This is a genomic window from Ensifer sp. Root558 (genome assembly GCF_001427045.1).
Classification (GTDB): domain Bacteria; phylum Pseudomonadota; class Alphaproteobacteria; order Rhizobiales; family Rhizobiaceae; genus Ensifer; species Ensifer adhaerens.
The window spans coordinates 1-41,008 of record NZ_LMGC01000019.1; the positions used below are offsets into that span (position 1 = coordinate 1).

Below are 41,008 nucleotides of genomic sequence, written 5' to 3' on the forward strand. Positions count from 1 at the left end.
CTTGGCCATTCATACCCTGTTACGTCACAAATGAATCATCTGTGACGTAACTTGCGCCAATTCCCCGCCGGACCAAAATCCGCTCACCGGACGCTCACGACACTCCAATCCTGTCAGCACAGCATGCAGGGCAAAGTGGCCGTGTGGCCGAGGCGAGCGGGGTTTGCATGGCACCCCCGCTTCATTCAAAAACGCCCTCGGCGATCACCCCCTACGACTGTGAGAGAGCCCCGTAACCCGGCCGTTTATAGAGCGTGCTTTCGTTCGCCACGATTTCCGGGTCGTAGACACTCGCATCCCACTCCGCCGGATCCACTTCCAAGATGGAAACGGAAAGCGAAGCGTCGCTTGAGCCTAGGATGGTTTTCGCAGCTTCGACCACTTTCGCGGCGAATTCCTGTTTCTGCTCCTCGGAGCGGCCAGGGAACATCTTTACGACTATGTGCGGCATTTCCATTCCATTCGTTGATACCAAGTGCCATGACGGGAAGACGACAGGGCCCAGGGGCAAGCCGCAAATCCTGCCGACCTCGACGAGCCCACAAGGTGATTGCGGACGATCAATGCCAACTCATTGCCATTGCTTGCGTCTGTACTGACCCTATCATCCCGATACCAGGTGCTTTCGCGAACATCAAAGCTTGATGACGGTCTTCTTTGCAAGCAACCCCTGCGGAGCAAAGAGCAGAACCCCGATGACGAGCAGGATAGTGAAGGCGTCGCGGTAGCTGAGCAGGCTTTCCGGCAGATAGGCTTGCAAGAACACTTCGATGAAGCCGAGCAGAAAGCCGCCGGCGACAGCGCCGGAGAGGCTGCCGAGCCCACCGATAATTGCGGCGATAAAGGCTTTGAGCACTGGCAGGAAGCCCATCAACGGATCGACACTGCCGCGCTGGGCCACCCAGAGGATGCCGGCGACGCCGGCAAGCAGGCCGGAGATCGCAAAGGCGGTAGCGACCACCGCATTGGCGCGGATACCCATCAGCCGAACGATAGCGAAATCTTCGGATGCAGCACGCATGGCACGACCGAGCACGGTCGTGCGAAGGAAGAGGTTCAGGCCGACCAGCATGATGATCGTGACGAGGATCGACGTTCCCTGAATGAGGCCCAGATGCAGGCCGCCGATCTCGATCGTGCCAGAAAAGCTTTCGGGCATCGGCACCGGCTTCGGACGGGCGGAAATGAAGTTCTGGAAGATCACGCGCAGGATCGCGCTAACGGCAAAGCTCGTTAGAAGCAGCGTCGTGCCACTGGCGCCGCGCACCGGCCGAAAGGCGATGCGCTCCATCAGCATGGCAAGCACGATGGCGATCAAAAGAGCCGCACAGACAGCGAGCGGAAACGGCAGGCCCAGCAACAGGGCAAAGCAGAGGCCGTAGCCGGCAGCCGTCATCAGTTCGCCATGGGCGAAATTGATGAGCCCCATGATCGAGAAGACGACCGCAAGGCCAAGCGCCAGAAGCGCATAAGTGCCGCCGAGGCTGAGCGCATTGACGAGTTGCTGCAGGAACATATCCATGAATTGACCCTCCACGCGCTCGGCTCAGGCGCCGAGATAGGCGCCCTGGATTTCGGTTGAATTGCGCAGTTCGGCGGCCGTGCCCGAAAGCACGACCCGGCCATTGGCCATGACGTAGCCCGCGTCAGCAATCTCGAGCGACAGAGAGACGTTCTGCTCGACCAGGAGGATCGTCAGGCCCTTTTGTCTCAGCCCGGCGATCAGGTCGAAGATCAGATCCACCACCTGCGGCGCCAAGCCGAGCGAGGGCTCGTCGAGCAGCAACAAGTCAGGCGACGACATCATCGAGCGGGCGATCGCGAGCATCTGCTGTTCGCCCCCTGAGAGCGAGCCGGCCTTCTGGGTGAGGCGTTCTTTCAGGATCGGGAATCGCGAGAGCATGTCTTCGCGCACCTCTGATATCGCGCCGCGCGCCTTGTGCATGGCGCCGCCGAGCAGCAGGTGTTCGTCGACGGTGAGGCTCGGGAAGATGCGCCGTCCCTCGGGCGTCAAGGTCATTCCGAGCCGGACAATCTGTTCCGGCGCGAGGCCGGAAACATCCCGGCCGTTGAAAGACACACGTCCGGCCTTCTTTCCCGCCAGACCGACAAGCGCGTTCAGCGTCGAGCTCTTGCCAGCGCCGTTGGCGCCGAGCAACGTCACGATCTGCCCTTTGCCGACGGCGAGATCAACACCCTTCAGGGCTTCGACCGCACCATAGGCGATCTTAAGGCCGCTCACTTCCAGAAGCGGCTTCAGAACGGGAATTTCACTCATCATCATCGGGCAAAGTCCTTGCCGTGGATTGCAAAGCGCCGCCGGCGCAGACAGGCACGATCCCCGGGGAAATCCGGGGACCACCACAGGTGATCGGTCAGGGGGCTGGAACGTCGGCGGCCGCCGGAACGCCCTGACTGATCAGTTGGCGATTGCCGCTTTCGATCTGCACCAGCGATACCGAGCGCATCGGCATCCCTTGCGTGCCGGCATAGCTGATCGGGCCGGTCACACCCTGGACGTTTTCGAGCGAGGCGATCGCGTTGCGTATGGCAACCGGATCGATACTGTTTGCCTCCGTCACCGCCGCGTCGATCACCTTGCCAAGGTCGTAGCCGTTGGCGATGTAGACCGTATCCGGCACCTGACCGTATTTTTCCTTGTACTTCACATTGAAGTCAGCAAGCGGGCTGCCTTCGCTGGCAAAGCCTGCGGTTGTAAAGACAACCCCGTCGACGGTGGCACCAAGGCCGAAGGTCGTGGGCGAATCGATGCCGTCGCTGCCGAGGATCGGCGTGGCCACCCCTGCACCGCGCAGCTGACGGATGAAGGCTGGGAAATCCGGCTCGTAGGCCGCCGTCATGATGACGTCGGGCGCCGGGTTCATCGCCTTGATCTTGGTGACCTCGGCGCCGAAGTCCTGCTGGCCCATGCCGTAGGTGCCCTCACCGAGCAGTTCGCCGCCCTTGGCTTTGAACGCAACGGCGAAATACTCCGGCAGCTTCAGAGTATAGGCGCTATCGGGCGACTTCAGGATGTAGGCCTTCTTGTAACCCCTCGCGAACGCGTAGGTCGCAAGAACAGAGGCCTGGACGTTGTCGGCCGGATAATTGCCAAACATGTAGTCGCCCACCGCAAGCGGCATGGTCGGCGTCGTGGCGCAGAAGGAGAAGGCGGGGATCTGGGCTGCCTGCGTCACCTGGCCGGCAGCAATCGACGGATCGGCATCGCAAGGCGTGATCACGATCTTGACGCCTTCGTCAACCAGCTCCTGCGCCACCAGCGCCGTCTGCGCCGCATCCGAGCGCGTATCCTTGGCGACGAGCTTGATCGGGAATTTGCCGGCAGCACCACCGGCCGCATTGATCTCCTCGACCGCCATTTCCAGACCCTTCAGCGACGGCTGGTCATAGGGTGCAAGACCGCCGGTCTGTGCGGTCGCAAGACCGATAACCAGATCGTCTGCAAATGCGGGTAGCGGCGACAACGCGATACCGCCAAGCATGGTTGTGAGGCACAGGGCCGTGACGTTATTCTTCATCCGAAAAGCTCCCTCTTTTGATTTATGCTGGTTTATGCAGGCCCGGCGCGCCGGACGGCAGAACGGGGGTCCCGACGGGCGCGTTGCGCGCCTGCGCCGTTGAGCGGCGGCGGCCGATGTAGGCCTCGATGACATCAGGGTTAGCCTGGATTTCCGCCGGTGTGCCGATGGCGATCTGCTGGCCCTTGTTGAGCACGACGACAACATCGCAGAGCCGCATGATCAGCTTCAGGTCATGCTCGACGACGAGCAGGCCGAGGCGGTATTTCATGCGGATGCGGTCGAGCACATGCATCAATTCCTCGGTCTCGGCCGGGTTCATGCCGGCAGCCGGCTCGTCGAGCAGCAGGTAACGCGGTTTCAGCGCCAGCGCGCGGGCGATTTCTAGCCGCCTCTGCGCACCGTAGGAAAGCGTGCCGGCCAGCCGGTCGGCAAATTCCGCGAGGCCCACTTCCGAAAGCACCGTCAAGGCACGGGCAGCGGGATCCTCACCGCCCGCCTTCAAGGCGCTCGCCGCGACCGTGACGTTCTCGATGACCGTTAGGTTCTTGAAGAGACGGATGTTCTGGAAGGTGCGGGCAAGGCCCGCGACGGGAACCGCGTGAACGGCAAGCGACGCCACATCCTGGCCATCGATCAGCACGCGACCCGTCGACGGCGGCACGACGCCGGACACACTGTTGATCAGCGTGGACTTGCCCGCACCGTTCGGGCCGATAAGGCCAGTGACGATACCGGGCTTGATCTCGAAATTGGCGTTCTCGAGCGCCACGAGGCCGGCAAATTTCTTGCCGAGATTTTCGACCCGGAGAGAGCCGTGACCGGCTGAAGCGGCCTCGGACGCTGGCACGCTTTTCACCGACACAACGTCCTTCTCTGTGGAGAGCTTGAACCAGCCGAAGCGCTCGTCAAGTTCGCGCACACCGAAGAGGCCATCCTGCAGGCGGTACATCACGACGAGGATTGCCACGCCGATCCCGATGTCGGTGAGGCCGAAGACGGTCGGCAGCTTGAGGAAGCCGAGATCGACGCCACCCTCGAGCTTGCGCAGGAGTTCGACAATCAGCATGATTACGGCAGCGCCGCCGACGGCACCCGAGACGGTGGTGATACCGCCGAGGATCAGCATCGCCAAAAGCATGAAGGTGAGGTTGAAGTAGAAGTCTTTCGGCGAAAACGCGCCGAGGAAATGGGCCAGCAAGGCGCCAGCAGCGCCTGCAAGCACCGCACCGAGAACCCAGGCGAAGAAGCGCTGCAGTTTGACATTGACGCCGACGGCGCTCGAGGCGATCTCGTCTTCGCGCGACGCCCGAAGCTTCAAGCCAGCACTCGAATCCCGATAGAGACGCGCAACCACCACGGCAGCGATAGCAAAGGGCACCGCCACCCAGAGATTGACCGCGCGGGGAATACCAAAAAAGGTCTGGCTGCCGCGGGTGAAATCGGTCGAGGCGACGAGCACAACATGCACGATGACGAGGAAACCAAGGGTCGCGATCGAAGCCGATGAGCCGCCAAGGCGCGCCACGGGAATGCCGATCAGCACCGCGACGAGCGCAACCACGACAAGCGCAATCGCAAGTGCCGGAAGGAAGGGCATGCCCATCCCGGCCAGCCATTCCGGCAGATGTGGCAACGCTGTCTTTTGAATGATCGGATTTAGCGTCAACAGACCCGACGCATAGGCACCGATCGCCATGAAGCCGACATGGCCGAAGGAAACGATACCGGAATTGCCGGCATAGATGCCGATGCCGAGCACGGCGATGACGTTGATCATGTAAAGCGTCACCAGGCGCTCGCCGCTGCCCGGAAAGAACAACGAGGCGATGGCGGCAGCGGCCAAAAGCGGCAGCGACGCTACAAGGATACCAACGACGGTTTCTCGCCTGACGCGCACCATCCGCATTCCCCCAGATTTTGGCCCGGCCGCGTATTTTTTGGCTCGGGCCCGTTCCCGACATGAACGTTATCGCAGATCGACCAAATGTCAATCTTGTTTCAAAAAACATTATCTGCTAGCAATTATGTAACAAAAATTAGAAATCGGAATTCACGCCATCGTTTTTGGGAGGCAGAAATCGTGGCAATCCGGGACCGACTGACAGACGGCGCAATTACCTTCACGCGCTCGGAACTGAAGATCGTCAGGCAGCTTCTGTCGAATTATCCGGCAGCAGGGCTGAACACGGTCGCGCATCTCGCGGCCGCTGCCGGCGTCAGCAATCCGACCGTCGTGCGCTTTGCCAACACACTGGGCTTTGAGGGTTATCCGGAGTTCCAGAAGGCGCTGCTCAGTGAAGTCCAAGAGCGCATGAGCTCGCCGCTCTCCATGCTCGACGCGCGCCGCCCGTCGCTGGAACAAGAGAACTTCTACCAGTACTTCCTTCGCGCCAGCATCCATGCGCTGGAGTCTTCGATGCAAATGCTGCCTTCGGAAGACTTCGAGGCAGCCGTGGATGCGGCGGCCGACATGAGCGCTCGCATCCATTGCCTCGGCGGCCGCTTCAGCGGCTTTCTCGCGGGCCTCCTCTGGTCGCACATGAAGCAGCTCAGGGGCGACACGCGCTGGATCAACGGCAGTCAGGCCGACCAGGTCGATCAGCTTGTCGACCTCGGCAAGCGCGACGTGCTTTTCGTCTATGACTATCGCCGCTACCAGAACGACACGATCCGCTTTGCTCGTCAGGCGGCCGAGCAAGGATCGCGCATCGTGCTCTTTACTGACCGCTGGCTATCGCCGATCGCCGATTTCGCGACAGTGACGCTGACGGCACCCGTCGACACGGTCTCGCCCTACGACACGATGGTGCCGGCGATTGCCCAGACGGAGGCGGTGATTGCGGCACTTACCGCCCGCCTTGCCACGCAGTCACGTGGTCGCATCGAGCGCATGGAGGACCTGCGCCGCGGATACGCCATCACGGAGGACGCCTTCAATCCAGCCGTTGAAGACGACCGCTGACCCTTTCCGCCGTCCCGGCGAACCAAAATAAACCGAGGAGAATTCGAATGAGTGCAGTCACTGTCAAGGTTGGCGACGATCGCTTGAGGCGCGACAGCGCCTATGAGGCTGGCCGCACCTCGCTGCTGTTCGTCGACATGCAGCGCATCTGGTGCGAGCCGAACCTCGACCCGACCCACCCGCAGGACGCCGAGAGCTATTATCACAGGCGCCTGCGCCAGACCGTCATCCCCAACCAGGTACGCATTCTGGAGGCGGCGCGAAAGGCCGGTTGCGATGTGCTGCACACGATCATCGAAAGCCTGACGCTCGACGGCCGCGACCGCTCGCTCGACCACAAGCTCTCCGACATGCACGTGCCGAAAGGTTCTCCGGAGGGGCAGGTCATTCCGGAACTTTCGCCCATCGACAACGAGATCGTGCTGCCGAAGACGTCGTCGGGCGTCTTCAACTCGACCAACATCGACTACGTCCTGCGCAACCTCAACACCCGCTACCTGATCATCGCCGGCGTCATCACCGACCAGTGCGTCGACATGGCGGTGCGCGACGCCGCCGACCGCGGTTACCTTGTCACCGTCGTCAACGACGCCTGCGCCACCTATAGCGAGCAGCGCCATGACGCGGCCCTTCGCGCCTACTCCGGCTATTGCTGGACGACCGACACTGAGACGGTGGTCAGCCGCCTCGGCACTTTGCGCCAAGCCTGAGTCGCCGCCTAAAAAATGAACGAATAGAGGGGAACCCCATGACGGAAACCAACAACGGCAAGGCGGCCGCCGCACTGACGGAACTTGCCACCTTCGTCACGACCGACATCGCCGGCATCACGCGCGGCCGCAGTTTTGCGGCTTCCGAGATCGACAGCTACCTGCGCAAGGGTGTCGGCTGGGTGCCGGCCAACCTGGCGCTCACGCCCTTCGACCTGATTGCCGAGAACAATCCCTGGGGCTCGGCCGGCGACCTCCGGCTGATGGCCGACCCCGACAGCAAGGCGCGCGTCACCTGCCTGCCAGACGAGACGCCGCTGCATTTCTATCACGCCGACATCACCGACCTCCAAGGCAATGCCTGGGACTGCTGCGTACGCAGCTTCCTGAAACAGACGCTGAAGGAATACGAACAAGTCGGCCTCAAAGTCATTTCAGCCGTCGAGCAGGAGTTCCAGTTGCTCGGCGTCGACTGGCCGGATGCGCCGTCCTTCGGCCTGCGCGCCCAGCGCCGTGCCGAACCCTTCGGGTCTCTGCTGATGACCGCTTTGCAGGAAGCCGGCGCCGAGCCGGAAATGTTCCTGCCGGAATACGGAAAGGACCAGTTCGAAATCACCTGCCGTCCCGCCGACGCGCTGACCGCCGCCGATCGCGGCGCTACCATCCGTGCAATCACCAAGGAAGTCGCCGCCCTCTTCGGCTGGAATGCGAGTTTTGCCCCGAAGACGGTCTCGAATGGCGTCGGCAACGGCGTGCACCTGCATGTGAGCTTCACCGATCTTAACGGCAATCCGGTGACCTTTGACGCCTCGCGCCCCGGCAGGCTCTCCAAGATCGCCGGCGCCTTTGCCGCCGGCGTCATCAAGCATCTGCCGGCGCTGACCGCCTTTACCGCTCCGTCGGTGCTTTCCTACATGCGGCTCGTGCCGCACCATTGGAGCGCCGCTTACACCTGCCTTGGCGAAAAGAACCGCGAAGCGACGCTCAGGATCTGCCCGACACTGGACCTTCCCGGCAGCAATCCGGCCAGGCAGTTCAACATGGAATACCGCGCCGCCGACGCATGCGCCAGCCCGCATCTGTCGCTGGCCGTCTTGTTGAAGGCCGGCCTCGAAGGCATCAAGGCCGGGCTCGAACAGCCGCCCTTGATCAATTCCGACCCCTCCGATTTCTCGGCGGCAGAGCAGGAGAAGCTCGGTATTCGTCGCCTGCCCGCGAGCCTGCCGGAAGCTCTGGATACGCTCGTCGCCGATCCGGTCGTCACGGGCTGGTTCTCTCGAGATTTCCTTGACTGCTACATGGCGATGAAGCGCAAGGAGATCGAGATCGTCGATGGGCTCTCGCCGGACGAACTTTGTGCCCGCTATGCGGCGGTCTACTGATTGACGGATGGGCAACCCATGACCTCGACAACGGCCATCAAGAGCCTAGAACCCGGCGCGCGACACGACCCGAGCGCGCCGCTGCTTTCGATCGACGAACTGCCGCCCTATGCGGTCTTCAACCCGGACGGCACCTCCCCGATCCTTCTCTTATGCGAGCACGCCTCCAACCGGATGCCACGCGCGCTCGGCGATATGGGGCTTCCGCTGCACGAGCGCCAGCGCCACATCGCCTGGGATATCGGCGCCATGGCGCTGGCTCAGCACCTAAGCCTCAGCCTCGATGCACCACTGTTCTTCACCAACTATTCAAGGTTGGTGATTGACTGCAACCGGCCGCTTCCCGCCCCCTCGATGATCCCCGAAATCAGCGAGACGACGGAGATCCCCGCCAACCGAAACCTGAGCGACGAAGAGCGGCAGCAGCGGATCGATACGCTGTTCACGCCCTTCGCTGAAGCGGTCAGCCGCCGTCTCGACCGGCTCGAAGGCGAAGGCAAGCGGCCATTTGTCGTCGGCATCCACAGCTTCACGCCGGTCTATTTCGGCAAGCCGCGCCCCTGGCAGGCCGGCATCCTCTATCGCGACGCCGTCGATTTTGCCGGTTCGCTGATCCGAGAACTGGCCAGCGAAAGCCAGCTGACGATCGGTGACAACGAGCCCTACAACATCCATCCCGACGAGGATTACACCGTGCCGGTTCATGCCGACGCGCGTGGGCTTCCGGGCGTTCTGGTCGAGGTGCGCCACGATCTGATCGATACGGATGCGGGCGTCACTGCCTGGGGCGAGCGTCTCACCCGGTGTCTTAAAGCTAGCGTAGGGGAAGCCCCGTGACCGCACTCTACGAGAGAGACCAAGCGGCAGTCGCCAACCTACAGAAGCTACGCTTCTTCCCGCTTGCAGTGACCGGTGGCCGCGGCGCGAGGCTGACGGAGGAAAACGGCCGCGAACTGATCGACCTCTCCGGGGCATGGGGGGCGGCGAGCCTTGGCTATGGCCACCCGGCGCTGGTTGAGGCAATCTCCGGTGCTGCGGCAAATCCCGCCGGCGCCAGTGTTCTTTCTGCCGCCAATGGACCGGCGGCGGCCCTTGCCGAAAAACTCCTCACGGCCTTTCCCGGATCGGGCGACAACAAGGTCTGGTTCGGTCATTCCGGATCCGATGCCAACGAGGCGGTCTTCCGCGCTGTCACCAAGGCGACGGGACGGTCGGGCGTCATCGCCTTCGTCGGCGCCTACCACGGCTGTACCGTGGGCTCGATGGCTTTTTCCGGCCACAGCGTCCAGGCGGGCGCGACCAAGGCGGACGGACTGCTCCTGCTACCGTACCCCGATCCCTACCGGCCCTACCACGACGACCCGACAGGTGGTGCGATACTCGCAGAATTACGGGAGCGACTTGAGGCGGCGCCGGAGCGTTTCGCGGTCGCCTTCATCGAGCCGATCCAGTCAGACGGCGGCCTGATCGTTCCGCCAACCGGTTTTTTTAAAGCCTTTTCCGCGATCTGCCGGGAATACGGTGTGCTCGTCGTCTGCGACGAAGTGAAGGTCGGGCTTGGCCGCAGCGGCCGCCTGCATTGCTTCGAACATGAGGATTTCGTCCCCGACATCCTGACCATCGGCAAGGGTCTTGGCGGCGGGCTGCCGCTTTCTGCCGCGATCGGCCCGGCACGCATCCTCGATTGTGCCAGCGCCTTTGCCATGCAGACGCTCCACGGCAATCCGATCTCTACTGCCGCCGGCCTTGCCGTTCTTGAAACCATTGAGCGCGACGAGCTTGCGCAGGAAGCGGAGCGCAAAGGCAAACTGCTGCGCGACGGCCTGGCAAGGCTTGCCGAACGATATCAACTGATCGGCGATATCCGCGGTCGAGGTCTTGCCTGCGGCGTCGACCTCGTTCTCGATCGGCAGACACGGGCTCCAGCGCGAGCGGAAGCAGCAAAACTTATCTATCGGGCCTATGAACTCGGCCTCGTCGTCTACTGTGTCGGGATGAACGCAAATGTTCTGGAGATGACTCCGCCGCTGACCGTCCCGGACACCGACATCGTTCAGGCATTAAACGTTCTGGATCGAGCTTTCGCCGAAGTCTCCGACGTTCCCGATACAGTTGTTTCGCAGTTCGCGGGCTGGTAAAGGCAGTCTCAAGACCTAAGCTCGCGCCCGCCACGGTTGGGATTTTTAGGTCCCACCTGTCGTGACGCGCGCACTGATGATGGCAGCGTATTTCCTTTGGCTGGAACCAGCGTCTTTGCCGTACGTTGAGAACCCGCCACAGTGCTCTAAGTCATTAAGGGTTTGAGCGTCTTAAAAAATGCCCCGCAATCCTCACGTCTCTACACGAAGTGGCACTGGGTCGGACGACCATCAAAAGGCGGAAATGCTCGCCCAGAGAGCCCCCGCGGGAACAAAAGAGGCGGATCACAGCGCAGACGCTGACCCGTTGATACGAGCTGGAACGAGCGAACGTCCACCTCTGCCGTTTGAGCAGACCCGACAGGCAGCGCACGCTCTGCTTCGTGCGCTTCACTACGATTCGCGGGCTATCTCAACAGCGGTCAAGGTCAAGGTCCGGGCGGCTGCTTCGTCCGTAAAGACCAAGGTCCAGGCTGCGGATAAGCAAACTCTTTCATTTCTGCTGAAAAATCTCGGCGGGGCACTTGCGAACGCTCCCAAAAAGGCAGGACGAGCGCTTCGCCGGTCTAGCCAGCCTGTCTTGCAAAGGAAAGCCAGGTGGAAATCGGCGGTGCGGCTGACCGCCGTTTTCTGTATTCTGGTTGGTGTAACGGGGTTGGTGTGGGCGCTAAAAGATGTCCCTTGGGCCGAGATCCGGGACGGTACACTAAAGCCTATCGTGGTGTTGGAAACCGCGGACGGTCAGCCGCTGGTCAGACAAGGACCTTATCAAGGACCTTACGCACAGTTCGACCAATTCACGCCACAACTGATCGATGCGGTACTGTCTGTTGAAGACCGGCGGTTCATGGACCACTTCGGCATCGATATCAGAGGCATCGGACGAGCGCTTCTTCGAAACCTCAAGGCAGGGTCGGTTGTGGAGGGTGGTAGCACGATCACCCAGCAGCTCATCAAGTTGCAGTATCTCGACAGCGATCGTACGGTAAAACGAAAGATACAGGAGTTCGTGATTGCCCTGTGGCTGGAGTGGAAACTCGGAAAGCAGGAAATCCTGACGCGTTACCTCAACAGCGCCTATCTTGGCGCTGGCGCAACGGGTATGCCGGCCGCCGCACGCATTTATTTCAACAAGGATATCGGAGCGCTAAACCTTTCGGAATCGGCGCTTCTGGCGGGATTGTTGCGGGCTCCTAGCCTATGGAACCCGATCGACAATCTTGAAGGTTCCCGAAAGCGCACATCGGTCGTCCTCGACGCGATGGTTGCGAACGGCAAGGTTGACGCGTCAAAGGCTGCGCAGATCAAGGCGAGCTTTGCTACCCTCCACCCGACAACGCCAACGCCCCGATCCGGCAGTTGGTTTGCGGACTGGGTCTCACCGCAGGCGAGCGAAATCGCCGGGACTTCGCCGGGCTCGACCACAGTTCGAACGACGCTTGTTCCCCGGCTTCAGGGGATTGCCGAAAGGGTCATCAAGAGGGCCTTGGATACTGAGGGAAGAACTGTTGGTGCATCTCAGGCCGCATTGGTGGCAATGACCCCGGATGGAGCGGTTGTGGCCATGGTCGGCGGCCGCGATTACAAAGAGAGCCAGTTCAACCGTGCCGTCACGGCAAAACGGCAGCCGGGCTCCACCTTCAAGCTGTTCGTTTACTATGCCGCTCTGAAGGCCGGACTTTCCTTATCCGACCGGGTACTGGACGCACCGATCGAAATCAACGGCTGGTCACCAGAGAATTCCGGCGGCCGCTATCGCGGCTGGGTCACGATCGCTGAGGCCTTCGCCCGGTCTCTCAACGCGCCAACAGTGGCGCTCGCCCAACATGTCGGCCTTGACAAGGTGATCAGTGCCGCGCGTGAACTCGGGATCGACGCGCCACTTGTCGATACGCCTTCGCTGGCGTTAGGCACGTCCGAGGTCAGCTTGCTTGACCTGACAAGTGCCTATGCGTCCGTGCAATTCGGCAAGGCCCCCGTTGAACCCAGGGGAATTATCGAATTTCAGGCTTCGAACCAAGCAACGGCTTTTCGAGTCGGGGCAAAAGATACGCCAAGCGTGGATCTGGCCCCCTATCGGCGCGATCTCCTTTCCCTTCTACAGCTTGTTGTGGAACGCGGTACCGGGCGCGCAGCCGACCCCGGCGCGTTTGCTGCTGGCAAGACCGGCACCAGCCAGAACAATCGTGACGCTTGGTTTGTCGGGTTCACCGAGCCGCTTGTCGCAGGGGTCTGGGTCGGCAACGACGACGACACGCCGATGAAAGGCGTAACGGGCGGGGATATGCCAGCGCAGATTTGGCGGGATTTCATGCGGGAAGCGTTGGCGACCCCCGCAGCGGGCGTTCTGGTTGACGACAGCGCTCCGCCTCAGAGCTGCAACATCACCGCTTGCTCTCGCAGCTATCGCTCCTTCCGGCCATCGGACTGCAGCTACCAACCCTATTTCGGGGAGCGAAGGCTCTGCGAAAAATGACGAATACGTCGGATCAAATGCGAACCGCCCACAAAGGCGGAAAGCCTCGATGCCTTCCCCTCTCGGAACCGGCCAAGGCGGCCCAGCAAGCGGGAACCTTTTCCGTACATTCGTGTTTTTGCTTTGCTGATGATCTCGGATCCCTCCGGATCAAGGTAGGAGCCCCATCATCGCTCCGGCGAAGGTGGGGCTTTTTCACAACGCCGTCAACGCTTCGTGACAACACCGCGTAGCCGAGGGCCGCCGCCAGGCCGTGCGCAGGTGGTGCAACTGGAAGAGCTCGATCCGCTGGAACAGCTCGATCCGCGGACCATGGTCATAGCGATGACGGCAGACGTGCAATGGCCATGAGACAATTCTGCCCGAAGAGCGTTATGTAGTTGGTATGAGCAGATTCACGGAAACCGAAATCGCATTGATCGAGCGCCTACGCGCATTGAAGGCTATGCCGGACATGTCCATCAACGTGTTTGAAGTCGGCGATCCTTTGACCTCGGCAGGATTCTCGCAGGATGAAATCCTGGAGGTGCTCTACGCTCTTGAACAGGACAAAATCATCGCTCTGTTGCCTGGAAACCGACTGACAATGCTCAAAGAACTGCCGAATGGCTAGTGTGGCGCTGCGGGTTTGGCCGTAAATTGCCTCACCAAGTGCAACACCGTCGAGCTTGCCCTCGACCAAATCTCGACCTCTTTGCCCTCGGTCATAAGTATCCCCGTCTCCTGGCCCTGATGGCCATAGGCGCTGGCTCGTATGCCTATGGGTAGCGAGCACCCCGAGCCACAGCATGCTGGATCCGTCATGCCTCTCCTCTCCAGTGAGACGCATAGGTCCGAGCAGCCTTCACGACCGCAAGCGGCCTTCGAAGAATGGTAGGCGGGTGATGAACGCGTTCTCCACCGGGAATAGAACACAAACTCGCACTACCGGGCGCACTGGCGTGCGCGACCAACGCGTGAGAAAATCGCGTGCTGCAGGGCGTGTGCGCTACTCGCTTTGGCGGAAATTGCGGATGCGATCGAAAAGGACTGCAAGGATTATCGCGCCGCCGATGAATGTCCCCTGCCAGAACGCATTGATGCCGAGAAGTCCGAGGCTATTGCGGATCACCTCGATGAGTGCCGCACCGACAAGTGCGCCGAAGGCCGTACCTGCGCCGCCAGCGAGATTAGCGCCCCCAATCACTGCCGCAGCGATGACCTGCAACTCCATGCCCGCTCCAATATTGGTCGTCACAGCACCCAGCCAGCCGGTCTGAATGATGCCGGCGATGCCAGCCGACAGCGCCGAGATCATATAGACGCAGACCTTGATGGGTCGTACGGGAAGGCCCGTGGCAACGGCCGCCTTTTCGTTGCCACCAATGGCGTAAATGTAGCGGCCGATCCGCGTCCACCGCAGCACGAAGCCGGTCAGGAGCGCCAGCACGATCATGTAGATCACTGGATTGGCGATACCGAAGACCGCCCCACCGCCCAGCGCCAGCAGCTTGGCATGATCGGGGCCAAATTCGAAGACGACAGTATTGTTGGACGCGACCATGGCCAGGCTCCGGGCAACCGAGAGCATGCCGAGCGTTACGACAAAGGGCGGAAAGCCGAGATAGGCAATCAAGATGCCATTGAACGCGCCGATCACTAATGCCGTGGCGACCGAGACGGCAATGCCCGTCCCTATGCCGTATCCCGCATGCATCGTGACTGCAAGTACCATACTGCACAGGCAGAGCACCGACCCTACCGATAAATCAATCCCACCGGTGATGATGACAAGCGTCATCCCGAGCGCGATGATTGCGATGAAAGTGACGTTGCGGGTGATGTTGTAGAGGTTCTTTGCCGTTGCGAAACTGTCGGTGGCGAATGACAGGAAGATGCAGGCGAGAACGACGGCGACCAGTACCCAGAAGGTCTGGCTGCCCAGGACTGTTGCTGCGAGCGTGCGCTGCCTATGGGCTATCGTCTCGTGCAGCGTCGTTGCCATGTTAACCTCGCGTTCCTCCGGCGCAAAAGACCCAGATCGTTTTCCGCTATCCACCCTCAATGGCGCCAGTAATAAGTCCTGTCACCTCTTCCGGAGAGGTCTCGATGATTGGCTTGTCCGCCACCTTTCGGCCTCGGCGCATGACAACGACGCGATCGGCGACATCGAATACGTCGGGCATGCGATGGCTGATAAGCACAACCAGAATGCCACGATCGCGCAGTTGTCGGATGAGATGGAGCACTTCAGCGACCTGGCGCACGGAAATGGCCGCGGTCGGCTCGTCCATCAGAACGATTTTCGCCTCCGAAATCATCGTACGCGCAATCGCCACCGCCTGGCGTTGACCGCCCGACATCTGTTTCACGAGGTCGCGTGCTCTGGTCTCGGAACGGAGTTCCTTAAAGATCTCCGCGGCCCTCCGGTACATTGCCTTGTAGTCGAGCACGCCCAATGGGCCGATGCCCCGCCTCAGTTCGCGTCCGAGAAAAACGTTCGCCGCCGCGGTGAGATTGTCACAAAGGGCAAGATCCTGGTGCACGATCTCAATTCCGAAGTGCCGCGCCTCGACCGGGCGATGCAGCACGATTTCGCTGCCATTGAGGCGCATCGTGCCTTCGCTCGGTCGAAAGTTTCCCGCAATCATTTTGACGAGAGTCGACTTGCCGGCGCCGTTGTCGCCCATCAATCCGACAACCTGGCCCGCCTCTAACGACAGCGAAATGTCATTGACGGCCTGTATGGCCCCGAAGTGCTTGGAAATATTGCTGAGTTCTAGCAGCACGACCAGCCTTCCAAACTCCCAAGACGCGCGGCCTTCACCAAGGCGCGTCACAATATGCCCGCCCCTTGAGTGAGAGATTGCTTATTTACGCAAATCATCACAACCGCGTCAATGATCTCTCGTCTGATAAACCTTATTTGTATGACAATTAGACATTGACGAAAGTCGCAATCATATATTAGCTACTACTGGGAGATAAGCATGCTTATCCTTGTCACCGGGGCAACGGGCAAGGTCGGGCAGCACCTCATATCCACGCTGCTTGACCGACCACGTTTTTCGAAAGCGCGCATTCGCGCGCTCTGCCACAACCGCGTGCTCAATCCAAGCGAGCGCCTCGAGATTATCCGCGGCTCCATCGCCGATCGCGCGGTCGCTGACGCCGCGATTGCCGGCGCGACCCATATCGTGCATCTGGCGACCTGCAAGGAAACGCCCGCCGACGTCATGGATGTGACCGTCAAAGGTCTCTTTTGGCTGCTCGAAGCGTTCAGAATGAGCCCAACAGCCCGGCAGTTCATTCTGATCGGCGGCGACGCCGCGGTCGGCCATTTCTTCTATCGCCATGAAGGACCGATAACCGAGGTGACACCGCATCGCGCCTATCCCGGCAGCTACGCGCTCTCCAAAGTCCTCGAGGAGGTGATGGTCGAGCAGTACTCAGTCCAATATGGGATGAACGTCTGCTGCCTGCGCGCGCCGTGGATCATGGAAAAGGACGACTTCAGGCACTCGCTTTCTTTCGGCGACGACGTTTTCGGTGGACCGGACTGGAAGACGTATTTTCCGCCCCATGAAGCCAGGCGCCACGTAAAGGCCGGAACCGTACCATTACTGCGCGATGCCGACGGAAGACCGCTCAAGCGCAACTTCGTCCACGTCAGCGACCTTGTGTCAGCGATCCTCAGCACGATCGACAATCCGCACGCAGAGCGTCAACGTTTCAACATCGCCATGGATCGTCCGGTCGATTACGGCGAGGTCGCAAGCTATCTCGAACGCACGCGCGGCCTACCGTCGGTCGATGTTCCGAGCCATTTCCACTCAAACTGGTTGGACAACAGCAAGGCAAAATTCCTGCTGGACTGGCAACCGGAATACGATCTCGAAAAGCTTATCGACCAGGCCTTTCAATACGAGCGTCCACCAAGTGACCCTCGTATCGTCTGGTATCCGGGTTGATTTGTGCCGCGGACAGAGGGTGTCCGCTTGTTTCAACGGGAGGATAAAATGAGGAAAGCATTGGTGCTCGCAGTCGCAGCGCTGGCGCTGGCCGCCGGCCCCGCCGGCGCCCAGACGAAAAAGCAGCTCGTCATCGTCGTCAAGGGTCTCGACAATCCCTTCTTCGAGGCGATCAATCAGGGTTGCCAGAAGTGGAACAAGGAAAACACAAGCTCGGAATATGAATGCTTCTATACCGGCCCGGCGTCGACTTCCGACGAAGCAGGAGAAGCGCAGATCGTCCAGGACATGCTCGGCAAGCCCAGCACGGCTGCGATCGCCATTTCGCCTTCCAACGCCAAGCTGATCGCCCAGACGTTGAAGTCGGCAAACCCGACAGTCCCGGTCATGACGCTTGACGCCGACCTTGCCAAGGAAGATGCGGGCCTGCGAAAGACCTATCTTGGTACCGACAACTATACGATGGGCGCGCGGATCGCGGACTACATCAAGAAGGCAAAACCGAACGGCGGCAAGATCTGCACGATCGAAGGGAACCCTGGCGCTGATAACATCCTGCGCCGTGCTCAAGGGATGCGTGACGTGCTGACCGGCAAGGACGGGCTGGCCGAGCTAAAGGGTGAAGGTGGCTGGACCGAGGTTGCTGGCTGCCCGGTCTTTACCAATGACGACGGCGCCAAAGGCGTGCAGGCGATGACGGACATTCTTGCGGCCAATCCCGATCTCGACGCCTTCGGCATCATGGGTGGTTGGCCACTGTTCGGTGCGCCGCAACCCTATCGCGATCTGTTCAAGCCAATGGCAGACAAGATTGCGAAGAATGAATTCGTCATCGGCGCGGCCGATACGATCGGAGAGGAAGTGGCGATCGCCAAGGAGGGTCTCGTGACCGCACTTGTCGGCCAACGACCCTTCGAAATGGGCTACAAGGCGCCATCGGTCATGCTCGACCTGATCGCCGGCAAGCCGGTAGACGATCCGGTATTTACCGGTCTCGATGAATGCACCAAGGATACGGCCGATACCTGCATCCAGAAATAGGAACGGTGGCCGGAGCGCCCTTTGACGGCCTCCGGCGCCTCCGCCCCATGAGCAGCGAGCGCGGTCAGCACGCTTGACGGCCGGCCGCGACTCCTTGCAACGACCCCGCTTGGAAGTTCCCTTCGGCGAACTATCATCGACAAGACCATTCCCCAATTTTGCAAAGCACGGAGAGCGCAATGACCAAGCGGATCATCTTCACCGGAGGTAGCGGCAAGGCTGGTCGCCATGTCGTGCAATACCTCCTCGAGCAGGGCCATCAGGTGCTCAACCTCGACACGAAGCCCCTCGATAACCCGAAAGTACGCACGCTGATCACCGACATTACCGACAGCGGCCAAGTGTTCAATGCACTGTCGAGCTACACCGGCCTGCACGAATTCGACCCGTCGCTTGCGCCGCAACCGATCGATGCCGTTGTTCATTTCGCGGCGATCCCGCGCATCCTGATCGCGCCTGACAATGAACTCTTTCGCATCAATGTGATGGGCACCTACAATGTCATTGAGGCCGCGACGAAACTTGGCATCCGCAAGATCGTCCTCGCATCCAGCGAAACGACCTACGGTCTCGTCTTCGCCAATGAGCCACGAAACCCGACCTATTTTCCGCTCGATGAGGACTATGACGTCGATCCGATGGACAGCTACGCGCTCTCCAAGGTGGTGAACGAAAGGACCGCGCGCGCCTTTGCGCTCAGAAGCGGAGCCGACATCTATGCATTGCGCATTGGAAATGTGATCGAGCCCAACGAATACCACCTTTTCCCAGGCTGGTTTGCCGATCCTGGATTTCGAAAGCGCATCGCCTGGAGCTACATCGACGCGCGGGACCTCGGCCAGATCACCCTCAGGGCCATCGACACGGATGGTCTCGGGTTCCAGATCTTCAATGCAGCGAACGACGAGACGTCTTCAGACCTTCCGACGCAAGAGCTGATCGACCGGTTCTATCGGGGCGTACCGGTCAAAGGACAGCTTGGCGAATACGAGACACTTCTGTCGAACCGGAAGGCGCGCGCGATGCTCGGTTTTCAGCCGCAACACAGCTGGCGGACCTATGTTGGCGGCAGGTGATGCAATGCGTGGCTAGAGGGTTCGAGATACGAGAAAAGATGAATGGCTGAACAGCGACCAGAAAAACTCTCCGCAGGCTCGGGTACCGCGGAGGCGGCGCGTGCGACCCGACGGCTCGACGCGCCGCGCATGTCAGGGCCGAGCGTTCATATGTCGCTTGCCGAAGATATCGGGCTCAGGATCGTGCGTGGCGACTATCCTCCGGGAACGATCCTGCCGAACGAGGCCCAGTGGACGGAAATCTTCAATGTAAGCCGAACCGCTGTCAGGGAGGCGATCAAGATATTGATGGCCAAGGGGCTACTCGCATCGCGTCCAAAAATCGGCAGTTGGGTGGAGCCGAAGGAGCGTTGGAACCTGCTCGACCGCGACGTCCTGAGTTGGTACGCACACTCGCCGGATCGGATCCAGTTCCTCAAGACCGTACAGGAATTTCGTCACATCATCGAACCGGAAGCCACCGCCCTTGCAACGATCCGCCGCAGCGAAGAACAGATGGCCGAAATCAGCGAGGCGCTGAGAGACGTGGGGCAAGCGACAACGCTGCAGGCTCGCACCCAAGCTGACACGCGGTTCCACCTCGCGATCCTGCGCGCTTCCGGAAATGACCTCCTCATTCCGCTCGGGACGTTGATCGAATCCGCACTCAACCACCTTTTCCTGCTGGTAACCCGGAACGACAGCACCCTCGTCCATGCCCTTAGGCTCCATGAGAACATCGAGAAAAGCATTCGGCTTCAACGCCCGAACGCGGCCCGTAACGCCGTAAGGCGACTTTTAGCGAACACCGATGCACTCATTGCGCATTCAGAGCGCAACATGTGAGCTCAGGGCGCGCCGCACGTCGTCGTGAACAAACTGCTGCTGAGAACTACCCATGCGGTGGACCGGCTAAGGCCCCCCGCGCAGCGTCAGGCCGAGGATCGCGATCGTGACAGCCTTTTACGGCTCGTGGCGTTCACGCAAATTCCGCGTATCGCGCGACATTGTGCTGCAACAACGCGAGCATCGTGTCGCGCAACGGATCTCGCACCGCTTTCATCCAGGCGGCTGAGAGGGGTAGTCGATGCATCGGCGATCCCGATGGATGAGCGAGCGGGATGTAGCTCACACCTGACACAGCAAGTTTCGAGGTCCAGCGTGGAACGATGGCGGACCCGATTCCGGCGGCAACCAGATTGATTATCGTCTGCTTTTCATCGGCTATTTGTGCGACGCGGGGACGCATGTCAAAGTCCGCGAACAATCCCATTGTGAGGTCATGACTGTGCGGTCGCGAGCGGCGTTCTGGCACGATCAATGGCTCTTCCGCCAGATCCTGGACGGTAATTTCAGACCGTCCAGCAAGAGCACTCCCCATTGGTACCGCAACAACTGCCGTTTCATGAAACAGCAACTGCACATTCAGAGTGCGGCTGATCCCATCGCGAGGACGGATCAAAACAAGGTCGAGGCGCCCGGCCAGCAGTTTCGGAATAAGCCGGACAGACTTGTCTTCAATGATCTGGGTGATGACATCAGGCGCCGCCTCCCGAAAATCCTGCAAGAGCAACGGTAAGAGACCGGCGGCAGCACTATCGATCGCGCCGATGCGCAGTATGGCGGACGGCCTGTGTCGGGCTGCACGAAATTTTTCGGCAACTTCGTCAAGCCGCCCCAGGAGCGGCCGCACTTCTTGCAAAAGCGACACGCCGTCATCGGTCAGGCTCACGCTTCGGGTTGTTCTACTCAACAACTGCGTTCGCAAAGATTCTTCCAGTAACCGGATGTGCCGGCCGAGCGAAGCAGGCAGCATGCCCGTCTTCTGGGCAGCTCTTCCAAAGTGCAGTTCTTCGGCGACCGCGACAAAACACCTGAGCTGTTCGAGTTCCACCCCCACGCCCTCCATTATATCAATAAATTATATAATTGCATGAACCTTCATGCGCAGGAAGGGAGAAACTAACCTTCTCGACAAGCGCGAGAGGACGCGCCGGGTTCGAACATAGGGAGGAGCTTGTTTTGACGAGCGACCGGGAGACGCGCGTATTGCGCAAAATCACATGGCGCATCGTGCCATTCATCATGGTTCTCTACCTGATCGCGTTCATCGATCGCGTGAACATCGGCTTCGCGTCTTTGACGATGAACCAGGACCTTGGATTTTCATCGACCGTCTTGGGCGTGGGCGCGGGCATCTTTTTTCTCGGCTACTTTCTTTTCGAGGTGCCGTCGAACCTCATTCTCCACAAAGTCGGCGCCCGCATCTGGATTGCCCGGGTGATGATTACTTGGGGCCTGGTATCGGGCGCGATGGCGCTGGTCCAAGGCACGACGAGCTTCTACACCCTGCGCTTCTTGCTGGGCGTGGCCGAAGCTGGGTTCTTCCCAGGCATCATTCTTTATCTGAGCTATTGGTTTCCTGCGCGTCGCCGAGCGGCTGTCACCGCGATGTTTATGGCAGCTGCTCCGCTTGCAACAGCCATCGGGTCGCCTATTTCTGGCGCCCTTCTCGAGATGCATGGCATCTGGGGCCTGGCCGGCTGGCAGTGGATGTTCATCATCGAAGCTGTTCCGGCGGTAATCTTCGGTGTCGTCGTATTGTTTTTCCTGACGGACCGACCGGAAAAGGCAAAGTGGCTTACCGACGACGAGCGTGCTTGGCTTGTGAAGACCATGGAGCAGGAACAGGCCGGCAAGGTGAAGGCAAGCCACGGCATCTGGGCAGGGCTCGCTGATGTAAGGGTCCTTGCACTTTCGCTCATCTACTTTGGCACGTCAGCAGGTCTCTACACGCTCGGAATCTGGGCACCACAGATCATCAAGAGCTTTGGCCTTTCGTCTTTCCACGTTGGTTTGATCAATTCCATTCCAGCTGTTTTTGCTGTGATCGGCATGATTGTCTGGGCACGCCATTCCGACAGGACCGGCGAACGCACTTGGCACGTTGTCGGTGCCTGTCTGCTGGCTGCCGCGGGCCTTGTCTTTGCAACCGGTGCGACGACTGTGTTTGCCGTGATGATCGCCCTGACGCTTGTGAACATCGGGATCAGCGCCTCCAAGCCGCCGCTGTGGAGCATGCCGACGATGTTCCTCTCAGGCCCGGCCGCAGCCGCTGGTATCGCCACCATCAATTCATTGGGCAACCTCGGCGGCTTCGTCGGCCCCTCGATGATCGGCTGGATCAAGGACACGACAGGGAGTTTTGCCGGTGGTCTCTACTTCGTCGCGGCACTGCTCGTGATTTCGGCAGTGGTCACTCTGATCCTTGCTCGCGGGGCCTCCCGCGAGGCCACTCGGACGGCTTCCATTCAACATTGAAATCCAGATTGGAGAACAACAATGCGCGAATACAAAATTGCAGCGATACCGGCCGACGGAATTGGCCCGGAAGTGATCGCAGCGGGTCTTCAGGTCCTTGAGGCGCTGGAGAAGCGTAGCGGCGACTTCAAGATCCACTCCGAAACCTTTGACTGGGGCTCGGATTACTACAAAAAACATGGCGTCATGATGCCGGCCGATGGTTTGGAGACACTCAAGAAGTTCGACGCAATCTACTTTGGTGCGGTTGGTGCGCCGGATGTCCCCGATCACATCACGCTCTGGGGCCTGCGTCTTCCAATCTGCCAGGGCTTTGACCAGTATGCCAACGTCCGACCGACCAAGATACTCCCAGGAATTACTCCGCCGCTGCGCAACTGCGGGCCAGGCGACCTGGACTGGGTCATCGTTCGAGAAAATTCCGAAGGCGAATACTCGGGCCACGGCGGTCGCGCCCACAAGGGGCTGCCGGAGGAAGTTGGCACCGAGGTTGCCATCTTCACACGCGTCGGCGTTACCCGCATTATGCGCTACGCCTTCAAACTCGCCCAGTCGCGGCCGCGCAAGCTCTTGACCGTCGTCACCAAGTCGAACGCGCAGCGGCATGGCATGGTCATGTGGGACGAGATCGCTGCCGAAGTTTCGAAGGAATTCCCGGATGTGACCTGGGACAAGATGCTAGTCGACGCGATGACGGTGCGCATGACCCTGAGGCCGGAAAGTCTTGACACCATTGTAGCGACCAACCTGCATGCCGACATCCTGTCGGATCTCGCCGGCGCCCTTGCTGGTTCCCTCGGCGTCGCACCGACTGCCAATATCGACCCGGAGCGTCGCTTCCCATCAATGTTCGAGCCGATTCACGGCTCAGCTTTCGACATCACCGGCAAGGGCATCGCCAACCCCATCGCCACCTTCTGGACGGCCGCCCAGATGCTCGAACATCTCGGAGAAAAAGACGCTGCGACAAGACTGATGACGGCTGTCGAACGCGTCACCGAGGCAGGCATCCTCACCCCTGATGTCGGCGGCACCGCCACCACACAGCAGGTGACCGATGCCGTTTGCGAGGCGATCGCCGGCTCAAACATCCTCGTTGCTGCCGAATGACCTTTAGCGATACATCCGCCCGCGATGCGCTGCGTCAAATGTTCGACGCAGCGGTCACCAGCGCGGATCCGGTTAGAGTGGTGTCAAACCACCTGCCCGATCCGCCCAAGGGCCGCTGCATCGTGATCGGAGCCGGAAAGGCTTCGGCTGCGATGGCGGCGGCACTCGACGCCGCATGGAGCGACGTTGAACTTTCCGGACTAGTCGTGACGAGGTATGGCCATGCAGTTCCTGCCGGGCGCATCGAAATCGTCGAAGCGGCCCATCCGGCCCCCGACGCGATGAGCGTTGAGGCGGCGACACGTATCCTTGAGAAGGTCCGCGACCTTGGGCCGGACGATCTGGTCATTGCCCTGATTTCAGGCGGCGGTTCCGCTTTGCTGGTTGCTCCAGCCGGCAACATGACGTTGGCTGACAAGAAGGAGGTCAACCGGATGCTGCTTGCCAGCGGTGCGACGATCTCGGAGATGAACACCGTTCGAAAGCAGCTTTCAAACATAAAAGGCGGACGGCTCGCGCAGGCAGCATATCCTGCAAGGGTCGTCACGCTCGTGATCTCCGACGTGCCGGGCGACAACTCTTCCGAAATTGCCTCGGGACCCACTGTCTCCAACGAGACGGGCGTTGTCGAGGCTCGCGAAATCGTCGCGCGCTACAAACTCGCTCTTCCACCGGAAGCGATCGCCGTTCTCGACGGTGGCGGCTCCGCGGCGGCGAGCGCCCCGATTAACGCAGAAACGCGGCTGATAGCCTCACCGTCCACAGCCCTGCATGCGGCGGCACAAGTTGCGCAATCTCACGGGATCCGCCCCTTGATCCTTGGCGATGCGCTTGAGGGAGAAGCGAGAGAAGTCGGTACAGTCTTTGCCGGCATCGCGCTCTCCGCGCGCGACAAGGGCTTACCGGTTGCGGGACCAGCCGTGCTCCTGTCGGGCGGAGAAACGTCCGTGTCCTTGCCGAAAGGCTCGACCGGACGTGGCGGCCGCAACACCGAATTCCTGCTGAGCCTTGCGATTGGCTTGAGTGGTGCAAATTCGATCTGGGCAATTGCCGGAGACACAGACGGTATCGACGGTCTCGAGGACGCTGCGGGTGCTTTCGTCACTCCTGACACCCTTACCCGTCTGCAGCAAGTCGGCATTGCTCCGCGCACCGCGCTTTCACAACATGACAGCTACACCGCATTCAAGGCGATTGGCGACCTTGTCGTCACCGGGCCAACACTCACAAACGTCAATGACATACGCGCAATCCTGATCGGATAGAAATCATGCTCCCACGCAGCAACCGCAAGGCCAAGATCGTTGCGACGGTCGGGCCGGCTTCAAATTCGCCCGAAACGCTCAAATCGTTGTTCCTCACCGGCGTCGGACGGACCTTCAAACTGTCATCGTCAGCGGATTCCCGTTCGCGACTGAAGGCAGCACGAATAATCTCCGTGTCGCTCAGATCGGGAAAGCATGATCCTCGAAGCGGGTCGAGCCACCGCTGAGAACCGACGAGTTGGCCGGGAACGCGCAGCCGAGGCGTCGGCAGGCTCCTTTTTTGGCGGTGCGCGCCTGGATAGTTCGGGCTTCAATCGGCAAGGCGGCGCTGGGTATCGGCATCGAAAAGATGCATGCTGCCGGGAGCAAAGCTCAGTCCGACCCGGTCGCCTGCTCTTGCGACCGATCGGCCATTGAAGACCACCGACAGCTCGGGCGTGGTTGCCATTGTCAGAAAGCACGTCGCACCGGTCGATTCGATCATTGCCACTGGTGCTGAGAGAATGCCCTCATCGGCTGCCGCAAGTTCGATATGCTCCGGACGCAAGCCGACGCTCAAGGCCTGTCCTGGCTGCACCGTCCGGTTAAGGGCGATCGTTTGTTTGGTACCGACATCGAGGATGATCGAGCGTCCGTCCGGACCGCCGACCGCGGGCAGGAAATTCATGGCAGGAGATCCAATGAAGCCGGCCACGAACTTGTTAGCCGGCCGGTCATAAAGCTCAAGCGGACTGCCCTGTTGTTCGATGACGCCGTCACGCATGATGACGACATGGTCCGCCATTGTCATCGCTTCCACCTGATCGTGCGTGACATAGACCGACGTGGCGCCCAGCCGATCGTGCAGCGCGCGGATTTCTTTGCGCATATGAACGCGAAGTGCGGCATCAAGATTGGAGAGCGGCTCGTCGAACAGGAACGCCTTTGGGTGCCGGATAATCGCCCGGCTCATCGCTACGCGTTGCCGCTGACCCCCGGAAAGCTCGCGCGGGTAGCGCGCCAGGAGATGCGTGAGCCCGGTGACGGCGGCAACTTCATGTGCCGCCTTCTTGCGTTCGGCCTTGGCAACGCCCCTGATGCGTAGGCTATAAGTCAGGTTTTCCTCAACCGTCATGTGCGGATAGAGCGCGTAGGACTGGAACACCATCGCCACATCGCGCTTGCGCGGCGGCACTGCATTCATCACCTCGCCAGCGATCTTGAGCGTACCGGACGATATGCTCTCCAGGCCCGCCAGAGACCGCAACAACGTCGACTTCCCGCAACCTGACGGACCGACGAGAGCTGTAAAGCTGCCTTTGCGGATCGAAAGCTCGATGTCCTTCAGCGCATGGTAGGCACCATAATACTTGTTGACGTTCCTTAGTTCGATCTGGGCATTCATTTGAGCGCTCCCGAGGTAAGACCAGAGACGATGCGGCGTTGCAGGAGGACGAAAATGGCGAGGATCGGCGTCACGTAGATCGCCGCGTAGGCCATGATATTGTTCCATTCATTGGTGTTTGGCCCCATGAAGGAGTTCAACCCCACGCTTGCCGGTTGCAGCTCGACGGCCTGGATCATCGATTTCGAATAGACGAACTCGCCAAAGGCCTGCATGAAAATCAGGATCGCACTGACGAGGATGCCGTTGCGTGCGAGCGGCAGGACGATATTGAAGAATGCGCCGACCCTGGAGTTGCCGTCGACAAGGGCTGCTTCCTCCAGTTCCTGTGGCACGCTCATGAAGGTCGCGCGCACCAGGACGACGAAGAACGGCATGCTCTTGGCCGCAATCGCCAGGATGACGGCAAGCCGCGGATAGTTGAGCAACCCAACTTGCGAAAAGCCCACGAAAATCGGCGTCACCATCAGCGACGCCGGAAGGACCTGCAACATGAGGATGAGGAAGAGCCCGATATCGATCCAGATGTTGCGATAGCGCGCCAGCACGTAGGCGCAGCCAACACCAAGCACGGTGATGACGCTGACCGCTCCGCAGGCGATGACCAAGGAGTTCCATATGTACCGGCCCATGTTCCGGCTCTGCCACACGTTGCCGAAGATTTGCCACTGGGGATCGCTCGGCCAGAAGGTCGGCGGAGTGGCAAACATCTCCGACCCCGATTTGATCGTGGTGATGTACATCCAGTAGAGTGGGAACAGATAAAGGCCGGCGAGAATGATCGCGATTGCGAGAAGCAGGCGATCCCGGGATACGTTGCTCATCCGCGCACCTCATGCCGTGTCGAACGCACGTAGACGACAGAAGCGATCATCACAAAGACGATCATGATCACCGAGATCGTCGCGCCCTTGGCGAAATCGTACTGCCGGAAAGACAGATCCCAGGCCCAGTATTGCGTGACGTTGGAGGCATTGTTCGGCCCTCCGGAGGTGATCGAGGCAAAAAGATCGAACTGCTGCAGCGTGAAAATGAGCCCGAGCGCGATGATGGCCCCTATGGACGAGCGCATCATCGGCAGCGTGATCGTCCAGAAGCGTTGCCAGACATTGGCACCATCCAATTCGGACGCCTCATAAAGGTCCCGCGGAATGGCCGACAGACCGACGGACATCAGGATCATGTTGAAGGAGGTACCGAGCCAGATATTCGCGATGATGACGGCCCAGAGCGAGTAACCGGGATCCGAGCGCCAGAAGATATTGCTGTCGATGAGGCCTGTTTCCCGCAGCATGAAGTTGAGCACGCCAAAATCGCCCGACAGGATCCAATTCCAGATCGCGCCAACCACGAGGCCAGGCATCACCCAGGAAACCAGAAACAGACCCCGCACCCACGAGGCGCCTGGAAAATTTGTCCAAAAGAACAGCGCCAGTCCAAAGCCGACGAGGAACTGACCGGCGATCGAGGCGACGACGAAAGTCGCGGTATTGGCCAGGATCGGCCAGGTTTCCGGCTGGGCAAAGAGATCGCGGTAGTTCCTGAGACCGACGAACGGGCGCCAGAAGCTGCCGAGGCTGAACATGTCCACCTCCTGGAAGCTCATGGCGATGTTGTAGAGCAGTGGCAGGCCGGACAGGGTTAGCAGGAAGGCGAGCGGCAGGCTCACGAGGCCGATATCGAAGCCGCGGCCGTCGATGATGCTGGATAGAAGGCGTTTCATGAGCTCCTCCGCCGCCAAGGCCTCAGCGCATTTGGGCTGACGCAGCTTGGCCTGCAAACTAGACAACCAGAACCACGCCGGCATAGCCGGCATGGTTTTTGCGGGTTTCCGTCCCAGCGCCTCAATGCGATCGAGCGCTTGCGGAAGGCGGCCCGGCTCTCCGGTTCAGGCGGGATGCCTCTTGGCCGCCTTGGCCAAGACTTTAGCCCAGGACTGCCTTTATCTTTTCAGCAGCCTGGTCGAGTGCTTCCTTCGAGCTCATCTGTCCCGTCAACGCTGCCTGGATTGCATCCTGGATTGCCTTTGAGATCTTCGGCCATTCCGGGTGCGGGCCGCGCGGCTTTGCGTATTTCAACTGCTCATTGAAGACCTTAAGGGCCGCGTCCTTGAGCGGCACGCCAGTCTCCGGAATAGCGATGTCGGAACGGGCGGGAAGCTGGCCGAAGTCCTTGAACATGCGATCGTCCTGCGAGACGAAGTACTCGAGCACCTTGAACGCTTCGGCAGGGTGTTGCGTGTTGGAGAATATCGCCCAGTTGAAATCGCCCATGGCCGATGAACGCTCCGCACCGAGCTCAGGCACGGGCAACAGAGCGACACCCCAGTCGAACTTCGCCTCCTTGACCATCCGGTCGAGCTCCCACGGACCGGAGATGACCATGGCGGCGTTGCCGGAGTTGAAGGTACCGGTCGAATCCCACTGTCCGCGGGTGAGCGTGTCCGGCGACGCCAGCTTCTCCGTAATGATGGTCTTCCAGATGTCGAGCGCCTTGACGGCGCCATCCGAATTGATGTGCTCGTAGCCACCACCGGCCATTTGGGCCCAGGGGAGAAACTGGAAGGTCCCCTCCTCGTTCGCCTTAGCTGAAAACGCGATCCCATAAACGTTGGCCGCAGGGTCCGTCAGCTTGCGAGCCGCATCGACGAGTTCGTCCCAGGTTTGCGGCGGCTTGGAAGGATCGAGGCCCTTCGTCTTGAACATGTCCTTGTTGTAGTAGAGCGCAATCGTGTTCGTGGCCTTGGGAAGACCGTAATTCTTGCCATCCCACATGGTGGAGGCGAGCGGGCCAGGGAAATAGGTCGACGTCTTGACCACCGTCGACTTGGCGATCATATCGGTGAGATCGAGGAACGCGCCGCGCGACGAAAAAAGCGCATGCTCAGGATTGTCGATAGCGATGATGTCGGGTGCCTGCCCGGTCGAATAGGCGCGCATCGCCTCGCTGACGACGTCGTCAAACTGGATCTGGCGGTACTCCACCTTGATGCCAGTGTTCAGCTTGTTGAAGTCCGAAATCAAGTTCGGTGCGGGTTGAATATCGCGATCGAGCGACCAGACGCTGATCGTGACATCCTCCGCCTTGGCGGTGAGGCCGAATAGAGAGACACCTGCAAGGGCGAGCGCGCCCAGGATTGCGGATCCGCGGATAGCCATTTTCTCCTCCTTTGATTTTCCCCGAGCCGGCATCCTCCATGCCGGCCAACATGCACGTCTCAGACCGGATCGATGACGAAGTCGCCGCCCCGGCACGTTTTAAGGTAATTCAGGCCGTGAACCTGGCCGGTCATCTCCAGATCATCGCGATAGACCGGGTCATGCCAGCCTTCGATATCGATCGAGCCGGACCAACCAGCCAGCCGAAGTTCGGAGATCACGTCGGTCCAGTTCGTGTCGCCAAAGCCGGGCGTACGCATGAAGACGAATTTCTCTTTGCCGAAGATCCCGTGTTCACGGATGACGTCCCAGCGGATGGTCGCGTCCTTGCCGTGCACGTGGAAGATCTTGCTTGCCCATTTGCGGATCTGCGGCAGCGGATCGATCAGATAGACCATTTGATGGCATGGCTCCCATTCGAGCCCGATGTGGTCGTCTGGCGTCTCGTTGAAGATCAGTTCCCAGGCATCCGGATTATGCGCGATGTTCCAATCGCCGGTATGCCAGTTGCCGTCCATGGCACAGTTCTCGAATGCAATCCTCACGCCCTTGTCGGCGGCACGTTTCGACAGCTCGGACCAGATTTTCCTGTAACGCGGCAGGCTGTCGGTCAAAGGCTTGCCGCGAAGGCGGCCGGTGAACCCGGCAACGCAGGTCGCGCCGAAGTGGTGGGCATTGTCGATGCAGTCTCGCCAGCCCTGCAAGGTCTCTTCGTCGATCGCGGTCGTCTCCAACGGATTGCCGAACATGCCGATCGTGGAGATGGTGATGTCACGATCGCCGACCGCCGCCACGCAACGCCTGCCGAGGTCGGCGAGGTCCTGGCCATTCGTCGTTTGCCAGAAGAAGGGCTCGAAACTCTCGAAGCCCATGCCCGCGATCTGGGCGATACGCCTGTCGGCACCGCCCTTCGTGGCAGAGATCATCGTGCCAATACGGATGGATTTGCTTGGGTTGATCAAAATAGGCTCCCTAGGCTGCAATGGTGACGCGTTTGCCATCCCGCGCGCTGTCGATCGCGCCGAAGACCATGGCAAGGCTCTTGATGTTGTCGCTGCCGTCGGTTTCCGGCACAGCTCCCGCGTCGATCGCGCGGATGAAATTCTCGATCACGCTGGCATGCCCGTTCGTATCGGCGAGATCTTCGGTATCGGGCACCGCAACCGGTTCAACGGTGCGCATGAAGCCCTCCTGACCCGTAACGACTTTGGCGTCAAAGCGATCGCCGCCATCCCAAAGCAAGGTGCCCTTCGAACCGGTGATGCGCCACGCGCTCTCCCAACTGGTGTTGGCACCCTCAGCGCACCAGGAACCGCGATAGGTGAAGGCGACATTGTCGGAGAACTCGAAGATCGCATTGGCGGCCGCGCCATGGCGATACCAGGAGCCCTTGGGATTGTATTCGTGGCAATAGACCGCGAGCGGGTCCTTGCCCGACATGAAGCGCGCTGCATCGAAGGTGTGGATGGCCATGTCGAGCAGCAAGACATTGTCCATCTGCTCGCGAAATCCTCCGAAATGCGGGCCGAGGAAGAAGTCGCAATGCAACGCCGTCAGCTCACCGAGAACGAGCGACTCGATGAGGCGACGTATGCGCCGAACACCGCTGATGAAGCGACGGTTTTGAACGATCGCATGGATCCGCGAGGCCGCTGCAGCAAGTCGACGCAATTCGCGTGCCTCGCCGAGCGAGGCGGCCATGGGCTTCTCACTCAAAACGTGGCAACCATGCGCAAGTCCGGCGGCCACCACCGCACGACGTGCGGCCGGAACGACGATGTCGAACAAAAGATCTGCGCGGCTCTCGCGAAGCACGGTCGGCAGGTCCGTTCCGATAACGATGCCGCCAAGGTTAAATTCGGTAGCGAGCGCCTCAGCAGTCGCCTGGTCGAGATCGACGAGGCCAACAATCTCGACTTTCACGCGAAGAAGTTCGCTCTCCGTCAGCGCCCTCAGCCAGCCTTTGGCCATAGCTCCGCACCCGCACAAAACGGCCCTGTATCGCACGTGATTTCCTCCAAGAAACGGAAGCAGCAACTCCTCAATTGGCTTCCGTAAACGTTTACGATACTATGCGGCAAAGGTTTTTTATGTCAAGAGGTGTGAAAATGACCAGTCGCGGGTCTGGGGAGGAACGCGGAAAAATGAAGGGGATTCGCGAGCTTGCCGAACACCTCGATATCTCGATCGGGACAGTATCCCGGGCGCTGAACGGTAAGCCCGACGTCAACGAAGAGACCAGAAAAAGGGTGCTCGAAGCAGCCGAGTCCCTTGGTTATGTCGCCAACCAATCGGGCCGTGCGCTCCGCAAGGGCGCGACCGGCGTCATCGGCTTCATGATGCAGACCGGCTCCGAAATCACCGGCCAGGGTGACACATTCTTCATGAGCGTCTTCGACGGTGTCCAGACCGTCTTTGCTCGTCACAAGCTCGACCTCGTCGCCCTGCTCTGCTCCTCTGAGGAGGACCCGAACGACTACTTGAAGCGCGTTGTCGCGCGCGGTTTTGCCGACGGCATCATCCTTTCGGCAACAAGGCGACACGATGCCCGCTTCGAGCTGTTGTCCAAACGCAAGATCCCGTTCATCACGCTCGGACGTAGCCTGACAGATGTCGGTCAACCCTGGCTTGATCTGGATTTCGAGGGCATGGCTGAGGCATCGATCGATCGGCTGGTTGCGCACGGCCACAAGCAAATAGCGATCACGCGGCCGCATGACGACATGAACCTGGGCTATGTGTTTGAAGATCAGTGCCGCGCGACCCTGGCCCGACATGGGCTTCACCTCGACGAGCGTCATGTGTTCCGCTCAACCCCGAACGAAGCGGGAGGGTATCAAATCGCCCGGGAACTGAGTGCGCTTGAGACCCGTCCGACGGCGATTGTGCTCATCAACGAAGCAATCACTGTCGGCCTTTATCGCGGACTGGTGGAAGCCAGCATAAAGCCCGGACGGGACATGGCGATCATCGGTCGTCAAAGTCCGCATTCGCAATTCCTGTCGCCCCGATTGACGGCTTTCAGCCTGTCCCTACGCGATCTTGGCATAGCACTTGCCGAATCCCTGCTTGGTACGATGCCGGCTTTTGCCGACATTTACCCGGTGAGATCTGCGCGGTTCCTCTGGCCCATGACGCTCGTCCCGGGTGAGAGCGACTGATCGACACGTTTGCTGACACTTTCGGCGAAGGCCATCATCAGCGGACCGACGCCCTTGGGATCGTCGCTCACCAGCCGTTCTGCGAGGTAGTAGCCGGGCGTACCGTCCCTGTACGTGCCTTCGAAGCCTCCGAGACCTGCAACGCAGACGATCGTCGTCAGCCTGGTTATGCCCTGGGCGTCGGCAATGAGCCGCATAGAGAGCAGAGCGTCGAGTGCGCGGCGGCCGGCCGCGATTGTCTCTGACGCTCGATCAGGTTCGACGAGCCCAAGGCGTGCGGCGCGGATCAGCGCATAGGCAAACATGGCGGAGGCCGAGCTTTCCTCGTAGTTGCCTTCGAGGTTTGGTGCGTCAAGCACCTGCATCCAGAGGCCAGACGATGTCTGCCGCGCCATGAGTTCCCCCAAAAGCTGGCGTGCCCTCAGCCGATGAGGACCGGAGATTTCGTCATCAGGTAGAAGCGCCAGCGCATCCACGAGCGCCATCGCCAGCCAGCCAACAGCGCGTGCCCACACGGCAGGCGATTTGCCTGTCTCCGGATCGGACCACAGTTGTTTTCGACTGTCGTCGTAACCATGAACATAGAGGCCGGCCGGGGTCGCCGTTAGCGAAAGCGCCGTCGAAAATTGCCGAAGGGCGTCAGTAACAAGCGCCGGCCTATCCGTGGCCAGCGCATATTCGATTTGAAACGGCAGGCCCATATAGAGCCCATCGAGCCAGACCTGGTGTGGGTAGCGCTTCTTGTGCCAGTAGTTGCCCTGGGGGATGCGCGGATGGCTTTCGAGTTGACCAGCCAGATGTTCTGCCGCCGCGAGATAGCGGGCGTCGCCGGTATCCCTGGCCAAGGCAAAGAGCGATCGTCCGGCGAGAATGTGGTCGATATTGTATTCTGTGGGATCGTAGCCGAGGAGTGAGCCATCGGGCCCGATTTGCCGATCGGCCAGCCGGTGAAGATGGTCCATCCAACGTTTCTCGCCCGTCGCCTGAAACAGCAGCTGAAGGCCTCGGTAGAGGCAGCCGTCTTCGTAACACCAGCTCCCGCCCTTGTAGGGACTGTAGCGATGCGCGAACTGGTCGAAATAGTCGGTCGGGTTCATGGGATCTCTCACTCGAAGTGCGTTGATATCGCGGCGGTGCTCAGGAGCGCCGGCTCGTCGCAATCGACGTCCGCTTGTTCCGAGACGATCGTTTCATGCCGCATCGGTCGGATCCCGTCGGCCATGACAGGAGGAGCGGCTGTGGCCTCGTAGTTGAAGGAGACGATCTTGAGCCGACGAATTTTGATGTTGCGGATTGGGGCCTCCGGCAGGCCAAGGAAGGTACCGGCGACATGGGCCAACTTCCGGATCTCGACATCCTCGATCGTGACGCCGTCGATGACAGGCGTGCCCACATCGACTGGAGCCGGCTGGCGGGATTGCACCCAGGCGTCGTGGCCGTCGGCATCGCAATGGTAGTGTGCGTTGGCAGAAAGCGCGGTCTCGACGCCGTCCATAAGAACGCTGCGCATAGCGATATCGGTGATCGCTCCACCACGCCCGCGCCGCGTCTTAAGGCGCAGGCCGCGATCTGTACCGACCATGGCGCAATTCTCGATCGAAACGTCGTGCACGCCACCAGACATTTCCGAACCAATGACGAGCCCCCCGTGGCCACGCTCCATCAAGCAGTGGCTCACCCGCACGCCACGCGTTTCGCTCAGATGGTCATCCTCACCATTTGGGCCGCGTTTGCCGGCCTTCACGGCGATGCAATCATCCCCGACGGAAAAGCGCACGCCGGTGATTGTCACGTCGCGACAACTTTCAGGATTGAAGCCATCGGTATTTGGGCTGTCGAACGGAGCGGAAATGAATAGTCCTGCCGCCGTCAATTGCCTGCAGCCCTGCGGGTGGATCGTCCAGGAGGGCGCATTGCGGATGGCAAAGCCAAGGAGCTGCACATTTGAGCAGGAAACGAGATGAAGGCCGCGCGGGCGGCGTGCACCGTCACGCGTTTCTTTCGGCCAGGTCCACCAGTCGCCCCTATCACCGGAACCGTCGAGCGTGCCCTGCCCCTCGATTGTCAACTCTTTCACGCCAACGGCATGGAGCGGAGCTGCGAAACAGTCGGCCGGAAGGCCTTCCCAGCTCCCCAACATCCGGCCGGACGCGTCACGGGCGGGCAGGATGGGCCATCCGCGCCGCACCGACGGCGCTCGCAAGACCGCCCCTTGGGAAAGGTGGAAAGTCATGTGGCTCTTGAGTTTGACCGGAAATGCCGTCCAGACCCCAGCCGGCACCCTCAACGTACCGCCCACCGGAACCGCAGCAACGGCCTCTCTCAAAGCAGCCGCATTCCGGCGGGCACCGTCGAAATCCTCGGGAAGAACATCAAGGACAAGACCAAACTCGGCAGCGTCGACGAGCCCCGCGCAGGACGGGGTGTCAAACTCGACCGCTTCAAACCCTTCCGCTTCGAAGCGGTAACGTGTGCGAGGTTGAAGCTCGTGCAGCAGAGGCACAGCAAGGGAGGTCTCTCCCTGCCGCATCTGATTGTCCCCGTCGGACGAGGAAAGGCGCCACTTCGCTGTCGCCGGCAGGTGGTATAGCGCTCCGCGTGCCGACAGGCAAAGCGCCGCCGTTCGCGCCGACAGCGCGATGATGGATGGTCGGGTCATAATCTCTCTCGTGTAGGCTTCCCGCAGGGCGCAGGGACGCCCGCCGCGACAAGCAACGGCGGGCAGTCTCAGCGATCAGTCAAACTTGGCGAGAACGTCGTTCACCGTATCGATGATCTGTTCTGCCGCCTCCTTGGCATCGAGCTGCCCGTAGGCGTATTCCTCGAGCGTATCGATGAAGGCGGCGCGGATCTCTGGGTGTTCATTGAACGGCGAAACCGTCGGCCCGCCGGCGGCCAGCACAATGGCATTGGCGGCGCGCACCTCGGGCTCGCCCTTTTCACCAAGGCGAGTGGCAGCGGCCTTCGACGCCGGCAGGCCGCGAGAGGTACCGAGTGCATCGATCCCCTCCGGCTCGTTCAACAGGCAGTTGACGATTTGCGCCGCAGCCGCTGGGTCCTTCGAATTCTTCGAGATCGAGAACACCATGGAGGGCTTGCGATAGACGCCGTCCGTTACCGCATCAGCAAGCTTGAGCATCGGCACGGGCGTCAACACCTGACCGTCCTTCAACGGATCGGCATACTTGGAATAGGTCGAATCCCATTCATAGGAACCGGCGACCTTCCCCTCGGCCCAAGAGGGTTTCTCGAACAGATTGACGTTGCCGTCGGCGGCCTCTTCCTTCTGGGAGCGAATGGCGCCGGTCTCGACCAGCTTGCCGAGGAAGGAAATGCCTTCAGCCAGCTCCTCAGGTGTCCAGGCGACACGGTTGGTCTCAGGATCGACGAGATCCTTTCCGGTCTTCTGGACGACGGCCAATGTCGTTAGAAGTTGCGCGGTCTCCTTGACGGCGTTGAAGGTGTAATAGTCCTTGCCAAGCTTCTCCTTAATAGTTGCCGTCGTAGCGAAGAACTCTTCCCAGGTTTTCGGGATAGGCACCCCGGCCTTCTCGAAGGTCGTGGCATTGAAGAAGAAGACGCGGCCGGTGGTCGAGACGGAAAGCCCCTGCAAGACGCCGTTCATTGAGCCCGCCGCGAGATCGGCTTCGCTCCAGTTGGAAAGATCGATCGCCTGGAGCGTCCGCAGGTCCGCAAAACCGTCACCATTTTTCGAAAACAGCGGCAGCCACGGCCAATTGACCTGCACGATATCGGCCTCGGTCTTGCCGGCCATTTGGGTCGTTAACTTTTCGAGGTAGCCGTCAAAACCAGTGAACTCGCCTTTGACGGTATGGCCATATTTTTCACCGCAAGCTGCGATCGCCTTCTGGGTGGCAACGTGGCGGCTCTCGCCGCCCCACCACGCCATGCGTAGCTCAGCGGCGTGCGCTGCCGTGGCGAGCGCGAGAGCGCCATATGCAACGCTGGCGAGCGCAGCGATCTTTACTGTCATTCTCATTGGTTTCTCCTCCTTGAAATTGAACGACGCATCGCCTCCTCAAAGCGACACGTTGCGGCCATCGGTCTTGTCGAAAACATGAAGCTTTCTGGGGTCCGGGCGCAGCCGGATCAGATCGGAGCGGCCAAGAGCCTCGAATTCGGCGGCGCCCACTACACTCACCAGCTTTCGACCCTCGAGATCGGCGTGAAGGTAGACTTCATGGCCCATGAACTCGGCATTCGTGAGTTTCGCTGTGAACGCAGGGCCGTCGGTGGCGAGTGAGAGGTGCTGCGGGCGCATGCCGAGCACCGCCTCTGCCGGCCTCGCCGAGAGCCTTGCTTGAAGGTTGGAGCCGAGCGGCAGGCGCTGGGTCCCGATCGAAAGATGCCCGTCGACAAGTTCGGCATCGACAAGGTTCATCTCGGGGCTGCCGATGAAGCCAGCGACAAAAAGGTTCGCCGGGCGATTGTAGAGCTCCTTCGGCGCGGCAACCTGCATGATGTGGCCCGCCTGCATGACGCAGATGCGGTCGCCCATCGTCATCGCCTCGGTCTGGTCGTGTGTCACGTAAATGACCGTTGAGGATAAGCCTTCGGCCTTGAGCTGGCGGTGCAGGTCGGTGATGCGGACACGCATCGAGGCACGCAGCTTGGCGTCGAGGTTGGACAGCGGCTCGTCGAACAGGAAGACGCCGGGCTTCTTGATCAATGCACGCCCAAGCGCCACGCGCTGGGCCTGGCCGCCGGAGAGCTGCTTCGGCAACCGATCGAGCAACGGCTCGATTTCAAGGATCTTGGCTACGTGAGCGATAGCCGCGTCGATCTCCGCCTTCGGCTTGCCGGCAATCTTCAACCCGAAGGCCAGATTGCCGCGCACTTTCATGTGCGGGTAGAGTGCATAGTTCTGGAACACCATTGCGATGGAGCGTTTGCCGGGCGGCAGGTCGTTAACCCGCTGGTCGCCGATTACGACCTCGCCTCCCGAAATCTCCTCGAGCCCCGCGACCATGCGCAATGTGGTGGACTTGGCGCAGCCAGAGGGACCGACGAAGACCATGAACTCGCCATCCTCGATATCGAGATTGATCCCGTGCACGGCCTTGAATGCGTTGCCATAGACCTTTTCGAGGTTCTTCAATTGGACCTTAGCCATGTTCAGCCTTTGACTCCCCCAGAGGAGATCCCTTCAATGAAGTACCGTTGCGCAGCGAAGAAGACGACCAAGGCAGGCGTGATCGTCAGCACCGACATTGCGAGAATGCGGTTCCATTCGAAGGCTTCGGTGGTGTCGATGGAAAGTTTGAGCGCGAGGCTCACGGGATATTTGTCGACCGATGACAGGTAAATCAGCGGTCCCAGGAAGTCGTTCATGGTCCACATGAACTGAAACAGGCAGACAGAGATCAGCGCCGGCGCGAGCATCGGCACGACGATGTAGACCAGCGTCTGGAGACTGTTTGCGCCGTCAACACGAGCGGCCTCTTCCATATCCGCCGGAAGCGAGCGCAGGAACTGCACCAGCATGAAGACGAAGAAGGCATCGCCCGCAAAGGCGGAAGGTACCCAGAGCGGCAGGAACGTGTCGAGCCAGCCGAGATCGCGAAAGAGAATATACTGCGGAATACGGGTTACAACATTTGGCAGAAGCAGGATGGCAATGACCGAACCGAAGAGGATCTTCTTCAGCGGAAAGTCGAACCTTGCGAAGGCGTAGGCCGCCATCGTGCATGAGATCGCCGTACCGATGACCTTCGGCAGAATGATCAGGAAGGAATTCCAGAAGAACCGGCCGAAAGTATAGGGCGTCGACGTCTGCCAGCCCTTTACATAGCCGTCAGCCGTCGGATTTGCCGGCATGAAACCAGCACCAGAAAAGATCTCCGAATTGGTCTTGAAACTCGCGCCTACCAGCCAGATCAGCGGGTAGAGCATGACGAACCCAACGGAAAACAGAAGCGCATAGCGAACCGCCGTGGAGATCAGGCGGACCCTTGCCCTGCGTGCAGCCACGCGATCGTTGAGAGCTTGAAACTCGGTCATCTCGTCAGCTCCTCTTGTCGCCGGCGTAATAGACCCACTTCTTGGAGGACCAGAAGGCAACAAGGGTCAGCACAGTGATGATGGCGAAGAGCACCCAGGCGATAGACGAGGCGTAGCCCATGTTGAACTTCTTGAAAGCCTCGTCATAAATGTAGAGCGGCAGCAGATAGGTCGCCTTGAGTGGACCGCCCTGGGTGATGATGTAAGGGCCGTTAAACTCCTGGAACGCCTGAACCATCTGCATGATCAAGTTGAAGAAAATAACCGGCGTTAGCAGCGGTAGGGTGATCCAGAAGAAGGTGCGCACTTTGCCGGCGCCGTCGATGGCGGCCGCTTCATAAAGTGACTTGTCGATCGATTGAAGGGCGGCAAGAAAGATCACCATGGCCGAGCCGAACTGCCAGCAGCGCAGCAGCGTGATGGTGAAAAGCGCATTCACGGGATCGCCGAACCAATCGACGGGCGCGATACCAAGGGTCGAAAGCGCCATGTTCGCAAGGCCCTGCGAAGCGAAGACATAACGCCACAAAACGGCAATCGCGATCGACCCCCCAAGGATTGAAGGCACATAGAACGCCGTTCGAAAAAGACCGATGAATTTCAACCTGTGATTTAGAATTGCAGCGATGAAGAGCGCAAAGGCGAGCTTCAAAGGCACGGTAATGAACACGTAAAGCAGCGTTACGTTCAGCGACTTGATGAAAGTCCGGTCGCGGGTAAACAGCCGCTCGTAGTTGGCGACACCTGTCCAGCGCGGCTCGCTCATCAAGTCGTAGCTCGTGAAGCTGAGATAGAATGAGCCGATGAACGGAATGGCCGTGAAGATCAAGAGGCCGATAATGTAGGGCGCCAGATAGCCAAGCCCTAAAAGACGATGCCCTTTCATGCCGCCCCTCCCGGACGGCACTGCAGAGCGGCCATTTTAGATACGGTTTCGTACAAATTACGCTCCCGGAACGGCGCAGACAGGCGCAGGCTGTAGCCTCCTTCCCGTCCGCTGACCGATCTCCTCCCAGTTCGATGCGGTGCGTGCATGCATTTCTGCGATGACATTCACGTATTTTTGTCACAGAATGAATTCACAAAGGCGAGGAAAAAGATGGACGAAATTGAAGGTGGAATTCTCTCAGCTATTCCACCGGCGGCGCTGACGCTTAATCTGACCCGCGCTGCTATCCGGATGGAGCATTCGCAGACTTGGCGCATCGACAAGTCGAACCCGGTCGACGACCTCGTCATCTGCCTTGAAGGGCGCGGCCACTATCTGGTCGACGGCGAGCCACGCGTGATGGAGCGGGGTGATGCCATGCTGATTTCGCGCGGCCAGCGCTTCATCGGATGGAGCGAGGGACCGGAGACGTATCTTGGCCTCGCCCAGCATTTCACCCTTGATATTTACGGCCGCCACAACCTGGTCGAGCAGATGGATTTGGTGCCGAAGTTGAGACTGGCGCGGTGGGGGTTGCTTGAGCCGTTGGCGCGCCACTATCGTCAAGGCGCGCCGCCCTCTTCCGTGACGCTTGGCCAGCACCACCTGTTCATGGTTCTGTTGATCGCTTTCATCGAGGATGCGTTCATCGGGTGGCGAGACCATGCCACCTACCAGCCCGAGGGGGCAGACGCGATCGATCTCGCTGTCATGAAGGCCGCAACGATGATCTCCGCCAACCCGCTCGACCCGGATATTGCGACGAAAGCGGTTGAGGCATCACCCTACAATCGCGATTATTTCCTGCGGGAATTCCAAAAGCGCGTGGCGCGCACGCCGCGCAAGTACCAGGAACTGAAACGCATGGAGCGGGCGATGCACTTTCTCGAAGCAGGGCTTTCGGTTTCCTCTGCGGCCGCGGAAGTCGGCTATCCCGACCCCTACTACTTCTCACGCATGTTCAAGCGAACTCTGGGTCTCAGTCCACGCGATCACATGAAAAGGGTTCGCCAAAGCCGAGATGGCGGCCTCATGCACCTCGACGAGCGCGAACAGGCCCTGGTACTTGCCGACGGGCTTGCGGGCGACTAGCTCGAAGTGTGTTGGCGCTAAGCCGGACAGACAAGCAACCATGTGTCTCGCCGCGATGATGTGGGAGAACATACCCGGCAATTTCGGAAATGGCCCTGGTCGGCACGCGTGTCAACAACACTTTCATGTCTCGGGCATCTTGAACCTGGCGAGCGCGTCACGATCGATCTCGATGCCAAGGCCGGGCGCATCGGGGATGGCAACGACACCGTCGACCGCCTCGATCGGCGCCTTCAGCACCGCCTGCCGGAACGGGTTTTCCGTCCGGTCGAACTCCAGGATCGGTTCGATCGGGTTGACCCGCACCGGATC

Annotated in this window: 37 protein-coding genes and 1 pseudogene; 16 read left to right on the forward strand and 22 right to left on the reverse strand. The window is 60.1% G+C overall.

The window, feature by feature from the left end; translation table 11 throughout:
- Nucleotides 1–211: 211 nt before the first annotated feature.
- From ASD63_RS19120 to ASD63_RS19140, 5 genes are all read right to left on the reverse strand, one after another.
- On the reverse strand, nucleotides 212–451 hold the full coding sequence (locus ASD63_RS19120) for a tautomerase family protein (RefSeq protein ID WP_060529747.1): 240 nt from the start codon (nucleotides 449–451) through the stop codon (nucleotides 212–214).
- A gap of 183 nt (nucleotides 452–634) precedes the next feature.
- Nucleotides 635–1,522 (reverse strand): branched-chain amino acid ABC transporter permease, encoded by an 888-nt coding sequence (locus ASD63_RS19125; protein ID WP_176960447.1) that lies wholly within the window; start codon nucleotides 1,520–1,522, stop codon nucleotides 635–637.
- Nucleotides 1,523–1,546: 24 nt separating this feature from the next.
- Nucleotides 1,547–2,281, reverse strand: coding sequence for an ABC transporter ATP-binding protein (locus tag ASD63_RS19130; protein ID WP_200953519.1), 735 nt, complete (start codon nucleotides 2,279–2,281; stop codon nucleotides 1,547–1,549).
- A gap of 94 nt (nucleotides 2,282–2,375) precedes the next feature.
- Complete coding sequence (locus ASD63_RS19135; RefSeq protein ID WP_060529748.1) at nucleotides 2,376–3,539, reverse strand: ABC transporter substrate-binding protein; 1,164 nt, start codon at nucleotides 3,537–3,539, stop codon at nucleotides 2,376–2,378.
- Nucleotides 3,540–3,561: 22 nt separating this feature from the next.
- On the reverse strand, nucleotides 3,562–5,442 hold the full coding sequence (locus ASD63_RS19140) for a branched-chain amino acid ABC transporter ATP-binding protein/permease (RefSeq protein WP_082572941.1): 1,881 nt from the start codon (nucleotides 5,440–5,442) through the stop codon (nucleotides 3,562–3,564).
- Nucleotides 5,443–5,622: 180 nt separating this feature from the next.
- Here ASD63_RS19140 and ASD63_RS19145 point away from each other — a divergent pair, with 180 nt between their 5' ends.
- From ASD63_RS19145 to ASD63_RS19175, 7 genes are all read left to right on the forward strand, one after another.
- Nucleotides 5,623–6,504 carry a MurR/RpiR family transcriptional regulator gene (locus ASD63_RS19145; RefSeq protein WP_034798710.1) on the forward strand — a complete coding sequence of 294 codons (882 nt, stop codon included), beginning with the start codon at nucleotides 5,623–5,625 and terminating at the stop codon, nucleotides 6,502–6,504.
- 47 nt (nucleotides 6,505–6,551) lie between these two features.
- Nucleotides 6,552–7,214: an isochorismatase family cysteine hydrolase gene (locus ASD63_RS19150; RefSeq protein WP_082566430.1), complete on the forward strand. Its 663-nt coding sequence runs from the start codon at nucleotides 6,552–6,554 to the stop codon at nucleotides 7,212–7,214.
- Between the two features lie 38 nt (nucleotides 7,215–7,252).
- Nucleotides 7,253–8,596 carry a glutamine synthetase family protein gene (locus ASD63_RS19155; protein ID WP_060529749.1) on the forward strand — a complete coding sequence of 448 codons (1,344 nt, stop codon included), beginning with the start codon at nucleotides 7,253–7,255 and terminating at the stop codon, nucleotides 8,594–8,596.
- Nucleotides 8,597–8,614: 18 nt separating this feature from the next.
- A complete protein-coding gene (locus ASD63_RS19160; protein WP_051659457.1) occupies nucleotides 8,615–9,433 on the forward strand; it encodes an N-formylglutamate amidohydrolase in 819 nt (272 codons plus the stop codon).
- The gene (locus ASD63_RS19165; protein WP_060529750.1) at nucleotides 9,430–10,734 is read left to right on the forward strand and encodes an aspartate aminotransferase family protein; all 1,305 of its coding nucleotides are present in this window, start codon (nucleotides 9,430–9,432) and stop codon (nucleotides 10,732–10,734) included. Before ASD63_RS19160 ends, ASD63_RS19165 begins: the two co-directional genes overlap by 4 nt.
- A 178-nt stretch (nucleotides 10,735–10,912) precedes the next feature.
- Nucleotides 10,913–13,210 (forward strand): PBP1A family penicillin-binding protein, encoded by a 2,298-nt coding sequence (locus tag ASD63_RS19170; protein WP_060529751.1) that lies wholly within the window; start codon nucleotides 10,913–10,915, stop codon nucleotides 13,208–13,210.
- A 385-nt stretch (nucleotides 13,211–13,595) separates the two neighbouring features.
- The gene (locus tag ASD63_RS19175; protein ID WP_060516749.1) at nucleotides 13,596–13,823 is read left to right on the forward strand and encodes a hypothetical protein; all 228 of its coding nucleotides are present in this window, start codon (nucleotides 13,596–13,598) and stop codon (nucleotides 13,821–13,823) included.
- Nucleotides 13,824–13,885: 62 nt separating this feature from the next.
- Here ASD63_RS19175 and ASD63_RS36255 read toward each other — a convergent pair.
- The 3 genes and pseudogenes from ASD63_RS36255 to ASD63_RS19190 form a co-directional block, all read right to left on the reverse strand.
- A pseudogene (locus tag ASD63_RS36255) lies at nucleotides 13,886–14,009 on the reverse strand (cupin); the annotation flags it as partial.
- A 189-nt stretch (nucleotides 14,010–14,198) separates the two neighbouring features.
- Nucleotides 14,199–15,194 (reverse strand): ABC transporter permease, encoded by a 996-nt coding sequence (locus tag ASD63_RS19185; RefSeq protein WP_034798700.1) that lies wholly within the window; start codon nucleotides 15,192–15,194, stop codon nucleotides 14,199–14,201.
- 46 nt (nucleotides 15,195–15,240) lie between these two features.
- On the reverse strand, nucleotides 15,241–16,029 hold the full coding sequence (locus ASD63_RS19190) for an ATP-binding cassette domain-containing protein (protein ID WP_234798880.1): 789 nt from the start codon (nucleotides 16,027–16,029) through the stop codon (nucleotides 15,241–15,243).
- Nucleotides 16,030–16,179: 150 nt separating this feature from the next.
- Here ASD63_RS19190 and ASD63_RS19195 point away from each other — a divergent pair, with 150 nt between their 5' ends.
- From ASD63_RS19195 to ASD63_RS19210, 4 genes are all read left to right on the forward strand, one after another.
- Nucleotides 16,180–17,160, forward strand: a complete 981-nt coding sequence (locus tag ASD63_RS19195; protein WP_060529752.1) for an NAD(P)-dependent oxidoreductase — start codon at nucleotides 16,180–16,182, stop codon at nucleotides 17,158–17,160.
- A 48-nt stretch (nucleotides 17,161–17,208) separates the two neighbouring features.
- Nucleotides 17,209–18,201, forward strand: a complete 993-nt coding sequence (locus ASD63_RS19200; protein WP_060516756.1) for a sugar-binding protein — start codon at nucleotides 17,209–17,211, stop codon at nucleotides 18,199–18,201.
- A 179-nt stretch (nucleotides 18,202–18,380) separates the two neighbouring features.
- Nucleotides 18,381–19,277 (forward strand): NAD(P)-dependent oxidoreductase, encoded by an 897-nt coding sequence (locus ASD63_RS19205; RefSeq protein ID WP_034798693.1) that lies wholly within the window; start codon nucleotides 18,381–18,383, stop codon nucleotides 19,275–19,277.
- 129 nt (nucleotides 19,278–19,406) lie between these two features.
- Nucleotides 19,407–20,102, forward strand: a complete 696-nt coding sequence (locus ASD63_RS19210; protein ID WP_244497266.1) for a FadR/GntR family transcriptional regulator — start codon at nucleotides 19,407–19,409, stop codon at nucleotides 20,100–20,102.
- Nucleotides 20,103–20,235: 133 nt separating this feature from the next.
- On the opposite strand, the gene ASD63_RS19215 is transcribed toward ASD63_RS19210, so the two are convergent.
- Nucleotides 20,236–21,150, reverse strand: a complete 915-nt coding sequence (locus tag ASD63_RS19215) for a LysR family transcriptional regulator (protein WP_034798776.1) — start codon at nucleotides 21,148–21,150, stop codon at nucleotides 20,236–20,238.
- Between the two features lie 128 nt (nucleotides 21,151–21,278).
- On the opposite strand from ASD63_RS19215, the gene ASD63_RS19220 reads away from it, so the two are divergent.
- From ASD63_RS19220 to ASD63_RS19230, 3 genes are read left to right on the forward strand one after another with little or no spacing between them, the layout of a single operon-like run.
- Nucleotides 21,279–22,577, forward strand: a complete 1,299-nt coding sequence (locus ASD63_RS19220) for an MFS transporter (RefSeq protein WP_060529754.1) — start codon at nucleotides 21,279–21,281, stop codon at nucleotides 22,575–22,577.
- Between the two features lie 21 nt (nucleotides 22,578–22,598).
- The gene (locus ASD63_RS19225; protein WP_034798686.1) at nucleotides 22,599–23,687 is read left to right on the forward strand and encodes a tartrate dehydrogenase; all 1,089 of its coding nucleotides are present in this window, start codon (nucleotides 22,599–22,601) and stop codon (nucleotides 23,685–23,687) included.
- Nucleotides 23,684–24,952 carry a glycerate kinase gene (locus ASD63_RS19230; protein WP_060529755.1) on the forward strand — a complete coding sequence of 423 codons (1,269 nt, stop codon included), beginning with the start codon at nucleotides 23,684–23,686 and terminating at the stop codon, nucleotides 24,950–24,952. Before ASD63_RS19225 ends, ASD63_RS19230 begins: the two co-directional genes overlap by 4 nt.
- A 310-nt stretch (nucleotides 24,953–25,262) precedes the next feature.
- Here the strand turns inward: ASD63_RS19230 and ASD63_RS19235 are convergent, their stop codons facing one another.
- The 6 genes from ASD63_RS19235 to ASD63_RS19260 form a co-directional block, all read right to left on the reverse strand.
- Nucleotides 25,263–26,336, reverse strand: a complete 1,074-nt coding sequence (locus ASD63_RS19235; protein ID WP_034798682.1) for an ABC transporter ATP-binding protein — start codon at nucleotides 26,334–26,336, stop codon at nucleotides 25,263–25,265.
- Nucleotides 26,333–27,160 (reverse strand): carbohydrate ABC transporter permease, encoded by an 828-nt coding sequence (locus ASD63_RS19240; protein WP_034798680.1) that lies wholly within the window; start codon nucleotides 27,158–27,160, stop codon nucleotides 26,333–26,335. The genes ASD63_RS19235 and ASD63_RS19240 overlap by 4 nt, the downstream gene beginning before the upstream one ends.
- Nucleotides 27,157–28,059 carry a sugar ABC transporter permease gene (locus ASD63_RS19245; RefSeq protein ID WP_060529756.1) on the reverse strand — a complete coding sequence of 301 codons (903 nt, stop codon included), beginning with the start codon at nucleotides 28,057–28,059 and terminating at the stop codon, nucleotides 27,157–27,159. Before ASD63_RS19245 ends, ASD63_RS19240 begins: the two co-directional genes overlap by 4 nt.
- A gap of 202 nt (nucleotides 28,060–28,261) precedes the next feature.
- A complete protein-coding gene (locus ASD63_RS19250) occupies nucleotides 28,262–29,494 on the reverse strand; it encodes a sugar ABC transporter substrate-binding protein (protein ID WP_034798675.1) in 1,233 nt (410 codons plus the stop codon).
- A 59-nt stretch (nucleotides 29,495–29,553) separates the two neighbouring features.
- Nucleotides 29,554–30,456: a sugar phosphate isomerase/epimerase gene (locus ASD63_RS19255; protein ID WP_060529757.1), complete on the reverse strand. Its 903-nt coding sequence runs from the start codon at nucleotides 30,454–30,456 to the stop codon at nucleotides 29,554–29,556.
- Between the two features lie 10 nt (nucleotides 30,457–30,466).
- Nucleotides 30,467–31,501 (reverse strand): Gfo/Idh/MocA family oxidoreductase, encoded by a 1,035-nt coding sequence (locus tag ASD63_RS19260; protein WP_082566432.1) that lies wholly within the window; start codon nucleotides 31,499–31,501, stop codon nucleotides 30,467–30,469.
- A gap of 137 nt (nucleotides 31,502–31,638) precedes the next feature.
- Between ASD63_RS19260 and ASD63_RS19265 the strand changes: the two genes are divergently transcribed.
- Nucleotides 31,639–32,655, forward strand: coding sequence for a LacI family DNA-binding transcriptional regulator (locus ASD63_RS19265; protein WP_060516773.1), 1,017 nt, complete (start codon nucleotides 31,639–31,641; stop codon nucleotides 32,653–32,655).
- Here the strand turns inward: ASD63_RS19265 and ASD63_RS19270 are convergent.
- The 6 genes from ASD63_RS19270 to ASD63_RS19295 form a co-directional block, all read right to left on the reverse strand.
- Complete coding sequence (locus ASD63_RS19270) at nucleotides 32,592–33,752, reverse strand: glycoside hydrolase family 88 protein (protein WP_051659455.1); 1,161 nt, start codon at nucleotides 33,750–33,752, stop codon at nucleotides 32,592–32,594. The genes ASD63_RS19265 and ASD63_RS19270 overlap by 64 nt on opposite strands.
- A gap of 8 nt (nucleotides 33,753–33,760) precedes the next feature.
- Complete coding sequence (locus ASD63_RS19275) at nucleotides 33,761–35,314, reverse strand: glycoside hydrolase family 28 protein (protein WP_060529758.1); 1,554 nt, start codon at nucleotides 35,312–35,314, stop codon at nucleotides 33,761–33,763.
- 75 nt (nucleotides 35,315–35,389) lie between these two features.
- Nucleotides 35,390–36,655, reverse strand: a complete 1,266-nt coding sequence (locus tag ASD63_RS19280) for an ABC transporter substrate-binding protein (protein WP_060529759.1) — start codon at nucleotides 36,653–36,655, stop codon at nucleotides 35,390–35,392.
- 39 nt (nucleotides 36,656–36,694) lie between these two features.
- The gene (ugpC, locus tag ASD63_RS19285; RefSeq protein ID WP_034798661.1) at nucleotides 36,695–37,789 is read right to left on the reverse strand and encodes a sn-glycerol-3-phosphate ABC transporter ATP-binding protein UgpC; all 1,095 of its coding nucleotides are present in this window, start codon (nucleotides 37,787–37,789) and stop codon (nucleotides 36,695–36,697) included.
- 2 nt (nucleotides 37,790–37,791) lie between these two features.
- Entirely contained in the window at nucleotides 37,792–38,676 is an 885-nt protein-coding gene (locus ASD63_RS19290; protein ID WP_060529760.1) for a carbohydrate ABC transporter permease, read from the reverse strand.
- Between the two features lie 4 nt (nucleotides 38,677–38,680).
- On the reverse strand, nucleotides 38,681–39,562 hold the full coding sequence (locus tag ASD63_RS19295; RefSeq protein ID WP_034798656.1) for a sugar ABC transporter permease: 882 nt from the start codon (nucleotides 39,560–39,562) through the stop codon (nucleotides 38,681–38,683).
- 213 nt (nucleotides 39,563–39,775) lie between these two features.
- Between ASD63_RS19295 and ASD63_RS19300 the strand changes: the two genes are divergently transcribed.
- Nucleotides 39,776–40,696 carry an AraC family transcriptional regulator gene (locus ASD63_RS19300; RefSeq protein ID WP_060529761.1) on the forward strand — a complete coding sequence of 307 codons (921 nt, stop codon included), beginning with the start codon at nucleotides 39,776–39,778 and terminating at the stop codon, nucleotides 40,694–40,696.
- A 123-nt stretch (nucleotides 40,697–40,819) separates the two neighbouring features.
- Here the strand turns inward: ASD63_RS19300 and ASD63_RS19305 are convergent.
- Nucleotides 40,820–41,008, reverse strand: a 189-nt coding sequence (locus ASD63_RS19305) for an enolase C-terminal domain-like protein (RefSeq protein WP_348272617.1), incomplete at its 5' end; no start/stop codon positions are given.

Bases quoted from the DNA above. Each gene is read 5' to 3' on its own strand.
- ASD63_RS19230 (WP_060529755.1), top strand. From the start codon at position 23,684: ATGACCTTTAGCGATACATCCGCCCGCGATGCGCTGCGTCAAATGTTC.
- ASD63_RS19120 (WP_060529747.1), bottom strand. From the start codon at position 451: ATGCCGCACATAGTCGTAAAGATGTTCCCTGGCCGCTCCGAGGAGCAG.
- ASD63_RS19280 (WP_060529759.1), bottom strand. From the start codon at position 36,655: ATGAGAATGACAGTAAAGATCGCTGCGCTCGCCAGCGTTGCATATGGC.
- ASD63_RS19175 (WP_060516749.1), top strand. From the start codon at position 13,596: ATGAGCAGATTCACGGAAACCGAAATCGCATTGATCGAGCGCCTACGC.
- ASD63_RS19240 (WP_034798680.1), bottom strand. From the start codon at position 27,160: ATGAGCAACGTATCCCGGGATCGCCTGCTTCTCGCAATCGCGATCATT.
- ASD63_RS19245 (WP_060529756.1), bottom strand. From the start codon at position 28,059: ATGAAACGCCTTCTATCCAGCATCATCGACGGCCGCGGCTTCGATATC.
- ASD63_RS19200 (WP_060516756.1), top strand. From the start codon at position 17,209: ATGAGGAAAGCATTGGTGCTCGCAGTCGCAGCGCTGGCGCTGGCCGCC.
- ASD63_RS19130 (WP_200953519.1), bottom strand. From the start codon at position 2,281: ATGATGAGTGAAATTCCCGTTCTGAAGCCGCTTCTGGAAGTGAGCGGC.
- ASD63_RS19135 (WP_060529748.1), bottom strand. From the start codon at position 3,539: ATGAAGAATAACGTCACGGCCCTGTGCCTCACAACCATGCTTGGCGGT.
- ugpC (WP_034798661.1), bottom strand. From the start codon at position 37,789: ATGGCTAAGGTCCAATTGAAGAACCTCGAAAAGGTCTATGGCAACGCA.
- ASD63_RS19235 (WP_034798682.1), bottom strand. From the start codon at position 26,336: ATGAATGCCCAGATCGAACTAAGGAACGTCAACAAGTATTATGGTGCC.
- ASD63_RS19125 (WP_176960447.1), bottom strand. From the start codon at position 1,522: ATGGATATGTTCCTGCAGCAACTCGTCAATGCGCTCAGCCTCGGCGGC.
- ASD63_RS19205 (WP_034798693.1), top strand. From the start codon at position 18,381: ATGACCAAGCGGATCATCTTCACCGGAGGTAGCGGCAAGGCTGGTCGC.
- ASD63_RS19160 (WP_051659457.1), top strand. From the start codon at position 8,615: ATGACCTCGACAACGGCCATCAAGAGCCTAGAACCCGGCGCGCGACAC.
- ASD63_RS19300 (WP_060529761.1), top strand. From the start codon at position 39,776: ATGGACGAAATTGAAGGTGGAATTCTCTCAGCTATTCCACCGGCGGCG.
- ASD63_RS19150 (WP_082566430.1), top strand. From the start codon at position 6,552: ATGAGTGCAGTCACTGTCAAGGTTGGCGACGATCGCTTGAGGCGCGAC.
- ASD63_RS19225 (WP_034798686.1), top strand. From the start codon at position 22,599: ATGCGCGAATACAAAATTGCAGCGATACCGGCCGACGGAATTGGCCCG.
- ASD63_RS19140 (WP_082572941.1), bottom strand. From the start codon at position 5,442: ATGGTGCGCGTCAGGCGAGAAACCGTCGTTGGTATCCTTGTAGCGTCG.
- ASD63_RS19155 (WP_060529749.1), top strand. From the start codon at position 7,253: ATGACGGAAACCAACAACGGCAAGGCGGCCGCCGCACTGACGGAACTT.
- ASD63_RS19265 (WP_060516773.1), top strand. From the start codon at position 31,639: ATGAAGGGGATTCGCGAGCTTGCCGAACACCTCGATATCTCGATCGGG.
- ASD63_RS19210 (WP_244497266.1), top strand. From the start codon at position 19,407: ATGTCAGGGCCGAGCGTTCATATGTCGCTTGCCGAAGATATCGGGCTC.
- ASD63_RS19195 (WP_060529752.1), top strand. From the start codon at position 16,180: ATGCTTATCCTTGTCACCGGGGCAACGGGCAAGGTCGGGCAGCACCTC.
- ASD63_RS19275 (WP_060529758.1), bottom strand. From the start codon at position 35,314: ATGACCCGACCATCCATCATCGCGCTGTCGGCGCGAACGGCGGCGCTT.
- ASD63_RS19250 (WP_034798675.1), bottom strand. From the start codon at position 29,494: ATGGCTATCCGCGGATCCGCAATCCTGGGCGCGCTCGCCCTTGCAGGT.
- ASD63_RS19290 (WP_060529760.1), bottom strand. From the start codon at position 38,676: ATGACCGAGTTTCAAGCTCTCAACGATCGCGTGGCTGCACGCAGGGCA.
- ASD63_RS19170 (WP_060529751.1), top strand. From the start codon at position 10,913: ATGCCCCGCAATCCTCACGTCTCTACACGAAGTGGCACTGGGTCGGAC.
- ASD63_RS19295 (WP_034798656.1), bottom strand. From the start codon at position 39,562: ATGAAAGGGCATCGTCTTTTAGGGCTTGGCTATCTGGCGCCCTACATT.
- ASD63_RS19185 (WP_034798700.1), bottom strand. From the start codon at position 15,194: ATGGCAACGACGCTGCACGAGACGATAGCCCATAGGCAGCGCACGCTC.
- ASD63_RS19270 (WP_051659455.1), bottom strand. From the start codon at position 33,752: ATGAACCCGACCGACTATTTCGACCAGTTCGCGCATCGCTACAGTCCC.